Annotated in this window: 56 protein-coding genes (1 of these 56 only partly in view); 24 read left to right on the top strand and 32 right to left on the bottom strand. The window is 65.7% G+C overall.

The genetic code is table 11. From position 1 onward, the window contains the following. Both ispG and ALII_RS0110340 read left to right on the top strand, forming a co-directional pair. A protein-coding gene (gene ispG, locus ALII_RS0110345) for a flavodoxin-dependent (E)-4-hydroxy-3-methylbut-2-enyl-diphosphate synthase (RefSeq protein WP_024587250.1) crosses the window boundary here: on the top strand, positions 1 to 427 show its 3' portion. It extends 827 nt beyond the left edge of the window; only the last 427 of its 1254 coding nucleotides appear in the window; the start codon falls outside the window, past its left edge; its stop codon occupies positions 425 to 427. A 2-nt stretch (positions 428 to 429) separates the two neighbouring features. Beyond that, positions 430 to 1263 (top strand): lytic transglycosylase domain-containing protein, encoded by an 834-nt coding sequence (locus ALII_RS0110340; protein ID WP_024587249.1) that lies wholly within the window; start codon positions 430 to 432, stop codon positions 1261 to 1263. A 204-nt stretch (positions 1264 to 1467) separates the two neighbouring features. On the opposite strand, the gene ALII_RS0110335 is transcribed toward ALII_RS0110340, so the two are convergent. Then, positions 1468 to 2385: a polyprenyl synthetase family protein gene (locus tag ALII_RS0110335; protein WP_024587248.1), complete on the bottom strand. Its 918-nt coding sequence runs from the start codon at positions 2383 to 2385 to the stop codon at positions 1468 to 1470. A 258-nt stretch (positions 2386 to 2643) separates the two neighbouring features. Between ALII_RS0110335 and mtgA the strand changes: the two genes are divergently transcribed. Further along, positions 2644 to 3273, top strand: a complete 630-nt coding sequence (mtgA, locus tag ALII_RS0110330; protein ID WP_244437402.1) for a monofunctional biosynthetic peptidoglycan transglycosylase — start codon at positions 2644 to 2646, stop codon at positions 3271 to 3273. 139 nt (positions 3274 to 3412) lie between these two features. Continuing rightward, a complete protein-coding gene (gene rpmF / locus ALII_RS0110325) occupies positions 3413 to 3595 on the top strand; it encodes a 50S ribosomal protein L32 (protein ID WP_024587246.1) in 183 nt (60 codons plus the stop codon). A 73-nt stretch (positions 3596 to 3668) separates the two neighbouring features. Here rpmF and ALII_RS0110320 read toward each other — a convergent pair whose 3' ends face one another. Together ALII_RS0110320 and ALII_RS0110315 are read right to left on the bottom strand one after the other, a co-directional pair. After that, on the bottom strand, positions 3669 to 4055 hold the full coding sequence (locus tag ALII_RS0110320) for a hypothetical protein (protein WP_152529580.1): 387 nt from the start codon (positions 4053 to 4055) through the stop codon (positions 3669 to 3671). Between the two features lie 457 nt (positions 4056 to 4512). Then, positions 4513 to 6009: a CoA-acylating methylmalonate-semialdehyde dehydrogenase gene (locus ALII_RS0110315; protein WP_024587244.1), complete on the bottom strand. Its 1497-nt coding sequence runs from the start codon at positions 6007 to 6009 to the stop codon at positions 4513 to 4515. A 160-nt stretch (positions 6010 to 6169) separates the two neighbouring features. Here ALII_RS0110315 and ALII_RS0110310 point away from each other — a divergent pair, with 160 nt between their 5' ends. Then, on the top strand, positions 6170 to 7051 hold the full coding sequence (locus ALII_RS0110310; protein WP_024587243.1) for a LysR family transcriptional regulator: 882 nt from the start codon (positions 6170 to 6172) through the stop codon (positions 7049 to 7051). A gap of 101 nt (positions 7052 to 7152) precedes the next feature. On the opposite strand, the gene ALII_RS0110305 is transcribed toward ALII_RS0110310, so the two are convergent. Further along, a complete protein-coding gene (locus tag ALII_RS0110305; RefSeq protein ID WP_024587242.1) occupies positions 7153 to 8325 on the bottom strand; it encodes an aminotransferase in 1173 nt (390 codons plus the stop codon). A 13-nt stretch (positions 8326 to 8338) separates the two neighbouring features. Further along, complete coding sequence (gcvA, locus tag ALII_RS0110300) at positions 8339 to 9328, bottom strand: transcriptional regulator GcvA (RefSeq protein ID WP_024587241.1); 990 nt, start codon at positions 9326 to 9328, stop codon at positions 8339 to 8341. A gap of 134 nt (positions 9329 to 9462) precedes the next feature. On the opposite strand from gcvA, the gene speB reads away from it, so the two are divergent. From speB to ALII_RS0110265, 7 genes are all read left to right on the top strand, one after another. Beyond that, positions 9463 to 10518 carry an agmatinase gene (speB, locus tag ALII_RS0110295; protein WP_024587240.1) on the top strand — a complete coding sequence of 352 codons (1056 nt, stop codon included), beginning with the start codon at positions 9463 to 9465 and terminating at the stop codon, positions 10516 to 10518. A 128-nt stretch (positions 10519 to 10646) separates the two neighbouring features. Beyond that, positions 10647 to 11678: an ABC transporter substrate-binding protein gene (locus tag ALII_RS0110290; RefSeq protein ID WP_152529585.1), complete on the top strand. Its 1032-nt coding sequence runs from the start codon at positions 10647 to 10649 to the stop codon at positions 11676 to 11678. A 229-nt stretch (positions 11679 to 11907) separates the two neighbouring features. Next, positions 11908 to 12945: an ABC transporter ATP-binding protein gene (locus tag ALII_RS0110285; protein ID WP_024587238.1), complete on the top strand. Its 1038-nt coding sequence runs from the start codon at positions 11908 to 11910 to the stop codon at positions 12943 to 12945. Continuing rightward, positions 12942 to 13796: an ABC transporter permease gene (locus ALII_RS0110280; RefSeq protein WP_024587237.1), complete on the top strand. Its 855-nt coding sequence runs from the start codon at positions 12942 to 12944 to the stop codon at positions 13794 to 13796. Before ALII_RS0110285 ends, ALII_RS0110280 begins: the two co-directional genes overlap by 4 nt. Continuing rightward, the gene (locus ALII_RS0110275; protein WP_024587236.1) at positions 13793 to 14593 is read left to right on the top strand and encodes an ABC transporter permease; all 801 of its coding nucleotides are present in this window, start codon (positions 13793 to 13795) and stop codon (positions 14591 to 14593) included. Before ALII_RS0110280 ends, ALII_RS0110275 begins: the two co-directional genes overlap by 4 nt. After that, positions 14593 to 15366, top strand: coding sequence for a carbon-nitrogen hydrolase family protein (locus ALII_RS0110270; protein ID WP_029660399.1), 774 nt, complete (start codon positions 14593 to 14595; stop codon positions 15364 to 15366). Before ALII_RS0110275 ends, ALII_RS0110270 begins: the two co-directional genes overlap by 1 nt. An 11-nt stretch (positions 15367 to 15377) precedes the next feature. Then, complete coding sequence (locus ALII_RS0110265) at positions 15378 to 15722, top strand: RidA family protein (RefSeq protein ID WP_024587235.1); 345 nt, start codon at positions 15378 to 15380, stop codon at positions 15720 to 15722. A gap of 196 nt (positions 15723 to 15918) precedes the next feature. Here the strand turns inward: ALII_RS0110265 and ALII_RS0110260 are convergent, their stop codons facing one another. The 5 genes from ALII_RS0110260 to ALII_RS0110240 form a co-directional block, all read right to left on the bottom strand. Beyond that, the gene (locus ALII_RS0110260) at positions 15919 to 16845 is read right to left on the bottom strand and encodes a hypothetical protein (RefSeq protein WP_024587234.1); all 927 of its coding nucleotides are present in this window, start codon (positions 16843 to 16845) and stop codon (positions 15919 to 15921) included. Next, positions 16842 to 18167 (bottom strand): TRAP transporter large permease subunit, encoded by a 1326-nt coding sequence (locus ALII_RS0110255; RefSeq protein ID WP_024587233.1) that lies wholly within the window; start codon positions 18165 to 18167, stop codon positions 16842 to 16844. The genes ALII_RS0110260 and ALII_RS0110255 overlap by 4 nt, the downstream gene beginning before the upstream one ends. A 4-nt stretch (positions 18168 to 18171) precedes the next feature. Further along, complete coding sequence (locus ALII_RS0110250; RefSeq protein WP_024587232.1) at positions 18172 to 18705, bottom strand: TRAP transporter small permease; 534 nt, start codon at positions 18703 to 18705, stop codon at positions 18172 to 18174. A gap of 69 nt (positions 18706 to 18774) precedes the next feature. Continuing rightward, positions 18775 to 19749 (bottom strand): TRAP transporter substrate-binding protein, encoded by a 975-nt coding sequence (locus tag ALII_RS0110245; protein WP_024587231.1) that lies wholly within the window; start codon positions 19747 to 19749, stop codon positions 18775 to 18777. Between the two features lie 57 nt (positions 19750 to 19806). Then, entirely contained in the window at positions 19807 to 21081 is a 1275-nt protein-coding gene (locus tag ALII_RS0110240; RefSeq protein ID WP_244437399.1) for an FAD-dependent oxidoreductase, read from the bottom strand. A gap of 76 nt (positions 21082 to 21157) precedes the next feature. On the opposite strand from ALII_RS0110240, the gene ALII_RS0110235 reads away from it, so the two are divergent. Continuing rightward, entirely contained in the window at positions 21158 to 21868 is a 711-nt protein-coding gene (locus ALII_RS0110235; RefSeq protein ID WP_024587229.1) for an aspartate/glutamate racemase family protein, read from the top strand. A 54-nt stretch (positions 21869 to 21922) separates the two neighbouring features. On the opposite strand, the gene ftsH is transcribed toward ALII_RS0110235, so the two are convergent. The 17 genes from ftsH to ALII_RS0110145 all read right to left on the bottom strand — a co-directional run bounded on the left by ftsH (position 21923) and on the right by ALII_RS0110145 (position 37784). After that, the gene (ftsH, locus tag ALII_RS0110230) at positions 21923 to 23857 is read right to left on the bottom strand and encodes an ATP-dependent zinc metalloprotease FtsH (RefSeq protein ID WP_024587228.1); all 1935 of its coding nucleotides are present in this window, start codon (positions 23855 to 23857) and stop codon (positions 21923 to 21925) included. A gap of 108 nt (positions 23858 to 23965) precedes the next feature. Further along, the gene (gene tilS, locus ALII_RS0110225; RefSeq protein WP_024587227.1) at positions 23966 to 25261 is read right to left on the bottom strand and encodes a tRNA lysidine(34) synthetase TilS; all 1296 of its coding nucleotides are present in this window, start codon (positions 25259 to 25261) and stop codon (positions 23966 to 23968) included. A gap of 13 nt (positions 25262 to 25274) precedes the next feature. Next, positions 25275 to 26183, bottom strand: a complete 909-nt coding sequence (ybgF, locus tag ALII_RS0110220; protein ID WP_024587226.1) for a tol-pal system protein YbgF — start codon at positions 26181 to 26183, stop codon at positions 25275 to 25277. Positions 26184 to 26351: 168 nt separating this feature from the next. Beyond that, on the bottom strand, positions 26352 to 26870 hold the full coding sequence (pal, locus tag ALII_RS0110215; RefSeq protein ID WP_024587225.1) for a peptidoglycan-associated lipoprotein Pal: 519 nt from the start codon (positions 26868 to 26870) through the stop codon (positions 26352 to 26354). A gap of 207 nt (positions 26871 to 27077) precedes the next feature. Continuing rightward, positions 27078 to 28394 carry a Tol-Pal system beta propeller repeat protein TolB gene (tolB, locus tag ALII_RS0110210; RefSeq protein ID WP_024587224.1) on the bottom strand — a complete coding sequence of 439 codons (1317 nt, stop codon included), beginning with the start codon at positions 28392 to 28394 and terminating at the stop codon, positions 27078 to 27080. Between the two features lie 39 nt (positions 28395 to 28433). Further along, positions 28434 to 29489, bottom strand: a complete 1056-nt coding sequence (locus tag ALII_RS0110205; protein WP_024587223.1) for a hypothetical protein — start codon at positions 29487 to 29489, stop codon at positions 28434 to 28436. An 8-nt stretch (positions 29490 to 29497) separates the two neighbouring features. After that, entirely contained in the window at positions 29498 to 29941 is a 444-nt protein-coding gene (locus ALII_RS0110200) for a biopolymer transporter ExbD (RefSeq protein WP_024587222.1), read from the bottom strand. Positions 29942 to 29962: 21 nt separating this feature from the next. Continuing rightward, positions 29963 to 30682 (bottom strand): protein TolQ, encoded by a 720-nt coding sequence (gene tolQ, locus ALII_RS0110195; RefSeq protein ID WP_024587221.1) that lies wholly within the window; start codon positions 30680 to 30682, stop codon positions 29963 to 29965. Positions 30683 to 30907: 225 nt separating this feature from the next. After that, positions 30908 to 31369: a tol-pal system-associated acyl-CoA thioesterase gene (gene ybgC, locus ALII_RS0110185; protein WP_024587220.1), complete on the bottom strand. Its 462-nt coding sequence runs from the start codon at positions 31367 to 31369 to the stop codon at positions 30908 to 30910. Between the two features lie 105 nt (positions 31370 to 31474). Continuing rightward, entirely contained in the window at positions 31475 to 32512 is a 1038-nt protein-coding gene (gene ruvB / locus ALII_RS0110180; protein WP_024587219.1) for a Holliday junction branch migration DNA helicase RuvB, read from the bottom strand. Continuing rightward, on the bottom strand, positions 32509 to 32922 hold the full coding sequence (locus ALII_RS0110175) for a type II toxin-antitoxin system VapC family toxin (RefSeq protein WP_024587218.1): 414 nt from the start codon (positions 32920 to 32922) through the stop codon (positions 32509 to 32511). The genes ruvB and ALII_RS0110175 overlap by 4 nt, the downstream gene beginning before the upstream one ends. Further along, on the bottom strand, positions 32919 to 33179 hold the full coding sequence (locus ALII_RS0110170; protein ID WP_024587217.1) for a type II toxin-antitoxin system PrlF family antitoxin: 261 nt from the start codon (positions 33177 to 33179) through the stop codon (positions 32919 to 32921). The genes ALII_RS0110175 and ALII_RS0110170 overlap by 4 nt, the downstream gene beginning before the upstream one ends. Before the next feature lie 63 nt (positions 33180 to 33242). Further along, entirely contained in the window at positions 33243 to 33860 is a 618-nt protein-coding gene (ruvA, locus tag ALII_RS0110165) for a Holliday junction branch migration protein RuvA (RefSeq protein WP_024587216.1), read from the bottom strand. Positions 33861 to 33864: 4 nt separating this feature from the next. Beyond that, positions 33865 to 34386: a crossover junction endodeoxyribonuclease RuvC gene (ruvC, locus tag ALII_RS0110160; protein WP_024587215.1), complete on the bottom strand. Its 522-nt coding sequence runs from the start codon at positions 34384 to 34386 to the stop codon at positions 33865 to 33867. Positions 34387 to 34452: 66 nt separating this feature from the next. Next, on the bottom strand, positions 34453 to 34968 hold the full coding sequence (locus ALII_RS0110155; RefSeq protein ID WP_035449642.1) for a DUF1465 family protein: 516 nt from the start codon (positions 34966 to 34968) through the stop codon (positions 34453 to 34455). A gap of 364 nt (positions 34969 to 35332) precedes the next feature. Then, a complete protein-coding gene (locus ALII_RS0110150) occupies positions 35333 to 36970 on the bottom strand; it encodes an acyl-CoA synthetase (protein ID WP_024587213.1) in 1638 nt (545 codons plus the stop codon). A 49-nt stretch (positions 36971 to 37019) separates the two neighbouring features. Further along, on the bottom strand, positions 37020 to 37784 hold the full coding sequence (locus tag ALII_RS0110145) for a sulfite exporter TauE/SafE family protein (protein WP_024587212.1): 765 nt from the start codon (positions 37782 to 37784) through the stop codon (positions 37020 to 37022). 104 nt (positions 37785 to 37888) lie between these two features. Between ALII_RS0110145 and ALII_RS0110140 the strand changes: the two genes are divergently transcribed. The 8 genes from ALII_RS0110140 to ALII_RS0110105 all read left to right on the top strand — a co-directional run bounded on the left by ALII_RS0110140 (position 37889) and on the right by ALII_RS0110105 (position 46181). Next, positions 37889 to 38536, top strand: a complete 648-nt coding sequence (locus ALII_RS0110140; RefSeq protein WP_024587211.1) for a thiamine phosphate synthase — start codon at positions 37889 to 37891, stop codon at positions 38534 to 38536. Beyond that, positions 38526 to 39563, top strand: a complete 1038-nt coding sequence (locus tag ALII_RS0110135) for a tetratricopeptide repeat protein (protein ID WP_081718961.1) — start codon at positions 38526 to 38528, stop codon at positions 39561 to 39563. Before ALII_RS0110140 ends, ALII_RS0110135 begins: the two co-directional genes overlap by 11 nt. An 82-nt stretch (positions 39564 to 39645) precedes the next feature. Then, entirely contained in the window at positions 39646 to 40212 is a 567-nt protein-coding gene (efp, locus tag ALII_RS0110130; RefSeq protein ID WP_024587209.1) for an elongation factor P, read from the top strand. 168 nt (positions 40213 to 40380) lie between these two features. Continuing rightward, complete coding sequence (locus ALII_RS0110125) at positions 40381 to 41172, top strand: inositol monophosphatase family protein (RefSeq protein ID WP_024587208.1); 792 nt, start codon at positions 40381 to 40383, stop codon at positions 41170 to 41172. Between the two features lie 114 nt (positions 41173 to 41286). Next, entirely contained in the window at positions 41287 to 42312 is a 1026-nt protein-coding gene (locus ALII_RS0110120) for a MotA/TolQ/ExbB proton channel family protein (RefSeq protein WP_024587207.1), read from the top strand. Between the two features lies 1 nt (position 42313). Further along, positions 42314 to 43345 carry a peptidoglycan -binding protein gene (locus tag ALII_RS0110115; RefSeq protein WP_024587206.1) on the top strand — a complete coding sequence of 344 codons (1032 nt, stop codon included), beginning with the start codon at positions 42314 to 42316 and terminating at the stop codon, positions 43343 to 43345. A 20-nt stretch (positions 43346 to 43365) separates the two neighbouring features. Further along, positions 43366 to 45012 (top strand): FAD-binding dehydrogenase, encoded by a 1647-nt coding sequence (locus ALII_RS0110110; RefSeq protein WP_024587205.1) that lies wholly within the window; start codon positions 43366 to 43368, stop codon positions 45010 to 45012. A 20-nt stretch (positions 45013 to 45032) separates the two neighbouring features. Beyond that, positions 45033 to 46181, top strand: a complete 1149-nt coding sequence (locus ALII_RS0110105; RefSeq protein ID WP_024587204.1) for an amidohydrolase — start codon at positions 45033 to 45035, stop codon at positions 46179 to 46181. A 154-nt stretch (positions 46182 to 46335) separates the two neighbouring features. On the opposite strand, the gene ALII_RS0110100 is transcribed toward ALII_RS0110105, so the two are convergent. After that, entirely contained in the window at positions 46336 to 48138 is a 1803-nt protein-coding gene (locus ALII_RS0110100; protein ID WP_024587203.1) for an ABC transporter transmembrane domain-containing protein, read from the bottom strand. A gap of 201 nt (positions 48139 to 48339) precedes the next feature. Here ALII_RS0110100 and rpmE point away from each other — a divergent pair, with 201 nt between their 5' ends. Next, entirely contained in the window at positions 48340 to 48561 is a 222-nt protein-coding gene (rpmE, locus tag ALII_RS0110095; RefSeq protein WP_024587202.1) for a 50S ribosomal protein L31, read from the top strand. A 100-nt stretch (positions 48562 to 48661) separates the two neighbouring features. On the opposite strand, the gene acs is transcribed toward rpmE, so the two are convergent. After that, positions 48662 to 50617, bottom strand: coding sequence for an acetate--CoA ligase (gene acs, locus ALII_RS0110090; protein ID WP_024587201.1), 1956 nt, complete (start codon positions 50615 to 50617; stop codon positions 48662 to 48664). A gap of 263 nt (positions 50618 to 50880) precedes the next feature. Here acs and ALII_RS0110085 point away from each other — a divergent pair, with 263 nt between their 5' ends. Beyond that, complete coding sequence (locus ALII_RS0110085) at positions 50881 to 51153, top strand: usg protein (protein WP_024587200.1); 273 nt, start codon at positions 50881 to 50883, stop codon at positions 51151 to 51153. On the opposite strand, the gene ALII_RS0110080 is transcribed toward ALII_RS0110085, so the two are convergent. The 3 genes from ALII_RS0110080 to ALII_RS0110070 form a co-directional block, all read right to left on the bottom strand. Then, entirely contained in the window at positions 51128 to 51565 is a 438-nt protein-coding gene (locus ALII_RS0110080) for a type II toxin-antitoxin system VapC family toxin (protein ID WP_024587199.1), read from the bottom strand. The genes ALII_RS0110085 and ALII_RS0110080 overlap by 26 nt on opposite strands. Continuing rightward, complete coding sequence (locus ALII_RS0110075) at positions 51562 to 51825, bottom strand: type II toxin-antitoxin system Phd/YefM family antitoxin (protein ID WP_024587198.1); 264 nt, start codon at positions 51823 to 51825, stop codon at positions 51562 to 51564. Before ALII_RS0110075 ends, ALII_RS0110080 begins: the two co-directional genes overlap by 4 nt. Before the next feature lie 69 nt (positions 51826 to 51894). Next, positions 51895 to 52554, bottom strand: coding sequence for a YggS family pyridoxal phosphate-dependent enzyme (locus ALII_RS0110070; RefSeq protein ID WP_024587197.1), 660 nt, complete (start codon positions 52552 to 52554; stop codon positions 51895 to 51897). A 96-nt stretch (positions 52555 to 52650) separates the two neighbouring features. On the opposite strand from ALII_RS0110070, the gene leuS reads away from it, so the two are divergent. Next, complete coding sequence (gene leuS, locus ALII_RS0110065) at positions 52651 to 55278, top strand: leucine--tRNA ligase (protein ID WP_024587196.1); 2628 nt, start codon at positions 52651 to 52653, stop codon at positions 55276 to 55278. Positions 55279 to 55281: the final 3 nt, after the last annotated feature.

Below are 55281 nucleotides of genomic sequence, written 5' to 3'. Positions count from 1 at the left end.
AAATGGCGACCGGACGCGCGAGGTTCAGGTGGCGCAGGAACTGCTGCAGACCATGGGCTTTCGCCAGTTTCTGCCGGTGGTGGCGGCGTGTCCGGGATGCGGGCGCACGACGTCGACCGTGTTCCAGGAACTCGCCCAGACCATCGAGGGCGATCTTCGCCGCAATATGCCGCTTTGGCGCGAGAAATATCCCGGCGTCGAGAACCTCAAGGTCGCGGTGATGGGCTGCATCGTCAACGGGCCGGGCGAATCCAAGCATGCCGATATCGGCATTTCGCTGCCCGGCACCGGCGAGACGCCCGCCGCGCCCGTCTTCATCGACGGCGCGAAGGTCGCGACGTTGCGCGGGCCTGCGATCGCCGCCGATTTTCAGGTCATGGTCGCGGACTACATCGAAAAGCGCTTCGGGCGCGGCGCGGGCGCCTGAGCATGTGGGCGCGGGCGCTCCTCGCAGCCCTCGTGCTTAGCCTTTCGCCTGTGCACGCCGCCGAAAAGTCCGCGCCGACGGTCGGGCTGGTCTGCGATCTCATCGAGGAACATGCCGGCAGGAACGATCTGCCGGAGCAGTATTTCGCACGCCTGATCTGGAAGGAAAGCCGGTTCAACCCGAATGCGGTCAGCCCGGTCGGCGCGGAGGGCATCGCCCAGTTCATGCCCGGTACGGCGGCGCTGCGGGGGCTCGCGGACAGTTTCGACCTGCACCAGGCGCTCGCGGCCTCGGCCGATTATCTCGCCGAACTCACCGCCAAATACGGCAATCTCGGCCTTGCCGCCGCAGCCTACAATTCGGGCGAGGGGCGCGTGTCGCGCTGGCTTGCCTCGGGCGGCTTCCTGCCGCTGGAAACCGAGAACTACGTGCTCGACATCATGGGTGCCCCGGCCGACGCGTTCATCGGCGTCAGGAAGGCGGTGGACGTGCAGCCGCTCGACGAAAAGAAGCCTTTCGGCGAGGCCTGCCGCGAACTGCCGGTTTCAGGCGCATCGATGGTGGCGATGGCGAGCGTTCCGGTCCTGCCCTGGGGCATCCAGGTCGCCGGCAATTTCCGCCGCGACGCGGCGCTGCGGCAATGGCAGCGCCTGCGCCAGCAGCATTCGGGCGTTCTGTCGGGGCACGAGCCGGTCGTCAGCCGGATACGCAATCCGCGTGCGCGGGCCGGTATCTACGCGGTGCGGATCGGGGCGGAAACGCGCGGGGAGGCCGACCGGATATGTACCGCGCTGCGCGGGTCGGGTGGGTCGTGCGTGGTTTTGAAGAACAGGTGAGGGGCGGGGGTGTTTGTCTGCGGCGTTGAGCCGATGGCGACGGCGAGGCCTGGATTCCTGTGACAAGCACAGGAATGACGGACTGCAAAGATACCGCTGCCAAACGAAAATCGTCGCGATTTGCATCCAACCTTGATGCCCGTCACCCCTGTGCTTGTCACAGGGGTCCATGCCTCGACGGTTCAACTGGCGGGACGGAAAGATTCAGCGCTGCCGCTCCGCCACGAAACGCGCAGTCGACATCAGGATCGCCGCTCGGTCGCCATAGGGCGCGACGAGGTCGCAGGCCTGCGCGACCAGCCCGCCCAATTGCCTCCTGGCCCAGTCCTCGCCGTGGAGCGCGACGAGCGTGCCCTTGCCGGCGGCGGCGTCCTTGCCGGTGGCCTTGCCCATCGCTTCGGGCGTCGAGGTGTGGTCGAGAAGGTCGTCGGCGAGCTGGAAGGCGAGGCCGATGGCGGAGCCGAATTCGGCCAGCCGTTCGACGTCGTCCTGCGGCGCGCCGGCGGCGATGGCGCCGGCCTCGCAGGCGAAGCGGATCAGGGCGCCGGTCTTCATCGCCTGCAGGCGGATGATGCCGGCCTCGTCCGGCGCATCGCGCTCGGCGGCGAGGTCGAGCGCCTGCCCGCCCACCATGCCGCCGATGCCGGCCGCGCGCGCGAGCCTGCCGACGAGCACGATCCGCGCCGATGCGTCGAGCTCGGTCGCCGGGTCGGCGAGGATGTCGAAGGCGAGCGTCAAAAGCGCGTCGCCGGCAAGGATCGCGGCGGCCTCGTCGAACGCCTTGTGGACGGTTGGCTGGCCGCGACGAAGATCGTCATCGTCCATCGCCGGCAAATCGTCATGGACGAGCGAATAGGAATGAACGCATTCGAGCGCGGCGGCGACGCGCAGGACCGCCTCGCCGTCAGCGCCCAACAGCGCGGCGCTTTCCATGACGAGGAAGGGGCGCAGCCGCTTGCCGCCATTGAGGACGCCGTGGCGCATGGCGGCGACGAGGCGCTGCGGCCGGTCGATCTCGCCGGGAAGCGGCCGTGCGCCGAGAAGCGCGTCGAGCATCGCCTCGACGCGCAGGGCGGCGCCGGCAAGGAGGGTTTCGAAGTCGATCTGGCTATGGTCGTGCATGGTCTGGCAATCGCCTCTGCCGCCCGTCCGGTCAAGCGATATCGGCGCATGACGACCGGCCGCGATTGCGCGGGGGGACGCGGGAGCCGCTAGACGGGTGGACGTGTCGGAACATGGAAGAGACGGGTGGACGAGCCTGCAATCGAGGTCGAACCGCGCAGGACCGAGAGGCCGGAAGCGTTGGCGCTGTTGAGGCCGCGCCGCAAGCGCCGCTCGGGCTGGCGCTGGGTCGGGCGCGTCGCGCTCGCGCTTGGGCTCCTGGCCGTGCTGCCGCTCGTGCTGACGCTGCTCTACCGCCTGCCGGCCGTGCCGGCGCCGTCCACCTTGATGATCCGCGATGCCGTCACGCTTCAGGGCTACGACCGGCGCTGGGTGCCGATCGACCAGATGGGAACGGCCATCGTCCATTCGGTGATGATGTCGGAGGACGGTCAGTTCTGCGCCCATCGGGGCGTCGACTGGCCGGCGCTCAACGCTGTCATCGAGGATGCGATGTCGGGCGAGCGCACGCGCGGCGCCTCGACCATCACCATGCAGACGGCCAAGAACCTCTATCTCTGGCATGGCCGCTCGATGATCCGCAAAGGCATCGAGGTGCCGCTGTCGCTCTATCTCGACGCGGTGCTTCCGAAGCGGCGGATCATGGAAATCTATTTGAACATCGCCGAGTGGGGGCCGAACATCTATGGCGTGGAGGCTGCGGCGCAGCATCATTTCGGACGCTCCGCGCGCGAGCTGAGTTCGCGGCAGGCGGCGCTTTTGGCCGTCGCGCTGCCCAACCCGCTGAACCGCGACCCGGCCAATCCGGGGCAGGGGCTCTCGCGCTTGGCGGGAACGATCGAGGCGCGCGCGAACCAGGCGGGGGCTTATGTCGGCTGCCTGCGGTGACCGCCTGAAAAAATTCGAGCCCTGAGTCTGGTCAACCCGACTGCCGGCGTGTATAGGCACCGCAACCTTTCGCAGAATTAGGCCCGTTGCAGGCCCCATTGGGGTTGCGCAGGTCATTGATCGATACCGGAGCAAGACCATGGCTGTACCTAAAAGGAAAACTTCGCCTTCGAAGCGCGGCATGCGCCGCTCGGCCGATGCGCTGAAGTCCCCGACCTTCACCGAAGACAAGAATTCCGGCGAAATGCGCCGCCCGCACCACATCGACCTGAAGACGGGCATGTATCGCGGCCGTCAGGTGCTGACGCCCAAGGAAGGCTGAGGCCTTTCGACGAGACGTGAAAAAGCCGGGCAATGCCCGGCTTTTTTGTTGCCTGCGTTGCGTTGGATTTTGATCAGGCGTCGGCGCCGCGAACCATCTGCGTCGATTCCCAGCCTTCGCCGGCCGAGATGATGCAGCTCTTTCCGTCCGTGCCGGTGGCAAGAATCGTCCACGAGCCGCTGTCGGACACGAAGACCTCGACGACCGCGCTGTTGTCGACCATGCCGACGGCCGTCGCGCTTTCGTTGAAGTGCTGCTCGAGTTCGGTGACGATGTTGGCGCGCTCGGAGCACATGTTCATCGACAGCATGTTGGCGTTGAGGGCCGGCGTCTCGACCGCCGGGGCCTCGGGCTGGATCGCCGCCATGTCGGCATTCGGGCTGGTGGCCGAAGCAAAGGGAAGTGCAGTCAGGACCATCGCTGCTGCCGCCGCTGAGACGATAAGGGCTGTGCGTGCCATTGGAAGCACCTCCTGCGTTTCGGCCAGCGGGGAAAGACGATTTACAAAACTGCCCTGCCCGACCCGGAAAATCTTTGGCCACCCTCGGCGGCTTCGGGGGAACAAGGGTTTAGGAAGTGTATCCGTTCCATCACGAGTCTGTGACGTTGCGTAATGTGTGGGCGTGCCGCTTTTCGCGGCAGTGCGAATGGGAACAGCCAGGCTTCACATGGACGAGGACGCACGACGATCGCGACTCCCTCCCCCTTGTGGGGAGGGATAAAGGGTGGGGGTCCAATATGATCCTGCCCTTTATCGTCGGGCTGGACCCGTTCGATATCGGGCAGAGTCGTGCAACAAGGTCGAGGGCTGCGCCGCACCCCCACCCCTTACCCCTCCCCACAAGGAGGAGGGGGACGTCGGCATAGCGCCTTCACGTCAACCGAGCTTCAAGCGGAGAAAAAGTCTCTGCCCAGTCTCAGTTCATCGTCGGGATGACGAATTCCGCGCCGTCCTTGATGCCGGAGGGCCAGCGGGAGGTGACGGTCTTGGTCTTGGTGTAGAAGCGGAAGGCGTCGGGGCCGTGCTGGTTCAGGTCGCCGAAGCCGGAGGCCTTCCAGCCGCCGAAGGTGTAGTAGGCGATCGGGACCGGGATCGGCACGTTGACGCCGACCATGCCGACCTGGACGCGGGCGGCGAAGTCGCGGGCGGCGTCGCCGTCGCGGGTGAAGATCGAAACGCCGTTTCCGTATTCATGCTCGTTCGGCAGGCGCAGCGCGTCCTCATAGGTGTTGGCGCGCACGATGGAGAGGACCGGGCCGAAGATCTCTTCCTTGTAGATCTTCATGTCCGGCGTGACGTTGTCGAACAGGCAGCCGGCCATATAGTAGCCATTCTCGTAGCCCTGCATCTTGAAGTCGCGGCCGTCGACGACGAGGTCGGCGCCTTCCTTCACGCCGCCATCGACATAGGACTTTATGCGCGAGAGGGCTTCCGCCGTCACCACCGGTCCGAAATCGGCCGAGGCGTCGAGCGAGGAGCCGATCTTCAGCGCCTCGACGCGCGGGATCAGCTTTTCGACGAGACGGTCGGCGGTTTCCTTGCCGACCGGGACGGCGACCGAGATCGCCATGCAGCGCTCGCCGGCCGAGCCGTAGCCGGCGCCGATCAGGGCGTCGACCGTCTGGTCCATGTCGGCATCGGGCATGATGATCATGTGGTTCTTGGCGCCGCCGAAGCACTGGGCGCGCTTGCCGTTCGCGGTCGCGCGCGAATAGATGTACTGCGCGATCGGCGTCGAGCCGACGAAGCCGACGGCCTTGATGTCCGGATCGTCGAGAATGCCATCCACGACTTCCTTGCCGCCATTGACGACGTTGAGGACGCCGGCCGGAAGGCCCGCCTCGATGAAGAGTTCGGCGATGCGCATCGGCACGGACGGATCGCGCTCGGACGGCTTCAGGATGAAAGAATTGCCGGCGGAAATGGCCGGGCCGATCTTCCACAGCGGGATCATGGCCGGGAAGTTGAAGGGGGTGATGCCGGCGACGACGCCGAGCGGCTGGCGCAGCGAATAGACATCGATGCCGGGGCCCGCGCCGTCGGTGTATTCGCCCTTCATCAGGTGCGGGGCGCCGATGCAGACCTCGATCACTTCGAGACCGCGCTGGATGTCGCCCTTGGCGTCGGGGATGGTCTTGCCGTGCTCGCGGGCAAGCATTTCGGCGAGTTCGTCATACTCGTTCTGGACCAGGTCGAGGAACTTCATCAGGACGCGCACGCGGCGCTGCGGGTTGGTCGCAGCCCAGCCGATCTGTGCCTGCTTGGCGTTTTCGACCGCTTCGCGCAGTTCCTCGCGCGAGGCGAGCGCGACCTTGCCGCGTACCGAGCCGTCCATCGGCTGCATGATGTCAGCGGTGCGACCGCTCTTGCCGGCGACGCGCTTGCCGCCGATGAAATGTCCGACCTCGATCATGAGGATCTCCCTAGCTTATCGGTTTGGCCGCATCTTCTGCGCATGGCAGCTGCAATGCAACGCCAAGTGGGGGCAAGCCGCTGTGCAAGGATCGATGAGCGAGAAAGAAGGTGCACGAAATGGTGCAACGCGGTATGGAGAGGAAGGGTAGGAGATTTCCATGAACTGGGACGACATGCGCGTGTTTCTGGCGGTGGCGCGCTCGGGGCAGATCCTGGGGGCGGGCAAGCGGCTCGGGCTCAACCACGCGACCGTTTCGCGGCGCATGGTGGCACTGGAATCCGCGCTCGGAGCGAAGCTTCTCAACCGGCTGACGACGGGCTGCGAACTGACGCCGGAGGGCGAGCGCTTTTTGCAGGTGGCCGAGCGCATGGAGGCGGACATGATCGCCGCGCGCTCGGAAGTCGCGGGCGAGGGGGCGACGCTTTCGGGCACGGTGCGGATCGGCGCGCCGGATGGATTCGGCGTCGCCTATCTGGCCGGGCGGCTGCCGGAATTCTCCGCGCTTCATGCCGACCTCGATCTGCAACTCGTGCCGGTGCCGCGCTCGTTCTCGCTGTCGCGGCACGAGGCGGATATCGCGATCACCGTCGACCGCCCGACGGAGGGGCGGCTGGTGGCGGCCAAGCTCGTCGACTACACGCTCGCCATCTACGCCTCGCGTGACTACGTGGAGGCGCACGGCCTGCCGCAATCGACCGACGATCTCCTGAAGCACCGGCTGATCGGCTACGTGCCCGACCTGATCGTCAGCCCGTCGCTCGACTATGCGCGGCAATTTCATCCGCAATGGGAAGCGCGGTTCTCGGTGTCGTCGGCGCTGGGGCAGGTGGAGGCGGTGCGGGCCGGCGCCGGGGTTGGGATTTTGCACTCATTCATCGCGCGCAAGCATCCGGAACTGGTGCTGGTGGAAGCGATCAAGCCGATCCGGCGGGCGTATTGGCTGGTCTATCACGAATCGGTGCGGCCGGTGCGGCGGATACAGGCGGTGGCGGGGTTTATTGCGCAAGCGGTGGAGAGGGATCGGGGGCTTTTCGCGTAGATTGCGCTTTGTCGCGCCCCCCTCTGTCCTGCCGGACATCTCCCCCGCGAGGGGGGAGATTGTCCGGCAGGACAGAGGGGGCAACGTGGAGCGTCAACGCTTCAGGCTATCGCCCGCAACCTCTCCGGCAGCGTCGTCAACACATCCGCCGTCGCATTGGCGAACGCCACGCGCAGATGCCGGTCGTTGCCGGGGCCGAAGAAGGCGCCGGGGATGGTGACGATGCCGGCTTCGCGGGCGAGGCGTTCGGAGATGCGGGTCGAGCTTTCGCCGTCGAAGGGATGGCGCAGGAACGCGAAATAGGCGCCGATCGCGTCGAGGGTCCAGCCGTTGGCGCCGTCGAGCGCCGCGCGCAAGGCGTCGGCGCGGTGGGCGATTTCGGCGCGGTTGTCCTCGCGCCAGGCAGCGAGCGGCGCGATGGCCGCGGCGACCGCGATCTGCGGGGCGCGCGGGGCGCAGATCTGGACGTTGTCCATGATCCGGGCGATGGCATCGACCATCTGCGGCGAGGCGGTGACGGCGCCGAGGCGGTGGCCGGGAATGCAGAAGGATTTGGAGAAGGAATAAAGGCCGATCAAATTGTCCTGCCACAGCGGCTCGGAAAAAAGCTCGTGCGGGCGGGCAGTGCCGAGCGGCAGGAAGTCACGATAGGTCTCGTCGAGGATCAGCCAGATGCCACGGTCGCGGCAGAGCGCCAGGAGGTCGGCGAGGAGCGAGGGCGGGTAGATCGCGCCGGTGGGATTGTTCGGCGTGACGATGGCAAGCGCGCGGATGTCCGGCGTGATCGCGGCGGCGACGTCCTCGAGCCTCGGCAGGAAACTGTCTTCGGCGTGGCAACGGACATAGCGCGGCGCGATGCCGAGCATTTCCAGCGTCGTCTCGTGATTGAAGTAGCAGGGGTTGGTCATCAGGATCGCATCGCCAACGCCGGCGACCGCCATGGCGGCGGTGACGAAGGCCTGATTGCAGCCCGAGGTGATATGGATATTCTCGGCGGCGATCGGCGCGCCGTAGAGCGCGGCCTGATGCGCGGCGTAGCTTGCGCGCAATTCGTCCTCGCCCTCGATCGGGCCGTAGCCGCAGGCGGCGACTGAGCCGGCGGCTTCGGCGAGCCAATTCAGCATGCGCGGTTCTGGCGGGTAGCCGGGCACGGCCTGGGAAAGGTCGACCAGCGGGCCGAGGCGACCGTCATAGGCGCGGCCCCAGGCCTGGACGGCGGGGATCGGTGGAGCCGACAGGCTGGCGATCAGCGGATTGAGGCGCGGTCTCATCATGCGGGGTCTGGTCTCAGGACTTGCGGGACTTGGCGGCTTTTCGCGCCGGTGCCTTGCGCTGGGCGGGGGTGGAACGACGAATGGCGCGGCGGGCGGTCGTCTGCGGCTCGGCGCGCGCGTTCATATCGGCAAATTCGCTCGTCAGCCAGTCGATGAAGACCTGCACCACCGGCGCGGAGCGCAGATCCGAACGGCAGGCGATATGGAACGCATCGACGGCCGGCACGGCGAGGTTGAACGGCGCGACGAGCTGGCCGGAGGCGAGGAAGCGGCTCGCCGTCACTGTGTCGCCGAGCGCCACGCCGTAGCCGTGGATCGCGGCCTCGATGGCAAGGCGCGCATCGCACATGTGGTGCTGGGCATTGCGCTTCAGGTCGAGCGCGTCGGCGGCGGAGAGCCAGGTGTGCCATTCGCGGCCGTCATCGGCGTGGAGCAGGATGTGCTCCTTCATGTCGCGGATGGTGCGGATCGGCCGGTTGTTGATGAGCGAGGGCGAAACGACCGGGAAGAGGTCGAGCCCGGTCAGCCGGCGCGACCAGCAGTCGGTCCAGTTGCCGTCGCCGTAAAGGACGCAGATGTCGATGCCGGCGGAATGGATCAGATCCGGGTCGTTGGCGGCGTCCAAGGTCAGGCGGATGTCGGGAAAGCGCGCGGTGAACGAGGACAGGCGCGGCAGGAGCCAGAAGGACAAGAGCGCGGGGACGCAAGTGACCGACAGCGCGCCGGCGCTGGACGGGCGCGTCAGTCGCGCGGTCGCGCCGGCGATCTCGGCGAAGGCGGTGGAGACGGAGGGCAGCAGCTCGGCGCCGTGCGCGGTGAGCTTCAGGCGCTGGCCGCCGCGCTCGAAGAGCTGCACGTCGAGCGCGGATTCGAGCGCCCTGATCTGGTGGCTGACCGCGCCGTGCGTGACTGAAAGCTCCGCCGCAGCCTTGGTCAGCGAGCCGTGTCGGGCCGCTGCCTCGAAGGCGCGCAAGGGGTTGAGCGGGGGCAGGCGGGGTGCCAAGCGTCGATTTCCGATGTGAAGAAAGCTCACAGCAAGAGCTACAACAATATCAATTGCATTTTCAATGGCACTGGCTCAACAATTCGATCTGCCAAAACATTATGCGGCACGCGTCAGCGACCAAGGAGCAGGCAATGGGCTGGGACCAGGCGAAACTCGAAGCCTTGCGCGACAAGTTCGCGGACGGCACCGGCGGCGATATCGCCGACCCGCGCTTTCGCAAGGTTGCCGAGAAGATCTTCTCCAAATCCGGCACGCGGCTGGCGCCCTATGCCGGGATGCCCACGTTCCTCACTGCGCCGCACCTCGCGATCGATCCCGCCGCGCCTGATTTCGGCGATCTGCAGGTCGGCATTTACGGCGTGCCGATGGATTTGGGTGTCACCAACCGCAACGGCTCGCGTTTCGGGCCGCGCGCGCTGCGCACCATCGAACGGATCGGGCCTTACAATCACGTCCTCGAATGCGCGCCCGTGCAGGAACTGCGCGTGGCCGATATCGGCGACGTGCCGTTCGCCAGCCGTTACCGGCTGGAGCAGAGCCATGACGACATCGAGGCGCATGTGACGCGCATGGTGGATGCGGGCGTCGTGCCGCTCGGCGTCGGCGGCGACCATTCTATCACCCATCCGATTCTGAAGGCGGTCGGCCGCGACCGGCCCGTCGGCCTGATCCATATCGACGCGCATTGCGACACGAGCGGATCGTTCGACCAGACGAAGTTCCACCATGGCGGGCCGTTCCGCAATGCGGTGCTCGACGGTGTGCTCGACCCGACGCGGACGATCCAGATCGGCATTCGCGGCTCGGCCGAATATCTGTGGGAGTTCTCCTACGAGAGCGGCATGACGGTGATCCATGCCGAGGAGGTCGACCGGCTCGGCATCCCCGCGATCATCGAAAAGGCGCGCGCGATCGTCGGCGACGGGCCGACCTACCTCTCCTTCGACATCGACAGCCTCGACCCCTCCTTCGCGCCCGGAACCGGCACGCCGGAAGTGGGCGGGCTGACGACGCGCGAGGTGCTGGAACTCCTGCGCGGCCTGAAGGGCGTCGATCTCGTCGGCGGCGACGTGGTCGAGGTCGCGCCGCAATATGATTCGACGACCAACACTGCCCATGCGGGAGCACAGGTGCTGTTTGAAATATTGAGCCTGATGGTGTTCAGTCCATCCATCATTCGGGCCTGAGCGGTCTGCACCACCGACAAGCTTTTCGGGAACAAGGGAACGGCCGCAAAGGCCACATAAGAGGAACGACGATGAAGAAGTTTCTGACCACCAATGTGAGCCGGCGCACGGTGCTCGCCGGCACGGCGATGACGGCCGGCATGCTTGCCATGCCCTCGATCCTTCGGGCGCAGGACCGCTCGATCAAGGTCGGCGTCTATGGCGGCTATTTCAAGGAATCGTTCGACACGCACATCTTCCCGGCCTTCACCGAGGAAACCGGCATCGCGGTCGAATCCATCGCGGAGCCGACCGGCGAGGCGTGGCTGGTGCAGCTCGAGCAGGCCGCGCGCGCCAACCAGGCGCCGGCCGACCTGTCGATGATGGCGCAGGTCGCCATGCTGAAGGGGCAGGCGAGCGAGCTCTGGCAGCCGCTCGACCTCGCCAAGATCTCGAATGCCGACAATCTGCTCGATCGCTCGGTCAACAAATATCCGGACGGCCGCGTCTGCGGCATTGGCGCCGTGGCTTGGTACATCACGCTCGTGACCAACACCGACGTCTATCCCGAGGCACCGACCTCATGGCAGGCGCTGTGGGACCCGGCGAATGCCGATCGTCTCGGCCTGCTCGCGCTCGTCTCCAACTCTTTCCTCCTGGAAGTCACCGCCAAGACGTTCTTCGGCGGCACCGACCATCTCAGCACCGACGAGGGGCTGGAGGAAGTGTTCCAGAAGCTCGCCGAGGTAAAGCCGAATGTGCGGCTTTGGTATCGCGACGAGGCGCAGTTCGAGCAGGCGCTGAAGTCGGGCGAAATCCCGATGGGCCAGTACTACCACGACGTCACCGGCCTTGCAGCCGCCGACGGCAACCCGGTTCGCTCGACCTTCCCCGAAGAAGGCGGCATCCTGGATTCGGGCTCGTGGGCGCTGTCCCGCGCGTCGCAGAAGGCCGAGGAAGCGCATGTGTTCATCGACTATATGACGCGCGCCGAAACACAGACGCTGATGTCGCAGAAGGTCGGCACCGCGCCGACGATCAAGCGCGAACTGACCCAGCTCACGGACGAGGAATTCGCCGCCGTGTCGTCGGACATCGATCCGATCATCCCGCGCTACGATCTCTACCAGACTCGGGACGACTTCCTGAATCAGAAGTGGACGGAGCTCATCGCCGGTTGACGGGCGCGACGATATTCACGCCAGGACGGCCTGCAAACGGCAGTCTTCTGCGCTTCCGGTGCTCACGTACGAAAAGTACGCTCCGCTCCGGTTCTCGAAGCCAACCGTTTTCGGCTCGCCCTGACCCGAATCTCGACGCGCCCGACCGCAGTGCACCTGCTCGGCGCGTCGGAACCACAATCTTCCGGGCTGCGTTTGCAGCCCGGACCATCGGAAAGACGGGACGGCGATGACGGGTCTCGCGCTCAAGGCGATCACCAAGAAATTCGGCGACTTCAAGGCCGTCGACCATGTCAGCCTCGACGTGCCGCAGGGCACGTTCGTGTGCCTGCTCGGCCCGTCGGGCTGCGGCAAGACGACGTTGTTGCGCATGATTGCGGGGCTGGAGGAGCCGAGTTCGGGGCAGGTCGTCGTCGACGGGCGGGACATCACCGCGACGCCGACGCACAAGCGCGATTTCGGCATGGTGTTCCAGTCACTGGCGCTGTTTCCGCATCTGAATGTCGGCGACAACATCGCCTATCCGCTGCGCATTCGCGGTGCGTCCAAGGCCGAGCAGAGCGGGCGGGTCGACGAACTCCTGAAGCTCATCCATCTGCCTGATTTTGCGAAGCGTCCCGTCGCCAAGCTTTCCGGCGGCCAGCGCCAGCGCGTCGCGATCGCCCGCGCGCTCGCCATCTCGCCGCGCCTCTTCCTGCTCGATGAGCCGCTTTCGGCGCTCGACGCCAAATTGCGCGAGGCGATGCAGGTGGAACTGCGCCAGTTGCAGCAGCAGCTCGGCATCACCACCATCGTCGTGACCCACGACCAGCGCGAGGCGATGACCATGGCCGATCTGGTCGTCGTCATGGGCGAAGGGCGCATAAGGCAGGCCGCACCACCGGTCGAAATCTATCGCCGCCCGGCCGACAGTTTCGTCGCCGGCTTTATCGGCTCGACCAATCTTATCGCTGTCGAAAGCGACAGCATCGGCCGCGTCACCGCGCTTGGCACCGCCCTGCCGGATGTTGCGATGGTCGACGGCGCGCGCATGGCGACGCTCTCCGTGCGGCCCGAGGATGTGCAGATCACCGCGCCAGGCGAAGGCGTCCTGGCCGGAACCGTGACCTTCGTGCGCGATCTCGGCGGCACGATCGAAACCTTCGTCGACGTTTCCGGCACGACCATCGTCGCCGTGACGACGCCGCGCGACCGCTCCGACCTTGCCGCAGGGCAGAAGGTGGGCGTGCGAATCCCGGCGCAAAGCGCGGTGGTGCTGAAGTCATGAGACGCGAGGCGCCGAAGAGCGTTGCGGATTACGCGCCGCTGGTCTTTCCGGGCTTCATGCTGGTCGCCTTTTTCGTCGTGCCGTTCGGCACGATGGTCGCCGTCTCGTTCTTCCAGCGCCAACAGGGCGGGTTCTACACGCCGGCCTTCATATTCGACAATTACGAGCGGTTTCTCTCTGCCTTCTTCGGCGGCGTGCTCGGGTTCTCCATCATGCTTGCCGTCGTGGTCGCGCTGGTGTGCGTGGCCATCGGGTTCCCGTTCACCTGGCTGATCTCGAAGGCCAGCCGGCGGGTGCAGGTGGTCTGGCTGGTCGCGCTTTTGTCCGTTCTGTCGCTCTCCGAAGTCATCATCGGTTTTGCCTGGTCGACGCTGTTTTCCCGCACGGCCGGCATCACCAACCTCCTCGTCTGGGCGGGGTTGATGGCCGAACCGCGGGCGCTCTTCCCCGGTTTCGGCGCGGTGCTGACGGCGATGGTGTACCAGGCGCTGCCCTATACGGTGCTGATCCTTTATCCCGCCATCGTGCGGCTCGACCCGACGCTGACGGAAGCCGCGCGGACGCTGGGCGCGTCGCCGATCCGCGCCTTCTTCAACGTCGTCGTGCCGGGGCTGCGCAACACGATCGTCGCGACGCTGATCATGGTCTTCGTCTTCGCGCTCGGCGCGTATCTCCTGCCGCAGATTCTCGGCCGGCCGCAGCATTGGACGCTGTCGGTGCTGATCACCGACCAGGCGATCTACCAGTCGAACATGCCGTTCGCCGCGGCAATGGCCGTGTTCCTCGTTCTCATGTCGCTGGCGATGGTCGGGCTGACGCTGCTCGTAGGGCGCAAGGGAGAGGCGGCATGAGCACGGCCCTGACGCGTCTTTATCTCGCGCTCGTCGCCATCTTCCTCGCCGCGCCGATCGTCGTCGTCGCGGGCGTTTCGGTGAACGAGCGGCAGAATTTGACCTTCCCGCCGCAGGGCTTTTCGCTCTCCTGGTATGCCGCGATCTTCACCGACGACAGCTGGCGGCAGGCGCTGATGAATTCGCTGCTGCTGGCGACGCTGGCGGCGACGCTGGCGGTGCTGATCGCGCTGCCGCTCGCCTGGTTCCTGTGGCGGCGGATCGCGCCCTGGGCGAATGTGTTCCAGCTTCTCGGCGTCGCACCCTTCGTGCTGCCGCCGGTCATCACCGCGCTCGGCTTCCTGACCTTCTGGACGACGGCGGGCGCCTACGGCCAGTGGTGGACGGCGATCATCTCGCACGGCATCTTCTTCGTCACGCTGCCTCTGGTGACCCTGACCCTCGGCTTCGCCTCCATCGACCGCTCGCTCGTCGAAGCGGCGTCGACCATGGGCGCAAGCGAGCGGACCGTGCTGCGAACGGTGGTCCTGCCGCTCATCCTGCCCTATCTGGTATCGGGCTTCGCCTTCGTGTTCGTGCTGTCGCTCAACGAATACATCGTCGCCTACATGACCGTGGGGTTCACCATGGAAACGCTGCCGATCAAGATCTTCAACGCGCTGCGCTACGGCTATACGCCGACCATGGCGTCAGTCTCCGTGTTCTTCGTCGCGCTTGCAGCGCTGATCTTCGGGCTGGTGGCGCGGTTCGGCGACCTGCCGCGACTTCTCGGCGCGCTGTCGTCGGACGAAAGCTGATGAAGATCGCCGCCTACCAGATGGAGAGCGTGCCGGGCGACGTCGCCGCCAATCTGGCGAAGATCGAACGTGCGGCGCGCGAGGCGGCGGCCAAGGGCGCGTCGATCCTGATCGCGCCGGAACTGGCGCTGACCGGCTATGGTGCGGGTCGCGCAGTGCGCGAGAAGGCCGAGACGTCCGAGGGCGCGCAGGTCGCTCGGCTGGCCGAAATCGCGGCGGAGACCGGGGTCGCGATCCTCGCCGGGTTCTCCGAGCGCGACGGCGAAACGCTGCGCAACAGCGCCGTCTATGTTGACGGCGAGGCGGTGCCGACGATCTACCGCAAATGCAATCTCTACGGTCCCTATGAACGCGGGCTGTTCGAACAGGCGAAGCCCGAGGCCGTGACCTTCGAGCGGGGCGGGCTGAAGTTCGGCATCCTGATCTGCTACGACGTCGAGTTCCCGGAGAATGTGCGCCGGTTGGCGAAGGCAGGCGTCGACGTCGTGCTGGTGCCGACGGCGCTGCCGGCGAGCGACCATGACGCGTTCATCGCGCGCAAGCTGGTGCCGGTGCGCGCCTTCGAGAACCAGGTGTTCTTGGCCTATGTCGACCATTGCGGGGCGGATGAGCGCTTCGCCTATACCGGTCTGTCGGTGATCGTCGCGCCGGACGGGACGCTTCTGGCGGAGGCCGGCGAGACGGGGGAGGCGCTTCTCGTTGCGGAGCTCGATCCGAGCCGCTACCAAGCTTCGGCAGAGGCCAATTCCTATCTGGCCGATCTCACTTCCTGAAGGAGCTCTTTATGACCATCACCCGGCACGAGACCGGCCCGCGCATGAGCCAGGCCAACATCTTCAACGGCGTCGTCTATCTCGCCGGACAGGTCGGCGACGGCGACACGGTGAAGGCGCAGACAGAATCGATCCTCAAGGAGATCGACCGGCTTCTGGCGCTGTCGGGCTCGTCCAAGTCGCGCATCTTGTCGGCGCAGATCTGGCTCGACGACATGGCGAATTTCGCAGAAATGAACGAAGCGTGGGATGCTTGGGTCGACAAGGCGAACACGCCTGCGCGCGCGACCGGCGAGGCGAAGCTGGCGGCGGCGAAGTACAAGGTGGAGATCATCGTGATCGCGGCGCAGGGCTGACATTTCCGCAAGAAGGCCTGGCTGGCTGAAGTCGCGCTCTGTCGCACCCCCCTCTGGCCTGCCGGCCATCTCCCCCTCAAGGGGGGAGATCACGCGCTTCGTCTTCGCGCCCAAACCTTGAAAGAAAGCGCGGCAGGCTGACGAGACTGATCTCCCCCCTTGAGGGGGAGATGCCCGGCAGGGCAGAGGGGGGTGGCTACGTTGCCGTATCATCCCGATAAAACCGCCCGAGCAGGATCGGCGTCAGGTACATCGGGATCTGGTAGCAGCCGATGAAGAGCAGCAGCGGGTCGGTCACCGCCGCCGGCAGGGCTGCGATGAAGAGCGCGATGTTGCGGTTGCCGGCGACGATGCCGAGCGGGGCGGCGAGGTGGCGGCGGCCGGTCGCGCGCAGGGCGGTGGCGGCGGCGACCTGAAGGCCGAAATTCGCCGCGAAGACGACGGCGAGCGCGAGCGCAAGTGCGGCCGGGTCGTTGAAGACCGCCGGGCCCACCGCAGACATCAGACCGATCACCACAACGCCCATCAGGACGGCCGACGCGCCATTGATCGCGACCAGCGTTTCGGGCGCGGGATCGCGCAGGATTGTGGCGCGGAGGGCGAAGCCGAGGCCGGTCGCGGCGAGGATCAATGCGAGAAGCCGGGCGGCGGCGGCGAATACGTCCGACAGATTGCCGAGATCGGGCGTCAGCCAGAAGACGGGGATGACGGTCAGGGGCAGGAGCGCCGTGCCGATGACGAGCTGGCGCAGCGCCGGGGCGGGGTCGTTGCCGGTCATCAGGGTGATGTTGGGGCTGCCGGAGATCGGCGAGGCGGCAAGCATCAGGATGATGGCGGTGGCGAAGACGCCGCTCCAGCCGAAGGCCATGAAGACCATGACGGCGACCAGCGGGAACACGACCTGATAGAGCCCGGCGATGCCGACCGCCGCACCGAAGTCGCGCGCGGCACCGAAGGCCGCGCGGGGGCCGATGCGAAGGGCCGCGACGAACAGCATGGCAGCGACGAGTTCGGGTATCCACGGCCGCATTGCGAAGGCGAGGCCGGGCAGGGCGATGCCGGCGACGAGGCCGGCGATGAGGATCGCCCGGCCGTGCCGCGCGGCGAACCGCAGCAGGATCATGCCGCCGGTGTGACGCCGCGAACCGGTCGAACCTGGTCGGGAAGCCAGGTCGCAAGCTCGGGGAAGGCGACAAGCAGCAGAATCATGGCGAACATGATCAGGAACATCGGGAAGGCCGCGCGCGCGATGTAGCTCATCGGATGCCCGGTCATGCCCTGAAGCACGAAGAGGTTGAAGCCGATGGGCGGCGTGATCTGCGCCATCTCGACCACCACGACGATGAAGATGCCGAACCAGATCAGGTCGATGCCGGCCTGGCGCACCATCGGCTCGACGATGGCGATCGTCAGCACCACGATCGAGATGCCGTCGAGGAAGCAGCCGAGTATGATGTAGAACACCATCAGCACCATGATGAGCTGGAACTGGGTGAGTTCCATCGATCCGATGAAGGCGGCGAGGCCGCGCGGCAGGCCGGTGAAGCCCATGGCGAGCGTCAGGAAGGCGGCGCCGGCGAGGATCAGCGCGATCATCGCGGAGGTGCGCGTTGCGCCCATCAGGCTTTCCACGAAGACGGACCAGGTGAGCGAGCGCTGCGCGGCGGCAAGCACCAGCGCGCCCACGACGCCGATGGCGGCGGCCTCTGTGGCCGTGGCGATGCCGGTATACATCGAACCGATGACGAGCAGGATCAGCAGCAAAACTGGAACGAGGAAGCGCGAGCGCTTCACCTTCTCCATGAAGCTGATCTTGGGCTCGGGGACGGGCGTGTAGGTCTTCGAAATCTGCGAGACGCCGACGACGTAGAGCATGAAAAGGCCGGCGAGGACGAGGCCCGGGATGATGCCGGCGATGAAGAGCGAGGTGATCGACTCGTTGATCGAGACGCCGTAGACGATGAGCGTCAGCGAGGGCGGGATCATCAGGCCGAGCGTGGCGGCGCCGGCGAGCGTGCCGATCACCATGCGCTCGGGATATTGCCGCTTGCGCAGCTCGGGAATTGTCATCTTGCCGACGGTGGTGAGCGTGGCGGCAGATGAGCCGGACACCGCGGCGAAGACGGCGCAGCCGGCGATGTTGGTGTGCATCAGTCCGCCGGGCAGGCGCGCCATCCACGGCGCGAGGCCCTTGAACATGTCTTCCGACAGGCGGGTGCGGAAGAGGATTTCGCCCATCCAGATGAACATCGGCAGGGCGGTCAGCGTCCAGGACGAGGCGGAGCGCCAGACGGCGGTCATCATCGCATCGCCGGTCGGGCGCATGGTGAACATCTCCATGCCGACATAGGCGACGCCGAGCAGCGCGAGGCCGATCCAGACGCCCGAGCCGAGCAGGAGGAAGAGGACGAAAAGGAAGATGCCGATCGCGTAAAAGGGTTCCATCGGCCTATTCCGCCCGGCTCTGTTCTTCGAGGTCTGGGCGAATGTTGTCCCGGCCGGTCAGAAGAAGGGTGATGAGATTGTCGACGAAGCAGACGGCGAGGATGATCGCGCCGACCGCAACGGGGGTCTGGACGATCCAGAGCGGGGTGGCGTCCTGCGCCTGGCTGATATCCCCGAGCTTCCAGGACCAGTAGACGGCCTTGCACGCATACCAGGCGAGGAAAATGCCCGCCGCCGAGGCGACGAGCAGGCACCAGAGTTCCCCCCAGAACCGTCGTTCGCCGAGGATGTTCAAGAGCAGTCCGACGCGGATGTGCGCGCCTCGGTTCAGCGTGTGGGCGAAGGCGAGGAAGGATGCGGCGGCCATCAGATAGCCGGCATATTCGGCCGGGCCGTGCACCGTGATGCCCAGCCAGCGCGCCGCGACCTGCACCATGATCACGACCAGGATCGCGACGAGGCATAGAGCGGCGAGGAAGCCGGCACCGTCATAGATCGCATCGAGCGACCGGCGTATCACGCGCCCCGCGCCATTCATGTCCTGCTCCGCTTTGCCGGAAAAAGAGAAGGACCCGGCGTGGCGCCGGGTCCTCGTTCGGTTGGGCGCTTATTCGGCGCGGTAGGTTTCGACGATGGTCGCCCCGGCATCACCGGCGCTTTCCACCCATTCGGTCGTCATCGTCTCGCCGAAGGCTGCGAGCTCGGCGCGCAGTTCGTCCGACGGCTCGGCAACGGTCATGCCGTTCTCCTCGAGCGTCTTCAGATAGCCGGCCGTCAGTTCCTCGGCCTTGGCGTTGCCGGCCTCGCCGGCTTCGCTCGCGCAGGTCATGAGCGCGTTGCGGCTTTCCTCATCCAGCGCCTCGACGGCATCCTTGTTGGCGAACACGACATTGCGCGGCAGCCATGCCTGCACGTCGTAGAAGTGTGTCAGGTTTTCCCAGGCCTTGGAATCGACGCCGGTCGAGCCGGACGACACGAAGCTTTCGACGACGCCGGTCGACAGGGCCTGGCTGAGTTCTGCCGCCTCGATCTGCACCGGCGCCATGCCGGCGAGTTCGGCGATGCGGGCGGTGGCCGCGTTGTAGGCGCGGAACTTGACGCCCTGAAGGTCGGCTGCCGAATTGATTTCCTTCTTGGCGTAGAGGCCCTGGGGCGGCCAGGCGACGGCGTAGAGGTAGACGAGGTTCTGCTCGTCGAGGACCTTGGTCATTTCCTCGGTGGCCGCGTCCCACAGCTTGTGGGAATCGTCGAAGGAGGTGGCGAGGAAGGGAATGGAATCGACGCCGAAGAGCGGGTTCTCGTTGGCGTGCGCGGAAATGAGGCGTTCGCCGATCGGCGCCTGGCCGGTCTGGATCGCACGCTTGATGTCGTTGCCGGCGAAGAGCGCGCCGTTCGGATGGGTGACGATCTCGAGCTCGCCGCCGGTGGCATCGGTCACGCATTGCGCGAAGACGGCAGCGTTCTCGGAATGGAAATTCGTCGCCGGATAGGCGAGCGGCATGTCCCATTTTTCGGCGAATGCGGCGCTCGATGCCATCGAGACGATGGCCGTCGAGGCCAGCACGGATGCAATTTTCTTCATTTTCGACCCTCTTCCTGTTGCCCTTGGGGCTGTTCTTCTGACGAGAAACTTCAAGCTTCAATCAAAGCGCGCGGGCGCGTAGGGCGCAAGGTCAATATTCGGCTTGGCGCCAGAAATAAGCTGCGCCAGCAAACGGCCCGTCTTCGGGCCGCCCGTGAGGCCGACATGGTGATGGCCGAAACCGAGCCACGCACCGGCAATCTTCGGCGCCGGACCGATGACGGGAATCGAATCCGAAGGGGCGGGGCGGTGGCCCATCCATTCTTTCGTGTCCTTCCACGTCAGGTCGCGAATCGCCGCGCGGATGTTGCGCATCAGGAGATCGAAGGGCGCGCGCGAGGGCGGGGCGTCGAGACCGCCGAACTCGACGATGCCGGCGAGGCGCAAGCGGCTCTCCATCGGCGTGACGACGAATTTCGCCGCCGCGATCATCGCTGGCGAGCGCGGCATGGCGCTCGGCTCCCACAATTCCAGATGATAGCCGCGCTCGCTTTCGAGCGGCACGTTGACGCCGAGTTTCGCGGCGAGCGCCTTCGACCAGACGCCGGTCGTCACGACGACACCGGCACAGGGGATCGTCTGCCCGCCGGCGCGCAGGCCGGTGACGCGGCCGTTCTCGATGACGAAATCATCGACATTTGCCGTGATGATCTTTGCGCCGTTCGCCTCGGCATGGGCGGCGAGGTCCTTCACGTATCGGCCGGGATCGGCGATGCGGCCATGGTCCTTCAGGCGGATGCCGAAGCCGTTGGCGGGCGAGAAGACCGGGTCGTAGGCGCGCAGAGCCGGGCCTTCCAGCTCATCCCACTCAAAACCGTGGTCGCGGCGGATCGACCAGCCGAAGGCGTCGGCGGAAAAGGCTGCGCGGTCGCGGTAGAGGAACACATAGTCGGACGGGACCAGCCACTTCGCGGCGTCGGTGCCGGCGGAAAGCGCCTGGTGATCGGCGAGGCTGTCGCCGATGATCGGGTGCAGGGCGGCGGCGATGCGGCGGGCCTCGTCGGCGGTGGCGTGGGAGAGATAGCGGCGCAGCCAGGGTGCAAGGCGCGGCAGATAGGACCATTTGAGGAAAAGCGGCTGGTCAGGACTGAAGAGCATCCCCGGCGCCTTCTTCAAGAGGCCGGGAACGGTGACCGGTACGATGGCGGCCGAGGCCAGCACGCCGCCATTGCCGTAGCTGGTGCCTTCACCCGGCCCGGCGCGGTCGACGAGGATGACGTGATGGCCGGCGCGCTGCAGCCAGATGGCGGTCGATACGCCGACGATGCCCGCGCCGACGATCGCGATCGGCTTTTCGTTCGAGGATTTTTCCATGTGCGGATAGCGACCCAAGCCTTCCTTCGGGTCAAGCCGTCTGGCGACATTTCCACCGGCGTGGCAAAGGAAAGGCATCGAATGGAGACGTGACATGCAAGCGACGGGCGGCAAGGCGATCTACGGGGCGGCGGTGGGGATATTGATGCTGGAGGCCCGGTTTCCGCGGATCGTCGGCGACATGGGCAATGCACTCTCATGGCCGTTTCCGGTGCACTACAAGATCGTGCGCGGCGCTTCGCCGGACCGGGTGGTGCGGCGGAACGCGGAAGGGCTGCTCGACGACTTCATCGCGGCGGCGCGCGAACTCGTCGCGGACGGGGTCGACGGGATCACCACCAATTGCGGGTTCCTGTCGCTGTTCCAGGAGGAACTGGCGGATGCGGTCGGCGTGCCGGTCGCGACGTCGTCGCTGATGCAGGTGGCGCAGGTCAACCGGCTTTTGCCGAAGGGCCGACGCGCGGGCATCCTGACGATCTCGAGTTCGACGCTGACGCCGCTGCATCTGGAAAAGGCCGGCGTGCCGGCCGGAACGCCGGTCGGTTCGACCGAGGGCGGGCGGGAGTTCACCCGGGCGATCCTCGGCAACGAGATGGTACTCGACGTGGAGGCGGCGCGGGCCGACAATGTGGCGGCCGCCAGGGCGCTTCAAGCGGACAATCCGGACCTCGGCGCGATCGTGCTCGAATGCACGAACATGGTGCCCTATGCGGCCGACATTCGCGCGGCGACGGGTCTGCCGGTGTTCTCGATCGCCAGTTTCGTAACGTGGTTCCAGTCGGGGTTGGCGCCGCGAATCTACTGAAACGAAAAAGGCCGGGCATCGCGCCCGGCCTTTCCGATTTCGTGGCATGAGGGATCAGCCTTGAGGCTGCGGCTCCAGACCGCCGGGCTCCTCGCCGCCCTTCTTGTCTTCCTTGCGGCCGCCGGCCTTCGGCACGGTCGAGCCGCGCGTCGGCGGAGTGTCGTCGCCCATGTCGCGGGCCGGCTTCTCGCCCTTGATCAACTGGCGGATTTCATCGCCCGACAGCGTCTCGTATTCGAGCAGCCCTTCGGCGATGGCGAGCCAGCCGTCGCGATGGTCGGTCAGGATGCGGCGGGCCTCGGTATAGGCCTCGTCGATCAGGCGGCGCACTTCCGCGTCGATGATCTGCGAGGTTTCCTCGGAGATGTTCTGCTGGCGCGCGACGGAGTGGCCGAGGAAGACTTCTTCCTGGTTTTCGCCGTAGGCGACCTGGCCGAGCTTGTCGGAGAAGCCCCAGCGCGTGACCATCGCGCGGGCGAGCTTGGTCGCCTGGTCGATGTCGGAGGAGGCGCCGGAGGTGATGTTCTCCTTGCCGAACTTGATCTCCTCGGCGACGCGGCCGCCCATCATGATGATGAGCCGCGAGACCATGTATTTGTAGCTCATGGAGTAGCGGTCGCCCTCGGGCAACTGCATGACCATGCCGAGTGCGCGGCCGCGCGGGATGATCGTCGCCTTGTGGAGCGGATCGGAGGAGGGGACGTGCAGCGCGGTGATGGCGTGGCCGGCCTCGTGATAGGCGGTCAGCTCCTTCTCGGCCTGCGTCATGGCGTTGGAGCGGCGCTCCGCGCCCATCATGATCTTGTCCTTGGCGTCCTCGAACTCCTGCATGGTCACGAGGCGCTTGTTGCGCCGCGCGGCCATCAGCGCCGCCTCATTGACGAGGTTAGCGAGATCGGCGCCCGAAAAGCCGGGAGTGCCGCGTGCGAGGACCTTGAGGTCGACATTGGGCGCAAGCGGCACGTTGCGGACGTGGACCTTGAGGATCTTCTCGCGGCCGGAGACATCCGGGTTGGGCACGACGACCTGACGGTCGAAGCGGCCGGGACGCAGGAGCGCGGGATCGAGAACGTCGGGGCGGTTGGTCGCGGCGATCAGGATGACGCCTTCATTGGCCTCGAAGCCATCCATCTCGACCAGAAGCTGGTTCAGCGTCTGCTCGCGCTCGTCATTGCCGCCGCCGAGGCCGGCGCCGCGATGACGTCCGACGGCGTCGATTTCGTCGATGAAGATGATGCAGGGCGCGTTCTTCTTGGCCTGCTCGAACATGTCGCGCACGCGGGATGCGCCGACGCCGACGAACATCTCGACGAAGTCGGAACCGGAAATCGTGAAGAAGGGCACGTTGGCTTCACCGGCCACGGCGCGCGCGGTGAGCGTCTTGCCGGTGCCGGGAGGGCCGACGAGCAGCACGCCGCGCGGAATCTTGCCGCCGAGACGCTGGAACTTCTGCGGATCGCGCAGGAACTCGACGATCTCTTCGAGGTCCTGCTTGGCCTCGTCGACGCCGGCGACGTCGGCGAAGGTGACGCGGCCATGCGCCTCGGTCAAAAGCTTGGCCTTGGACTTGCCGAAGCCCATCGCCCGGCCGGAGCCGGACTGCATCTGGCGCATGAAGAAGATCCAGACGCCGAGGATGAGGATCATCGGCAGCCAGGACAGGAGATAGCCGAAGATCGAGTTCGAGCCGTCGGCCTCGGGGCGGGCATTGATCGTCACGCCGCGCTCTTCGAGGCGCTGGACGAGATTGGCCTCGTTTGGCGCGTAGGTCTGGAAGCCTTGCGATGAGTCGCCATAGGTGCCGGTGATGCGGTTGCCGGTGATGGTCACCGACTGGACGCGGCCGTTATCGACTTCCTGGATGAATTCCGAATAGGGCACCTCGCGCGCGGCGCCGCGCTGCTGGGGCGCCTGGAACAGATTGAAAAGCGCGATCAAAAGGACGGCGATCACCGCCCAGAGCGCGAGGTTGCGATAATTCGGATTCATCGTCCATCCCGTTCATGCCCGCAGGTCGCGGGCAAAGTGCCAAGCCAAGAGCTTCGCGCTAACATAGGAAGCTCACGAACCCTTGCCAAGCGTCGCTCGCGAGCGAGGTTAAGGTCGGCGGAAAATGTGGTCGCGCCAAGGCGATGGCGGCAGAGCCGGGGGGCCGAAGAGGCGGCGAAGGGCTGAAGCCGGGGCAAGGTCGAAAGAGGGCAGGAAAAGGCGCCAGGGGGCGAGGACGGGGTACAGCGGCGACGGCGCGGCGGGGCCCCGAAACACTTCGCCTTGCCAGCAGGCCGGTTCGGCCATGAGTGCAGCCAGAACAAGGGCTTGGCTGGCGCCGGGCGGAACGGCGGTGTCCATTTCGCGGGCGGCGGCACCCGTGATGGCGATCGTTTGGGGATCGGCGATCGGCGTGATGACGCGAAATCGGCCGTCCCAGATCGCGCCGATGCCGGGCCGGCCGGGCGCGGGAAGGTCACGATGTTCGCGGTGGAGCCAGATGGCACCGTGGCGCTTGTCGACGACCGCGCGCGACAATGTGGCGCGTGCCTTTCGCTCTCCAAGCGCGGCGACAAGGCGTTCCGAGCGGGCTGCGTCGGGAAGGTGCTCGGCGCCACCCGTGACGGCGAGCATGAGGCGCAGCGCCGTGAGGCCGCCTTCATGCCCGAGGAGCTGAGGGTCGACGCGGATGAGGCCCGGCGAGGGACGGGTGACGTGCGCGGCGATGAGTTCGGCTGCGCGGGTGCTGTCGGCAAGACGCGCGCTTTGATCAGGCGTGTTGTTGGGTCGGTGCTGGCGGGTGCGGACGCGTTCATAGGTTTGGTCACGGTTGGTCGGATCGTCGATCCAGCCGAGGCCGACGGCCCGGAGATGATCGCGCAGGACTTCGCGGGACGTGCCCAGGAGCGGGCGCACGAACCATGTGCGGTCGGCGTAGAGGAAGGCAGGCGCCATGCCGGCGTCGCCGCGGCGGTTTTCGCCTGCCGACCCCCGTGCGTGGCGCATCGCAACCGTTTCGGACTGGTCGTCGGCGGTGTGGCCGAGGAGGACGATATCGGCGCCGGCCTTTTGTGCTGCCTCGTCCAGGAGCCGATAGCGGGCGAGGCGGGCTGCGGCCTGGATGCCGGTCGCGGGCTTTTCGCCCTGCCAGCGCAGGGTGACGTGGTCGACCCCGATCTTTGCGCAGAGCTGCGCGACCAATTGGGCTTCGCCGGCTGAGGCTGCGCGCAGGCCATGGTCGATGGTCGCTGCCACGATGCGAACCGCGGGCGCGTGGCGGTCTGCGAAGGATTTGAAGAGGTGGAGAAGGGCGGTGGAATCGCTGCCGCCGGAAATGGTGATCAGGACCGTGTGCCGGTCGTCCAGATCGAGGGGCGCGAAAAGCGCGTCCGGGTCAAGCGGCATGAAGGCCGGCCGGTCAGCAGGAGGTGAGCTGTTTTTCCTGCTCGACGCGCTCTTTCAGCGCCTCGGACATCTGCGGATAGCGCTGGCCGACCTCGTTGAATGTGGCGCAGGCGACTTCGCGCTGGTTGAGCGCTGCGAGCGAGACGCCGAGCTTGAACAGCATTTCGGGCGCGCGGCGCGACTGCGGGTGGTCGCGGCTGGCGGCGAGGAACGTCTCGGCCGCGTCGCGGTATTTTTCCTGTCCGAGCAGGGCTTCGCCGAGCCAGAACTGGGCGTCGGGGATCTGCTCGTTCTCGGGATAGCGCGCAATCATGTCGCGAAAGCCGGCTTCCGCCGTCGCGTAGTCGCCCGACAGGATGAACTCGTAGGAATTTCGGTAGAGCTGGCCGGCGTCGCCTGCGGCAGGCAGCGCCGCGACGGTGGTGCCGTCGGAGGGCGCTCCGGCGATGCCCGGCTGCGGGGCGACGGGCTGGGCGACGCCCGCGCCGACCGGATTGCCCTGTGCGTCGAAGGTGATCGAGCCCAGTTCGCGTGGCGGCGCGCCGAGATTCTCACTCGAACCGCCGGCGACCGGCGGCTGGATCGTGCCGTGGGATTCGGCGTCCGCCGTGTCGGTGGTCGCGGGCGGTGTCAGGGCATTGTTGCCCTGATCGTTGGACGAAGCGCCGCTCGACCCCGAACTGCCGCCGGACGATCCGCCGCCTTCGAGTTCCTGAAAGCGGAACTCGTTGTCTTCCTGCATGCGCCGCAACTGGTCCTGCATCTGGAGGACCTGGAAGTTCAGTTCCTCGACGAGGCCGTTCAACTGGCGAAGTTGATCTTCCATGGCAAGGACGCGCTGGTCCGACGTCTGGGCCATCGCCGGGGCGGCGAACAGAAGCGGCAGGGCGAGCGCACCGCTCAGTAGTGTTGCAAATTTCATCATGCCTCTCGCTTGACGATGACGGTGAAGGGGCGCGACCGGGCGCCGCGTCCGCAATTCGCTTCTACCAGCGCGCCGGAGTTCGGCCAAATTTTGTTTTCGGCCGCAATAAGAAAGGCGGCCCGGGGGCCGCCTTGAATTGTTTCATGGCAGTGTTGCCGAAAAGGATCAGCTTCCGGCGCCGTCCAGCAGGGTGACCGCGCGGCGGTTCTGCGACCAGCAGGAGATGTTGTCGCAAACGGCGACCGGACGTTCCTTGCCGTAGGAGATCGTACGCACGCGGTTGGCGGCGACGCCCTGGCTGACGAGGTAGTCGCGGGTGGCGGCCGCGCGGCGGGCCGAAAGCGCGAGGTTGTATTCGCGCGTTCCGCGTTCGTCGGCATGGCCTTCGACGGTGATGCCGTAATTGCCGTACTGGTTCAGCCACTGCGCCTGGCGGGCGAGCGTCTGCTGGGCGTCGGCGCGGATGACGGTCGAATCCGTATCGAAGAAGATGCGGTCGCCGACATTGACGGTGAAGTCCTGGCTCGAGCCGGGCGTCGCCGCGATGCCCGAACCGGCACCGCCGCTCAGGCCGAGGTCGGCCGCGTTGTTGGGGGTCTGCTTGCTGGCGCAACCTGCGAGCGCGAGGCCGGCAACGAATGCGACGATCAGGGGGCTACGGGTGATGGCTGCGATACGGCGCATGGCCGCCTCTCCTTCGCACTAGATGGGTTTCGTTGAACATCCAGTAACCACAATGGGGTTAACGGACCCTCAACAGGCAGGGTTACGAGTTCGTTTCGATGATCGCGTGGCGGGCGGCTTGCGGTGATTCGCCCGCGCTTTTGTCCGTGGCCGACGCTAGGGCCAATTGGGGCCAAAGCGCGGCGCATGTGTTGCGCGCGGGCCGCACTATTCCAGAAGCGGCGACCAGGCGGGGTCGGAGCCGAAGTTCGGCGTCGCGATGCGCTGTTCGTTGCGACCGGTCAGGTCGATCGAGTGCAGCGTCGGCCCGGCCGAACCGGAGGCCTCGCGGAAGAACATGATGACGCGGCCGTTCGGCGCCCAGGTCGGGCCTTCCTGCAGATGGCCGGTCGAGAGAATACGCTCGCCGGAGCCGTCGGTGCGCATGACTCCGATCTGGAACTGGCCGGCGCTCTGCTTGGTGAAGGCGATGAGATCGCCGCGCGGGGACCAGACGGGGGTCGAATAGGAGCCGTCGCCAAACGAGATGCGGGTCGGGTTCGAGCCGTCCGCGCCCATCGTGTAGATGTGCGGGCGGCCGCCGCGATCCGACGTGAAGGCGACCCGCGCGCCGTCCGGCGAATAGGTCGGCGAGGTGTCGATGGCGTTGGAATTGGTCAGACGCGTCGTCGTGCGCGAGCGCAAATCCATCATGTAGATGTTGGAATTTCCGTCTTCGCGCAGCAAGCTCATCACGATGCGCTGGCCGTCGGGCGAAAAGCGCGGCGCGAAGGTCATGCCGGGGAAGTTGCCGACGAGTTCGCGCTGGCCGGTCTCGATCTGCAGGAGATAGACCTGCGGCGTGCCGCCCTCATAGGACATGTAGGTGATTTCCTGACGCGTCGGCGAGAAACGCGGCGTCAGGACGATGGCGCCGCCATCGGTCAGCGTGCGCTGGTTGGCGCCGTCCTGGTCCATGATGGCGAGGCGCTTGACGCGCTGGTTCTTCGGCCCGGACTCGTCGACATAGACGATGCGGGTGTCGAAATAGCCACTCTCGCCGGTCAGGTTCTGGTAGATCGAATCCGAGATGATGTGGGCGATGCGGCGCCAGTTCTGGCGGTTGGCAAAATACTGTTCGCCGACGACCTGCTGTCCGGAAAACGTGTCCCACAAGCGGTATTCGGCGCGCAGGCGACCGTCGGCTTCCTGCGTGACGCGGCCGGTGACGAGGGCCTGCGCGTTGATGACGGTCCAGTCGTTGAAGCGCGGCGCGACGTCGGGATTGGAAATGCGCTCGATGAAGGCGCCCTTGGAAATCGGCGCGAACAGGCCCGAGCGGCGCAGATTGGCCTCGATGACGCCGGTGATCTCGGCGCCGACATTGTCGCTCGACAGGAAGTCGGTGACGGCAATCGGCATCGGCTCGACCACGCCCTGCGTGACGTCGATCTGGAGCTGCGCGCGGGCGGGCATGGTGGCGACGAGCGCGCCGCCGAGCGCGAGCGCGCCGATGGCCAGGCAGGTCTTGAGGAATGTCATCATCGGTTTCGCCTCATTGTCCGGTCTTCATGCCGGGTGGGGTCAGAACATCTGGCTCGGGTCGAAGTTGAACTGGACGTCGGCCCAGGCTTCATATTTGTCGGCCGGTGCATTGAAGGGGGCGCAGCGCATCACGGCGCGGCGGGCAGCGTCGGCCGCGGCACGCTCGGCCATGGACGAGCCGCCGCCGGATACGATTTCGGGATTGCCGTCGAGCGCACCCGAGGGGTCGAGCTTCAGGCGGATCGAAACGACCATGTTCTCGGCTTCGGCCGCGCCGACCGGCGGGTTCCAGCAGCGCGAGACCTGGCTGCGCAGCGAATCGATCTCGGACTGCGACAGCACGGCACCCGTCGTCTGGCGGCCGCCGAGCGAGGCCTGCTCGCTCGAGCGCTGGGCGCCGCCGCCCTGCGCCTGGTCGCGGTTGAGGAGCGCGGCGATCTCGTCCTCGTTGAACTGGCTTTCCTCGCTCGACTGCTGCGCCTGTTGGGGCTGCTGCGCGGGGCGTTCGGGCTCGCGCTGCGGCTCTGGACGCGTGGCCTGCTGCTGCTGTTGAGGACGGACCTGCGGGCGCGGCGCGCTCGTCGGCAACTGGACGAGTTCGCGTGGCTGTTCCTCGGCGATGGCCGGCTCTTCGGCGGGTTCCGGCGTCGCTTCCTCGACGGGTGCGGGTTCAGGCTCGGCTTCGGCTTCCTGCGGCGGAGGGGGCGGCGCAGGTTCGGGCTCGGGCGCCGGAGCTGGCTCCTGAACGGGCTCGGGCGCGGGCGGTTCCTCAGCCGGCGGGGGTGCGGATGCGGCATCGACCGGGCGATTGCCCGGCACGGTCGCGGAATTGGGCAGGTCGACCTGGTTGTTGCCGATGTTCTGCGCGTTATCGACCGGCGCTTCCTCGGTGGTCGGCTCGGGCGCCGGCGTCTCGGAAACCGGTGCGGTACGCTCGCCCTGGACGCTCTGCGAGATTTCGGCGAGCGGCACCATCTCGACCGGGAAGGATTCGAAGTTCGAGCTTTCGAGCGGGCGCGGCGAGGACAGGCTGACAAGGCCTGCCCCGATGAGCACCACATGCATGGCCACAGATGTTGTGAGGCCGGCCTTCATCGCTTTGCTCAGCTATCCTCGGGAAGGGTGACGAGGCCGACATTGCGATAGCCGGCGCCGTTGATGCGGCCGAGCACGCGCATGACCATGGCGTAGTTCGCCGCGCCGTCCGCGCGCACATAGATGCGCTCGTCATAGCCGGTGGTGGCGACGGCCTCGAGGGTCGGCACGATGTCGTCGATCGCGATCTCGGTCTCCTGCAGATAGACCTGGCCGTCGGCATTAACCGAGACAGTGATCGGGGTCGTTTCCGAATTCAGCGCGCCGGCGCGCGATTCGGGCAGGTCGATCGGCACGCCGACCGTCAACAGCGGGGCCGCGACCATGAAGATGATCAAAAGCACGAGCATGACGTCGACGAAGGGCGTGACGTTGATCTCGGAGACGAGCGCGTGGCGCTTGCCCCTGCGCCTGGAGCGTCCGCCGCCTGGCTGTCCGACTGCCATACCCATGGTAAAGCTCCCTTGCCGCGATCAGGCCGCTGCCGCGCGCGGCATGACCTTTTCATCGATCTGGCGCGAAAGAATGGCGGAGAACTCGTCCGAGAACCCTTCCATGCGACCGGCCAGCTTGCCGGCGTCGGCCGACAATTTGTTGTAGGCGATGACCGCGGGAATGGCGGCGAGAAGGCCGAGCGCCGTCGCCAGAAGCGCCTCGGCGATGCCCGGCGCGACGACGGCGAGATTGGTCGACTGCGAGCCGGCGATGGCCTGGAACGAGGTCATGATGCCGACGACGGTGCCGAACAGGCCGATGAACGGCGCGGCCGAGCCGATGGAGGCGAGGTAGCCGAGACGACCTTCGAGCCCTTCCATCTCGCGGGTGATGGCAAGGTCCATCGCCTTGTCGATGCGGGTCTGCAGGCCGATGGGCGACTTGGCGCCCTTCTCGAAGCTTTTCTTCCACTCGCGCATGGCGGCGACGAAGACCGCGCCCATGCCGGTGGTCTTGCGGTCGGCGAGGGTACGATAGAGCTCTTCCAGCGACTGGCCGGACCAGAACACCTGCTCGAAGCGGTTCAGCGACACGTCCATGCGCTTGTAGGCGATGATCTTGTCGATGATGATGGCCCAGGTCCAGACCGAGGCCGCGATCAGGCCCAGCATCACCAGCTTGACGACCCAGCCGGCCTGCCAGAACAGCGCCCAGATCGAATGATCGCCGCCCGGTGCGGCCAAAGTCACGGTTTCCATGGTCCCAACGTCCTCATCACGAGTCCGGACGGCTCTAAGCCGCCCTTCCTCCAGGTGCGCCTGTCAGTTGTCATCGATTGCGTGCCGGCCTCGACCCCACGGCACCATGATCGGCCTTGTTCAAGCCAAATTTGGTGAAAGGAAGGCGCAAGACGTTATCGACGATTTTCATCGCCTTGTTCATGCGCCGTTAGGGTTAAGGAAGCGTTTAGAAGGGGTTCGATCTCAGTCGGGATCGATACCTTGCGGCATGAAGGCGGTCAGCCATTCCTTGGGAAAACGGCGCGGCTTTCCGCCTTCCGAAATGATCGCCGCCTCGACGCGCGCGGTGACCAGCACGTCCTCACCGCGCTTCAGTTCCTGCGCCATGTAGATGCGCGCGCCGGAGATCTTTTCGGTGCGGGTGTCGATGGTCAGGATGTCGTCGATCTTTGCCGAGGCGCGAAAGTCGATCTCCATGCGCTTGACGACCCAGACGAGTCTTTCGCCATGCTTGCCGTCGGCAAGCTCGGTGTGGTGGACGCCGGCCAGGCGCAGGAAGTCCGAGCGGCCGCGCTCGAAGAATTCGAGATAGCGCGCGTGGTAGACGACGCCGGAGAAATCCGTGTCGGCGTAGTAGACGCGGGCGTGGATGCGGTGGCCGAAGGGGGTGAGCTCGCCGGCGAGGGTCGTGGGGTCACTGGACATGCGTCGCCACCAAGGCACCCCCCTCTGGCCTGCCGGCCATTGATCTCCCCCCTTGAGGGGGAGATGGCCGGCAGGCCAGAGGGGGGTGATTACAATGCTCAACACTTATTCGTCCTCGAACAGGCTCGTCTGCCGCACCGCCAGATCGCGCGGCGCTTCCAGCCCGAGATGGCGCCAGGCGTTGGCCGTCAGCATGCGCCCGCGCGGGGTGCGCTGGATGAAGCCCTGCTGGATCAGATAGGGCTCGATGATGTCCTCGATCGCGTCGCGCGGCTCCGAAAGGCCGGCGGCGATGGTCTCGATGCCGACGGGGCCGCCGCCGAAATTGGTCGCGATCATGGAGAGATAACGCCGGTCGAGATTGTCGAGGCCGAGCGCGTCCACCTCGAGGCGTGTCAGCGCGGCATCGGCGACCTTGCGGTCGACGATCTCGGCGCCGGCGACGGAGGCGAAATCGCGCACGCGGCGCAGGAGCCGACCGGCGATCCGCGGGGTGCCGCGAGCACGGCGGGCGATTTCGACGGCACCGTCGCCGCTCATCGGCAGGGACAGGATGCGCGCGCCGCGGCTGACGATCTTCTCCAGTTCCTCGACGGTGTAGAAATCGAGGCGGACGGGGATGCCGAAGCGGTCGCGCAGCGGGTTCGTCAGGAGGCCAAGCCGGGTCGTCGCGGCGACCAGCGTGAAGCGGGCGAGGTCGATCTTGACCGAGCGGGCCGCGGGGCCTTCGCCGATGATCAGGTCGAGCTGGAAGTCCTCCATCGCCGGATAAAGGATTTCTTCGACCGCCGGGTTCAGGCGGTGAATCTCGTCGATGAAGAGGACGTCGCGGTCTTCGAGGTTGGTCAATAGCGCGGCGAGGTCGCCGGCCTTGGCGATCACCGGGCCGGAGGTCGAACGGAAGTTGACGCCCAGCTCGCGCGCCATGATCTGCGCCAGCGTCGTCTTGCCGAGACCGGGCGGGCCGACGAAAAGCACGTGGTCGAGCGCTTCGCCCCGGTTTTTCGCCGCCTCGATGAAGATCTTCAGGTTGGCGCGGGCGGCCGCCTGGCCGACGAAATCGTCGAGCGTTTGCGGGCGTAGCGTCGTGTCGACGTCCTCGCCGCGCTTTTCCGGCGTGATGAGGCGGGGGTCGGTGTTCACGATCTGGACGTTCCGGTCAGGAGTTGCATGGAGGAGAGCCGACGGGCGGCCTTTCTGTCAAACGTGACCGTCGAGCTGCAACCGTCATCGGCGTTCGCACGGGCGATGAGCGCGTCGACGAGATCGATTTTCTCCTCAACAGCCCGTGCCAGTGCTTCGGTGACGGCGTCCTCGCGTTCGATCAGGATGTCTTGGGCGCTTATCAGCGCGCCAATCAACGCGAAGACGCGATCCCAGCCGTAATTGTAGGTTCTCGTCAACGCCCAAATAAACTCGACGAAGACGATCATTGAGATATAGGCGGGGCTTTCAGCGGTCCGCTCGCCGAAAAAGCGCGAAGCCGTCGCGTGCTGGCTCGCATCGTCAGCAACATAAAGCCTCAGCAACACATTGGTGTCGACGCCGATCATTCGAGCCCACGCATGCCGCTTTCGGCTGCTGCCGCTGCGATGCCCATGTCAATCTCTTCCAATGTCTTGGGACCCGATGGGGGTGGTCCGAGAATGCCGATCAAATCCACGGCTCTCATGTTCTTGGCCTTCAGTTCCACCTTGCCGTCCTTAAGAGCGTAGACGATCCGGTCGCCAGGGTTGAGACCAAGATAGTCCCTAACCTCGGCCGGGATGGTCGTCTGGCCCTTAGATGTCAGCCGCGAATAATGACCCATGACCCGAACTCCTGGTTCCTTACTTTGTAAAGGTAGTAAGGAAATCGGAATAAAGCAAGGAACTCACCGCGCCAGTTCCTTCAATCCCAGCCGGATCAGCTTCGACGAATCGGCATCTTCGCCGGCCGTCTTCAGCGCGACGGCGATGGCGTTGGCGGCGATGTCGCGGGAGTAGCCGAGATTGACGAGCGCGGAGACGGCATCGGCGATCGGGGCGGGGGCGACGCCTTCGCCGAGTTCCTGCTTGAGGCCGATCGTGCCGGTTGCCTCGCCCGCATAGGCCGGGGCCTTGGTGCGCAGTTCGGTGACGATGCGCTCGGCGACTTTCTTGCCGACGCCGGGTGCGCGGGCGACCATGGTGATGTCGCGCAGCGCGATGGCGTTGGCGAGTTCGGATGGGGTGAGGGTGGAGAGGACCGCGAGCGCGACCTTGGCTCCGACGCCCTGGACGTTGTTTTGCAGCAGACGAAACCACTCGCGCTCGAGCTGCGACTTGAAGCCGTAGAGCCGGATCATGTCCTCGCGGACATAGGTTTCGATGAAAAGCGCGACCGCTTCGCCGGCGCTGATGCCGGCCAGCGTGCGCGTAGAGCAGTAGGCGACGTAGCCGACGCCGTGGACGTCGACGATGCAGTGATCCTCGGCGATCTCGTCGACGGTGCCCTTCAGCTTTCCGATCATGTCGTTACCCCGCCGCCGCAGCGGCCAATGCGAGCCTGCCGGTCACGCTCTGGCGGTGGTGGGCGTGGCAGATGGCGATGGCGATGGCATCGGCGGCGTCGTCCGTGTCGAAAGTCGCACGCGGCATCAGCACCTTCACCATCATGTGGATCTGCTTCTTGTCGCCATGGCCGACGCCGATGACCGACTTCTTGACCGCGTTCGGCGCGTATTCGGCAACGCGCAGGCCGCTGCGGGCGGGGACCAGCATGGCGATGCCGCGGGCCTGGCCGAGCTTCAGGGTCGCGGTCGCGTCCTTGTTGACGAAGGTCTGCTCGACCGCCGCCTCGACGGGCATATGCGCGTGGATGATCGCTTCCAGCCCGTCATGCAACTGGCACAGCCGCGAGGCGAGGTCCATGTCGGCATCCGAGCGGATGGTGCCCGAGCCGACGAAGCGCAGCGAATTGCCGATGGCGTCGATGACGCCCCAGCCGGTGCGGCGCAGGCCCGGATCGATGCCGATGATGCGAATCGTCTCTGCCATGAAGTCCCCGTCTTTCATGTCCGCTATGACATGAAAGCGTGAACAAAGCAGCAACGAATTTTTGGTCTAGCGCCCGAAAGCGGTCTTCAGCAGCGTGATCTGATCGGAGACGGGATTGACGGCGCGGCGCTCGAAGCTGTCGTCGGCGCCGTAAACCTCGCCGTCCATGCGGCGGACGAGCGACTGGAGGCGCAGCGACCGGTCGACGAGATCGCGGAAGGCGGCGGGGAGTTCGCCCCAGGAATGGTCGGTGTCGAAGGCCGAGGCGGTGTCGAGCCGGACCTTGGACTTTTCGGCGGCGACCTGGTCACGCGTCATCTCGCCGGAATTGGCGGCGCGCTGAAGCAGGAGCCAGGAGGCGATCTGCATCAGGCGCGTGGTCAGGCGCATGGATTCGGCCGCGTAGAGCGTGGCGGCGATGCGCGACAGCGATTTCGCCTCGAGACGGCCTTGCCCGTCGAGATATTCGGCGGCTTCCTCGACGAGGTGCATACCTTCGCCATAGAGCTTCTTGAAGGAGCCGGAGAAGACGCGGTGTTCCGCAAGATTGATCGTCGCGGCCTGGCCGCTGCCGACTTCCATTCTCATCAAACGCCCCGAAAATCCTGAATTTTTGCGCCCTGGTGCCGATAACGGCGCGGTGGAGCCTGAGGTTCCACACATTGCCGCCGGTCACAAGGACGACCATGCGCCTTGTCCACCGCGGGGGCAACCGGATGTTTAACAAAGGGTTAATGCGCTGCGTGCTGCCCGCCGGAAAGCCAAAAAAAAGAGCCACGGGAAGCGCGGCTCTCAGGAGTTTAACAGGGAGGCGTCAAACGAAGTGGTCCAACCACTCGGTAAGAATCCAGAAGACTGGATGGGGATAGTAATGAGCTATAAAGCTTAACGAAACGTAAATTTCGATGAAAATTCGGCGAAAACTGTGCCGTTTTGACCGATTTCATCAAAGCTGCCGGGCCATCTCCCGCAGACGGAACTTCTGGATCTTGCCGGTCGAGGTTTTCGGCACCTCGCCGAAGATCACCGTGCGGGGGCACTTGTAGCGCGCGATCAGGGTGCGGCAGTGCTCGATGATCTCGTCCTCGCTCGCGGTGCGACCGGGCTTTAGCTCGACATAGGCGACGGGCGTCTCGCCCCATTTCTCGTCCGCGCGGCCGACGACGCCGCAGGAAGCGACGGCGGGGTGCTTGTAGAGCGCGTCCTCGACCTCGATCGAGGAGATGTTCTCGCCGCCGGAGATGATGATGTCCTTGGAGCGGTCCTTCAACTGGATGTAGCCGTCGGGGTGCATGACACCGAGGTCGCCGGAATGAAACCAGCCGCCGGCGAAGGCCTCGTCGGTCGCCTTGGGGTTCTTCAGATAACCCTTCATGACGATGTTGCCGCGGAACATGACCTCCCCCAAAGTCGCGCCGTCGGCGGGCGTTTCCTGCATGGTCTCCGGGTCCATGACGGTCAGGCCTTCGAGCGCGGCGTAGCGAACGCCTTGCCGCGCCTTTTTGGTGGTGCGCGCGCCCTTGTCGAGTGCGTCCCACTCGCCCTTCCATTCGTTGACGGTCGCGGGTCCGTAGGTCTCGGTCAGGCCGTAGAGATGAACGACGGCGAAGCCGGCATCGGCCATGCCGGAAAGCACGGCCTCGGGCGGCGGGGCGGCGGCGGTGTTGAAGGTGACGGTCTGCGGGAAGTCGCGCTTGTCCTTGTCCTCGGCATTGATCAGCGTCGCCATGACGATCGGAGCGCCGCACAGATGCGTGACGCCATTGTCGGCGATCGCGTCATACATGGGTTTGGCGCGCACCCAGCGCAGGCAGACATGGGTGCCGATCTGCACCGCGAGCGTCCAGGGGAAGCACCAGCCATTGGCGTGGAACATCGGCAGCGTCCACAGATAGACGCAGTGCTTGTCCATCGCGGCGTGGATCGTATTCGCATAGCACATCAGCGCCGCACCGCGGTGGCTGTAGACGACGCCCTTGGGATTTCCAGTCGTGCCGGAGGTGTAGTTGAGCGAGATCGCGTCCCATTCGTCGTCGGGCATCGACCAGGCGAAATCCGGGTCGCCGGCGGCAAGGAGCGCCTCGTAGTCCTCGGCGCCGATGCGCTCGCCCTTCGGATAGGGGGCGTCGTCGGAGTATTCGGGGTCATCATAGTCGACGACGAGCGGTTTGACGGAGGAAAGCGCGAGGGCTTCGGCGACGACCTTCGAATGCTCGCGGTCGACGATGAGAACCTTCGTCTCGGCGTGGTCGAGCTGGAAGGCGATGGCGGCGGCGTCGAGGCGGGTGTTGAGCGAATGGAGCACGGCCTTGACCATCGGCACGCCGTAATGGGCCTCGAGCATCGGCGGGGTGTTCGACAGCATGACCGTTACCGTGTCGCCCTTGCCGATGCCGCGCGTGGCCAGCGCCGAGGCGAGGCGCAGCGCGCGTTCCCAGAACGTCTTGTAGGTGGTGCGCGTCTTGCCGTGGACGATGGCGACGTGGTCGGGGAAGACCTTCGCCGCGCGCTCCAGGAAGGTGAGCGGCGTCAGGGGCTGATGATTGGCCGAATTCTTGCCGAGATGCTGCTCGTAGATGGTCATGCTGGTCGTTTCCTCCCGAAATCGGATGCCGAGAAAAGCGCCCCGGCCTCTATCCGTCAAGGAGGGCCGAAAGCCCGTCCCAGATGAGTTTGAGCGCCACGATGAAGACCATGGCGTACATGAACGGATAGAAGACCTCCGCGCGCATGCGCCGGACGATCCATGCGCCGGCGATGGTCGCGAGCGGGGCGATGGGCATCAGCACCGCCGATGCCGTCAGGTTCGCGACGTCGAACTGGCCGAGCGCGAAATAGGGCACGAGCTTCACCGCGTTGACGATGGCGAAGAAGATGACGCTGGTGCCGACATAGATGCGCGGCGCCTGGCCGAGTGCCAGTGCATAGACCTGGTAAGGCGGGCCACCGGCATGGGCGACGAAGGAGGTGAAGCCGCTGACCGTGCCCCAAAAGGTGCCGCGCGCGACCGAGTGACTGGCGCGGTGTTCGGAGCCGGCCATGCGGGTGGCGAACCAGCGCAGGAAGAAGGCGAGCGCGACGACGCCGACGATGAGACGCACCATCGCCTCGGTGACGATGGCCGCCGTCAGCCAGCCGATGGCGATGCCGAGAAGCGCGCCCGGCAGCATGATGCGCAGGGTCGCCATGTCGCGATTGCCGCGCCACAGCCACAGCGAGACGATGTCCATCAGGATCAGGATCGGCAGCAGGATCGCGGCGGCCTGGACGGGCGGCACGACCAGCGCCATCAGCGGCACGCCGATGAGCGCGGCTGCGCCGCCGAGCCCGCCCTTCGACAGGCCGACGAGCAGGACGGATGGAATGGCGGCGGCGTAGAACCAGGGATCGGTCAGCAAGGCGCGGGGTCTTCGTGGCTTCTGGTCAAGTCGTGTCGCATGGCTTATGCCGCAATCACAACAAGATCGCGCGCCAAATCGGCGTCCACGCCTGAGAGAGTGCAATGCCAGACGCCGTTCCCAATCGCTGCCGCCTCGTCCTGATCGCGCCCTCTTCGGGCGATGTAGATGCCGCCATCATTTCGGCCATTGCCGGCGGCGACGTCGCTTCGGTCATGCTTCCGCGCGGCGCGCGTTCGGAGCAGGACTACCTCGCCTTCGTCGAAGGCGTGACGCCGGCGATTCAGGACAAGGGCGTCGCCGTCATCGTCGAGGGCGATGCGCGGGTCGCCATGCGGGCCAAGGCGGACGGGCTGCATTTCGAAGGCTCGAAGGCCGACCTCGCCGACATGATCGAGCGCCACGGCAGCAAGATCATGGTCGGCACCGGCGGCGTGAAGACACGCGACGACGCGCTGGAATTCGGCGAGACGCAGCCCGACTACATGTTCTTCGGCCGGTTCGGCTACGATACCAAGCCGGAGGCGCATCCGCGCAACCTTTCGCTCGGCGAGTGGTGGGGCGAGATGGTCGCGGTGCCCTGTATCGTGATGGCTGGCTCGTCCGACGAGAGCGTAGCGGTCGTGGCCGAGACTGGCGTCGATTTCGTCGCCGTCGAGCAGGCGGTGTTCGCCCATGACGATCCCGCCGCGCGGGTCGCAGCGCTGAATGCGCTTCTGGACGAAAGGGCGCCGCGTCTCGATGAGGAATGATCGGCTCTTCGCGCTTTTGATCATCGTCGCGCTGGCGACGCCTGCGCTCGCCCAGGATGGCGGGCAGGTGACCGGGCCGCAGGCGTCCGAAGTCGCGCCAAGCCGGTTCGGCGGGCGCGAGCCGGACCAGGCCTATGGCGCCTATCAGCGCGGGCTCTACATTACTGCGCTCAAGCTCGCCCTGCCGCGCGCCGAGGCCGGCGACAAGGCGGCGCAGACGCTGGTCGCCGAAATCTATGCGCGCGGGCTGGGCGTTCGCCGCGACGGCGAGCAGGCCGCCAGATGGTATGAGGCGGCGGCGGAGCAGGGCGTGCCCGAAGCGCAGTTCCAGACCGCCCTGATGCTGATCGACGGCGAATTCCTGCCGCGCGACCGCACGCGCGCCAATGATCTGATGAAGGCCGCGGCCGATGCCGGCAATCCGATGGCGCAGTTCAATTTCGGCCAGCTCCTGATCAACGAAGCCGGCAACGAAGCGGATGAGCGCGAGGCGCTGGTCTATTTCGAGCGCGCGGCGCGCGCCGGCCTCGCCGATGCGCAATACGCGTTTGCGCTGATGCTGACGCAGGGCGAAGAGCCCGATTTCGATGCCGCGCGCGGCTGGCTCGTCCGGGCCGCGCAGCAGAATTTCGACACCGCGCAGGTCGAACTCGGCTCCTGGCTCGTCGAAGGCGTCGGCGGCGCGCGCGACATGGAGACGGGCTTCGGCTGGATCGAACTTGCGGCCAGAGGCGGCAACGTCGCGGCGCGCAACCGGCTGGCCAAGCTCTACTGGGCAGGGATGGGCGTCGAGGGCGATCCGATCGCGGCGGCGGCATGGTACATGCTGGCCAAGCGCGAAGGTCTGGTCGATCCGGTGATGGAGGATCACCTCGCCGGCCTCACCGAGGCGGAGCTCGAACAGGCCGGCGCCCGCATGGCCGATATCGAGCGGGGAAGTTCTGGCCCGGCGGCCCTGCAGGAGCCGCAGGACGGCGAAGCTGCTGCCGATCCCGACGCGCAGAACGGCGAGGAAGATCAGCCTTAGCCTTGCCTGACGGACCGTTTTATGGTCTTGGAGGCCGCAATTGCGGCCGCGCGCCCATTTCCCCATCTTGCGAAAGACGATCATGGCGAAGATCAACGGCAATGAAATCCGTCCCGGCAATGTCATCGAACACGATGGCGGGCTGTGGGTCGCGGTCAAGACCAATGCGGTGAAGCCCGGCAAGGGCGGCGCCTACAACCAGGTCGAGCTCAAGAACCTCATCAACGGCACCAAGCTCAACGAGCGCTTCCGCGCCGCCGAGACGGTCGAGAAGGTCCGCCTCGAGCAGAAGGACTTCTCCTATCTCTACGAGCAGGGCGAAGCGCTGGTGTTCATGGATGACGAAAGCTACGAGCAGCTCGAACTTCTCAAGGACTTCGTCGGCGAGCGCGCGGCCTTCCTGCAGGACGGCATGAAGGTGACGGTCGAGCTCTACGAAGACAAGCCGATCGGCATTTCGCTGCCCGATTATGTGACGCTGACCATTGCCGAGGCCGATCCGGTCGTCAAAGGCCAGACGGCAGCGTCTTCCTACAAGCCTGCGGTGATGGAAAACGGCGTCCGCGTCATGGTCCCGCCCTTCATCTCGTCGGGCGAGAAGATCGTCGTCGATACGAATGAGATCACCTACGTGCGCCGCGCCGATTAGGCTGCACCGCTATTTCGGCCGGGACGGCCTGCAAATGGCTGCTCGCTGCGCTTCCGGTGCTCACGTACTGATGTACGCTCCGCTCCGGTTCTCGCGATCAGCCATTTTCGCCTCGCCCCGCCCAAAATCCCGGCGCACCCGGCTCGCGCCCAACTTTGGAATTTTCTGATGGCACGCTCTGCACTTCTCAACGTGATGGTCCAGGCCGCGATGAAGGCCGGGCGGTCGCTGTCGCGCGATTTCGGCGAGGTGCAGAATTTGCAGGTCTCGCTCAAGGGGCCGGGCGACTATGTCAGCCAGGCCGATCGCAAGGCCGAAGAGATCATCCACGCCGAACTGTCGCGCGCGCGGCCGGGCTATTCCTTCCTGATGGAGGAACGCGGCGCGATCGAGGGCGATGACGGCCAGCACACCTGGATCGTCGATCCGCTCGACGGCACCACCAACTTCCTGCACGGCATCCCGCTCTTCGCCGTCTCGATCGCGCTCGAGCGTCAGGGCCAAGTCGTCGCCGGCGTGGTCTACAACCCGGCGATGGACGAGCTCTACACCGCAGAGCGCGGCGGCGGTGCGTTCATGAACGACCGGCGGCTGCGCGTCGCGGCGCGGTCCAAGCTCTCCGACGCGGTGATCGCCACCGGCATTCCGCATCTTGGGCGCGGCCATCACGGCAAGGCGCTGGTCGACCTGCGCAATGTGATGGGCGAAGTCGCTGGCATCCGCCGCATGGGCGCCGCCTCGCTCGACCTCGCCTATGTCGCTGCCGGCCGCGTCGACGGCTATTGGGAAGACTGGCTGTCGGCCTGGGACATGGCGGCGGGCATGCTGATCGTGCGCGAGGCGGGCGGCTTCACCTCCGACCGCACCGGCGGACAGGACGTGCTTTCGGGCGGCTCGATCGTCGCCGGCAACGAACTGATCCACAAGGCGCTGCTGAAAACTCTCGCGAAGCCCGTCTAGGCTCGTATCGAGGGTCGTCCCCCGCATTCGGCGGTTCGCGTTCTTTCAATTTCGCCATGATTGCGTTTACAGTCGTGAACGATTGAAATGCGGCACGAATCCGGGGCGCAAGGCATGGCCTTTTTCAGAACCCTGGGTGCGGACAGCGCGGCCGAGGACGCGGATTACGATCCGCGTGGCCTGTCCAGCCCCCAGGTCTTCCTCTTTTCGATGATCATCTTCCTGGCGATCGTCGGCTTCATCGCCGCCATCCTCTATCGCCAGATATCGTCGGCCTTCCAGACCAATCCGGGCCTTAACGGCCTCATTCTCGGCGTGCTCCTGATCGGCATCCTGCTCGCCTTCGGCCAGGTCATCCGGCTGTTCCGCGAGGTCAAATGGGTGAACTCGTTCCGCGCCGGATCGGCCGAGACCGAGCCGGTGCTGCTGGCGCCGATGAAGACGCTGCTCGGCCGCTCGCAGACCATGGCGCTGTCGACGAATTCGCTGCGCTCGATCCTCGATTCGATCGCGACGCGCCTCGACGAAAGCCGCGACATCTCGCGCTATCTGATCGGGCTGCTCGTCTTCCTCGGCCTCCTCGGCACGTTCTGGGGCCTGCTCGGCACGATCGGCTCGATCGGCAGCACGATCCAGTCGCTCGATCCGGGCTCGGGCGATACCAACGACGTCCTGAATTCGCTCAAGGCAGGATTGTCTGCGCCGCTCGAAGGCATGGGCACGGCGTTTTCGTCCTCGCTGTTCGGCCTTTCGGGCTCGCTCGTGCTCGGTTTCCTCGACCTGCAGGCAGGCCGCGCGCAGAACCGGTTCTACATCGAGCTGGAAAACTGGCTCTCTTCTGTGACCGACCTCGGCTCCGACATGGCGGTCGCCGACCCGTCCCGGGCAGGCTCGGCCGAGGAGATCAAGGCGATGTCGGAGCGGCTTCGCACCATGCAGGAGCAGGGCGGCGGGTCGAGCCCGCGCGTCGCGGCCGCGATGGCCAACCTTGCCGACGGCATTTCGGGCCTCGTCAAGAACATGCGCTCCGAGCAACAGATGATGCGCGACTGGGTGGAAAGCCAGGCCGCCGAGCAGCGCGAACTGCGCGCCACGCTCGACCGCATCGCCGGCGCGCTCGAAAAGCAGGACAAGAGCTGACATGGCGCTCGCGCGCGGCAGGCGCAGCCAGCGCAACGTCGATTACTGGCCGGGCTTCGTCGATGCCCTGTCGACGCTTCTGCTCGCCATCATGTTCCTGCTGTCGGTGTTCGTGCTGGCGCAGTTCCTTCTCTCCCAGGAGATCAGCGGCCGCGACCAGGCCCTGATCCGGCTCAATGCGCAGATCAACGAACTGACGCAATTGCTGGCGCTCGAACAGTCGAGCAGCCAGGACATGGAGGACGCGTTGTCCTCGCTGCAGGCGTCGCTCTCCGATGCCGAGAGCGAACGCTCGCGCCTCCAGCAGCTTCTCGATGCGGGATCGGGCGCCGGCGCGGAGGCCGAGGCGCAGATCGGTTCGCTGTCGGGCGAACTCGACGAGGAGCGGCAGGTCTCGCAGCGCGCGCTTTCCCAGGTCGAACTCCTCAACCAGCAGATCGCCGCGCTGCGCAGCCAGATCGGCGCGCTCGAAGCTGCGCTCGACGTTTCCGAGGCACGCGATCAGGAATCGAACGCCAAGATCGCCGATCTGGGGCGGCGGCTGAACGTGGCGCTCGCGCAGCGCGTGCAGGAACTGAACCGCTACCGCTCGGACTTTTTCGGGCGTCTGCGTGAAATTCTTTCGGATCGCGAGAACATCCGCATCGTTGGCGACCGCTTCGTCTTCCAGTCGGAAGTGCTGTTCGCTACCGGCGCGGACGTCATCAATCCGGCGGGCGAGGAGGAAATGGCCAAGCTTGCCGATGCGATCCTCGATCTCCAGCGCGAGATTCCGCCGGAAATCAACTGGGTGCTGCGCGTCGACGGCCATACGGACAACATTCCCCTGTCCGGCACCGGCCGGTTCCGCGACAACTGGGAACTGTCGGCGGCGCGCGCGATCTCGGTCGTCAAGTTCCTCGTCGCCAACGGCGTGCCGGCCGAGCGGCTTGTGGCGGCCGGGTTCGGCGAGTTCCAGCCGCTCGACGAGACCAACACGCCGCAGGCGCGCGACCGCAACCGGCGCATCGAACTGAAGCTCACCGAAAGATAGTCCGCAACGGGAGGCACGGCATGGATTGCGACGTGATCATCGTCGGCGGCGGGCTGGCGGGGCTGGTCGCGGCGGCCGAACTCGGCGATCGCGGCAAGCGCGTCGTGATCCTCGAGCAAGAGGGCGAGAACTCGCTCGGCGGACAGGCCTTCTGGTCGCTCGGCGGCCTGTTCATGGTCGACACGCCCGAGCAGCGGCGCATGAAGATTCGCGACAGCCACGAACTGGCATTGTCCGACTGGATGGGCTCGGCTGCGTTCGACCGGGACGAGGATCGGTGGCCGCGAACGGTCGCCGAAGCCTATGTCGATTTCGCCGCAGGCGAGATGCGAAGCTGGCTGCACCAGATGGGAATGCGTTGGTTTCCGGTCGTCGGCTGGGCCGAACGCGGAGGGGCGCTGGCCACCGGGCATGGCAATTCGGTGCCGCGATTTCACCTGACTTGGGGCACGGGGCCGGGCGTCGTCGCGCCGTTCGAGCGACGCGTGCGGGCGCATGTCGAAGCTGGGCGAATCAGTTTGAAGTTCCGCCATCGGGCGAGCCGGCTGATCAAGACCAATGGTGCGGTGACGGGCGTTGCGGGCGAGGTGCTGGCGCCGTCGACGGTCGGGCGCGGGGAGAAATCGTCGCGTGAAAGCGTCAGCGACTTTGAGGTGTCCGCCGGCGCGGTGATCGTCGCCTCGGGTGGGATCGGCGGCGATTTCGAACTGGTGCGCAAGAACTGGCCGGTCGAGCGATTGGGGCCGGCGCCGAAGAGCATGGTCGCCGGGGTGCCGCACCATGTCGACGGGCGTATGATCGGCATTGCGCGTGACGCGGGCGCGTCGGTGATCAACGCGGACCGATTGTGGCACTATACGGAAGGCCTGAAGAACTGGTCGCCGATCTGGCCGAACCATGGCATCCGCATCCTGCCGGGGCCGTCCTCCATGTGGTTCGATGCGTTCGGCGCGCGGCTCGAGGCGCCCTGCATGCCGGGCTTCGATACGCTTTCGACGCTGAAGCGCATCCTGTCGACCGGGCGCGACCATTCGTGGTTCGTGCTGACGCAGAAGATCATCGAGAAGGAATTCGCGCTATCCGGCTCGGAGCAGAACCCGGACCTGACCTCCGGCGAATGGCTGCAGGTGGTCAAGAGCCGGCGCGGCAAGGGCGCACCGCCGCCGGTCGAGGCGTTCAAGCGCGATGGCGAGGATTTCATCGTCTCGTCCTCGCTCGGCGAACTCGTCGCGGGCATGAACCGGCTCGTCGGCGAGGAACTGATCGACCATGACCGGATGGAGGCGCAGATCGCGGCGCGCGACCGGCAGATCGACAATCCGTTTGCCAAGGATGCGCAGGTGACCGCCATTCGCGGCGCGCGCGCCTATTTGGGCGACAAGCTGATCCGCACCGCCCGGCCGCACAAAATCCTCGATCCGAAGAACGGGCCGCTGATCGCGGTGCGGCTCAACATCCTCACCCGCAAGACGCTAGGCGGCATCCATACCGACCTCGACGCGCGCGTGCTGGACGGATCGGGTGAGCCGATTCAAGGGCTCTACGCCATCGGCGAGGCGGCGGGCTTCGGCGGTGGCGGCTATCACGGATACAACGCGCTGGAAGGCACGTTTCTCGGCGGCTGCATCTTTTCGGGCCGCGCGGCGGGGCGCAAGGCGGCGCAATGATTTCGAGCAGGGACAATTTCATGCAACTGACCAATAGCGACATCGCGGAACTGACGGCCTGGCGGCGCAAGCTGCACGAGCAGCCGGAAATCTCCGGCGAGGAGGAAGAGACGGCGCGCGAGGTCGTGTCCTTCCTGACGCCAACCGAGCCCGACGAAATCCTGACCGGGCTCGGCGGGCACGGCGTCGCGGTCGTCTACGACAGCGGCAGGCCCGGGCCGACCGTGCTCTTCCGCTCCGAGACCGACGCGCTGCCGATCGAGGAACTCGGCGACGTACCGCACCGCTCGAAAGTGCCCGGCAAGTCGCATATGTGCGGCCATGAGGGGCATACGACGATCCTCGCCGCGCTCGGGCGCCAGCTTGGGCGCGAACGGCCGGCAAAGGGCCGCGTGGTGCTGATGTTCCAGCCGGCGGAGGAGACGGGCGCGGGTGCGGCCGGCGTCGTTGCCGATCCGCGCTACGATGCGATCCTGCCCGACTTCGCGTTTTCGCTGCATAATCTGCCCGGAACGCCACTCGGGCATGTGCGGTTGAAGGAGGGCGTCGTCAATTGCGCCTCGCGCGGGATGCGGATCGTCCTGACCGGCAAGACCGCGCATTCCTCGATGCCGGAGACCGGCACGTCGCCAATGCCGGCGGTGACTGAGTTGATGCCGAAGCTCGCCGCGCTCGGTGGCGGGCGGTTCTCGGAAGACGATTTCGCGATGGTCACGGTGACGCATGTCTCGATGGGCGAGGCGGTGTTCGGCATCGCGCCGGGGCGGGCGGAAGTCTGGGTGACCTTGCGTACGCGGCTCGACGAGCGCATGGCCGATCTCGTCGCCTCCGCCGAGGCCCTGGCGAAGGATGCCGCAGGGCGGGCCGCGCTCGGTTGTGAAATCGACTATCACGAGATTTTCGTCGCCAGCCTCAACGCGCCGGAAGCCGTCTCGCATCTGCGCGCGGCGATGGACGCGGAAGGTATTTCTCATGACGAGGCCGAGCTGCCGATGCGCGCATCGGAGGATTTCGGTCATTTCGGGCGGCGAGCGAAGTCGGCGATGCTGTTTCTAGGCGCCGGCGAGAACCACCCGCAACTGCACAATCCGGATTACGACTTTCCCGACGATCTGATTCCGATCGGGGCGCGGATATTCATGCGGACGGCGAGGAATCTGCTGGGGTGATGTGCGCCCCCTCCGTCCCTTCGGGCCACCTCCCCCGTGAACGGGGGAGGATTTGCCGTCGAGAATGGCCGCGACCTTGATCCTCCCTTACGAAGCGGGGGAGGTGGCCCGAGGGGACGGAGGGGGCGTGGGGGAATGACCTGCAGGTCGATCCCTACTCCGCAGCCCTTCTGAACGCCTCGGCGCCGGCGTCGAATTGCAGGCTGGCGAGGCGGGCGTAGGTGCCGCCCTGACGCACCAGGCTTTCATGCGTGCCGGTCTCGACGATGCGGCCCTGATCCATGACGAGGATGCGGTCTGCCTTGAGGACGGTCGCCAGCCGGTGGGCGATGACGAGCGTGGTGCGGCCTTCCATCAGGCGCTCCAATGCAGCCTGGACCAGCGTCTCGCTTTCGGCGTCGAGGGCGGAGGTGGCTTCGTCGAGGAGCAGGATCGGCGCGTCGCGCAGGATGGCGCGGGCGATGGCGACGCGCTGGCGCTGGCCGCCGGAAAGGGTAACGCCGCGCTCGCCAAGCTCGGTGTCGAAGCCGGCGTCGAGGTTGCGGATGAAGGTTTCGGCGTGGGCGTCGCGCGCGGCAGCCTCGATCTGGGCGCGGTTCGCGCCCGGCCGGCCGAAGCCGATGTTCTCGGCGGCGGTCGCGGCGAAGATCGTCACGTCCTGCGGCACGATGGCGATGCGCGCGCGCAGGTCGTCGAGCGAAGCCTGCCGGATGTCGACGCCGTCGACGAGGATCGCGCCGGCGGACGGATCGTAAAAGCGCAGGAGAAGCGAGAAGATCGTGCTCTTGCCGGCGCCCGACGGGCCGACGATGGCCACCGTCTCGCCCGGCTGCACCGTGAAATCGAGCGACTGGATGGCCGACTGGCCGGGGCGGACTGGGTAGGCGAAGGAGATGTCGGAGAAGACAACCTCGCCGCGCGCCGGGACGGGCAGGGGAATGGGGCTGGCCGCCTCGGCGACGTGCGGTTCCTCGGCCAGGAGTTCGGTCAGTCGCTCGGCCGCGCCGGCGGCCTGGGAAAGCTCGCCCCAGACCTCCGACAAGGCGCCGAGCGCGCCGGCGGCGAAGACGGCGTAGAGCAGGAACTGCGACAGCGTGCCGGGGCTCATCTCGCCGGTCAGAACGTCGCGCGAGCCGAACCAGAGCACGCCGACGATAGACGAAAAGATCGTCAGGATGGCGAAGAAGGTGAGGAAGGAGCGGGCGAAGACGGAAAGCCGCGCGGCCTCGAAGGCTTCCTCGACGGCGCTCGAATAGCGACCCGTGACCAGTGCCTCGTTGGTGAAGGCCTGGAGCGTGCGTACCGAGCCGATCTGCTCGCTTGCATAGGCGGTGGCGTTGGCGAGCGTGTCCTGCGCGTGGCGCGACTTCGCCCTGACCGAGCGGCCGAAGGCGACGAGCGGCAGCACGATGAGCGGGATCGCGGCGATGACGAGAGCAGAGAGCTTGGGGCTCGTGACGACCATCATCGTCAGCGCGCCGGTGCCGAGAATGACGTTGCGCAGCGCGACCGAGGCGGTCGCGCCCATGGCGGACTTGATCTGCGTCGTGTCGGCGGTCAACCGGGATATGATTTCGCCTGACTGCACCGTGTCGAAGAAGCCGGGTGACAGGCGCGCGACATGGGCGAAAACGTCGCGGCGCATGTCGGAGACGACGCGCTCGCCGAGTGTGATGACGAAATAGTAGCGCCCGGCAGAGGCGGCGGCGAGCACCACCGCGATGACGATCAGCATCGAGAAGTAATTGGTGATAAGCTGGTCGTCGGAGCCGGTGAAACCGTGGTCGATCATCCGGCGCACGGCAAGCGGCAGCGTCAGCGTCGTCAGTGCCGCCAGCGACAGGAAGAACAGCGCGCCCGCAACCTTGCCGCGATAGCGCAGCATGTAGGGCAGCATGGTGCGCAAGGGGCGAAGCGAGCGCCGGCGGGCTTCGGCTTCAGCGTCTGCGGGTCTCATGGTGTCCTCGGCGTCCGCGGGCCGGCGCTGTTTGCGATTTCGCCGGCGCGCTCTTGTGATTCAAATTCGGCTCCTGTATAGGCCAGCCGACGTTTTTCGAAGCCGTAGACCCTGACGGTCGCAGCTTCAAGTGCCCGGAGCGGGCGCAATCGCCGCAGGCATTGGCTCCGTGCTCCCGATCGAGACATTAGGACAAGACCGATGAAAGCCGATATCCACCCCGACTACCACAGCATCAAGGTCGTCATGACCGATGGCACCGAGTACATGACCCGTTCGACCTGGGGCAAGGAAGGTGACACGATGAACCTCGACATCGACCCCAGCACGCACCCGGCGTGGACCGGCGGCAACCAGTCGATGCTCGATCGCGGCGGCCGCGTCTCCAAGTTCAAGAACAAGTTCGCCAATCTCGGCATCTAAGCCGGACGCGAAGTTCAGTTCGAAAAACCCGCCGGCAAGGCGGGTTTTTTTGTTGGTGGCCTGGCGAGCCGCGCCGCCCGGCGAGGCGGCGCGCACTCCGCTACTTCTTCTTGTTCTGGCGGTTCGAGACGAGGTCGTCGACGACGGCGGGATCGGCCAGCGTCGAGGTGTCGCCGAGCGCGCCGAAATCGTCTTCGGCGATCTTCCGGAGAATGCGCCGCATGATCTTGCCGGAGCGGGTCTTCGGCAGGCCGGGGGCGAACTGGATCTTGTCGGGCGAGGCGATCGGGCCGATCTCCTTGCGGACATGGGCGACAAGTTCCCTCTTCAGATCGTCATTGCCTGCCTCGCCGGCCATCAGGGTGACGTAGCAATAGATGCCCTGGCCCTTGAGATCATGCGGGTAGCCGACGACGGCGGCTTCCGAGACCTTGTCGTGGGAGACGAGGGCGGATTCGACTTCCGCCGTACCCATGCGGTGGCCGGAGACGTTGAGCACGTCGTCGACGCGGCCGGTGATCCAGTAGTATCCGTCGGCGTCGCGCCTGCAGCCGTCGCCGGTGAAGTACTTGCCCTTGTAGGTCGAGAAGTAGGTCTGGATGAAGCGCTCATGGTCGCCATAGACCGTGCGCATCTGGCCAGGCCATGAATCGGTGATGCACAGATTGCCGTCGGCCGCGCCTTCGATCACCTGGCCCTCATTGTCGACGAGCTGCGGCTGGATGCCGAAGAAGGGTTTCGTCGCCGAGCCGGCCTTCAGGTCGATGGCGCCGGGGAGCGGCGTGATGAGGATGCCGCCGGTCTCGGTCTGCCACCAGGTGTCGACGATGGGCGAGCGCTTGTCGCCGACGACGTTGTAGTACCACTCCCACGCTTCCGGGTTGATCGGCTCGCCAACCGAGCCGAGCAGGCGCAGCGACCTGCGCGAGGAGCGCTTCACATGGTCGTCGCCCGCGCCCATCAGCGCGCGGATGGCGGTGGGGGCCGTGTAGAAGATGTTGACCTGGTGCTTGTCGATGACTTCCCAGAACCGGCCGGCATTGGGATAGCTCGGCACGCCCTCGAACATCAGCGTCGTCGCGCCGTTGGCGAGCGGACCATAGATGATGTAAGAGTGACCGGTGACCCAGCCCACATCCGCCGTGCACCAGTAGATATCGCCTTCGTGGTAGTCGAAGACGTATTCGTGCGTCATCGACGCGTAGACGAGGTAGCCGCCGGTGGTGTGGAGCACGCCCTTGGGCTTGCCGGTCGAGCCGGAGGTGTAGAGGATGAAGAGCGGGTCCTCGGCCTTCATCTTTTCCGGCTTGCTGTCCGGCTTCGCCGCGCGCACCTCGTCGTGATACCAGAGGTCGCGGCCCTCGGCCCAGCCGATCTTGCCGCCGGTGCGGCGCACGACCAGCACATTCTTGACCATGACGTGATTCTTGGCCGCGATGTCGATCGCCTTGTCGGTGTTTTCCTTGAGCGGGATCGTCTTGCCACCACGCAGACCCTCGTCGGCGGTGATGACGAAGGTCGATTCGCAATCGACGATGCGGCCGGCGAGGGCATCGGGCGAGAAGCCGCCGAAGACGACCGAATGGATCGCGCCGATCCGCGCGCAGGCGAGCATGGCGTAGGCCGCCTCGGGGATCATCGGCATGTAGATGGTGACGCGGTCGCCCTTCTTGACGCCGCGCGCCTTCAGGACGTTGGCGAGCCGGCAGACATGGGCGTAGAGCTCGTTGTAGGTGATCTTCTTGTCGTCATACGGGTTGTCGCCTTCCCAGATGATGGCGACCTGATCGCCGCGCTTCTTCAAATGGCGGTCGATGCAGTTGTAGGAGACGTTCGTGCGGCCGTCTTCGTACCACTTGATTGAAACCTTGCCGTCGAAGGATGTGTTCTTGACCTTGGTGTAGGGCGTGAACCAGTCGATCCGCTTGCCGTGCTTGTCCCAGAATTTTTCCGGGTTCTTGATCGAGTCCTTGTACCACTTCTCATAGGTGTCCCTGTCGATCAGGGCGCGCTTCTTCCACTCCGGCTTGACGCGATGGACTTTCACCTCGGACATGCAGTTCCTCCCGATCAGGATTGTTTTGCGGGCACGGCCGCTCAAGATGCGGGCATTATTAGCATTTGGGCCGCAGGCACAACATTAGACGATGGGTGCGGCGTGGGTCTCTATCGCAAGGTAGGCAGCACTCCGCTCGCGACGCTGCCAAGCATCTGATTCAAAGTGATAAATTTCGCTTGAACGACGCCGTGATAAGTGGACGGTTAAGCCTTTGGGCCGCACACTGACCCTGCTTCATATGCGACTGCGGGGTGCGAACCATGCAACGTACACGTGAAATGGAGCTGATGCTCCAAGGCTACGGCCTGACGACGGCGCAGATCCTCTACCGGATGCCGGATCATCCCGGCCTGCTGCAGACCTTCATCTGGCAACATTACGATCTAGCGCCGAAATTCCCCGAACTCTTCCGCTTCCTCGACTTCTGGCGCGAAAAGCTCGACGGACCGCTTCATTCGGTGAGCTACACGCACAAGAAGCTGATCTCGCCGAACGAGTGGCGGAATGTCAGCGGGGAGTTGGTGATTCACTGACGGATGGTCCGAGATTCCAGGGATCGACCAGGCGGACGCCGGCATCCGTGAAGTCAGCAACGTTGCGCGTGACAATGGTCAGGCCGTGGACGATGGCTGTCGACGCGATGAGCCCGTCGATATCGCCGCGAGTGCGTGCAACCGAAAGTCGGCCCCATTCCACCGCGATGTCTTCGGAGACCTCGATTACGCGATCCGCAAAGGTCGTTCGTGTGCGTTCGAGCCATGCGGCCAGGTGCGCTGCCGAGGCGGGGTCGCGGCGCGCTTTCATCGTCACGCCGCGTGCGATTTCTCCCAGCGTGAGAACGCTGATGAACAACTGGGCGGAAGTCTTGTCGGATATCCATTGCACGACCGGTGCGCGTCGCTTGCGCAAGTCGGAAACGATGTTGGTGTCCAGGAGATAAGTCAAAAGTCGATCGGCGGTCTGCTGGGCGTCTTCGAACGGCGGTTGACTTCTTCGTACATGTCATCCGGCCACTCGGGGCCCGACAGGAGGTGTTCGATGAACGACGGTCTGTCCTTGTCCTTCGTCAGCCGATCGTATTCCTCGACGGACAGCACAACAGCGGTTCGCTTCCCACGGCGCGTCACCGTCTGTGGGCCCTCGGTGAGAGCCTTCTCAACAACCTTCGAAAGGTGGTTCTTCGCGTCCTGAAGTTGCCAGTTCATCAAGCACGTCCAAAGCTAGCTAGACTGGCTAGCTATATAGCACCGACCGCCCGTCGCTGCCAGTCGCCCTTACCTGCTCCCGAAGATCGCCGACCCGACGCGGACCGAGGTCGCGCCGAACTGGATTGCGGTCTCGTAGTCGCCGGACATGCCCATGGAGAGCTTTTGGACGCCGGATTCGCGGGCGAGCTTTTCGAGGAGGGCGAAGTGGGGGCCGGGGTTTTCGTCTGCGGGCGGGATCGCCATCAGGCCTTCGATGGCGAGGCCGTGGGTTTCGCGACAGCGGTTGACGAAAGCGACGGTCTCGCGCGGATCGATGCCGGCTTTCTGGTCTTCGAGGCCGGTGTTGACCTGGACGTAGAGGCGCGGGCGTCTGCCCTGCCTTTCCATTTCCTTCGCTAGTTCAGCGGCGATCTTCTCGCGGTCGACGGTCTCGATGACGTCGAAGAGGGCGACGGCTTCCTTTGCCTTGTTAGACTGCAGCGGGCCGATCAGATGGAGTTCGAAATCGGGGAAGGCGTCGCGCAGAGCGGGCCATTTGCCTTGCGCTTCCTGCACGCGGTTCTCGCCGAACACGCGCTGGCCGGCTTCGAGGACGGGGCGGATCGCTTCGGCCTCGAAGGTCTTCGAAACGGCGACGAGCGTGACCTCGTGAGACCGTCCGGCGTCTTCGCATGCTCTGGTGATTTTGGCTCGAACTTCGGCGAGACGGGCGACGGCGTCGGACATATGGGCTTCGATACTCCACATAGAGTTGATCTTTCACCTTATCCGTGGTGAAGACCGGTCGAATTTTCGAGCACCTTATCCGGCGAAAAGCAGGTCATGGCAACCGAACGATACAATCCGCGCGCAAGCGAACCGAAATGGCAGAAGGCCTGGGACGAGGCCAAGCTCTTTGCCACGCAGAACGACGATCCGCGCGAGAAATACTACGTGCTCGAGATGTTCCCCTATCCTTCGGGGCGCATCCATATGGGCCATGTGCGCAACTATGCGATGGGCGACGTGGTGGCGCGCTACAAGCGGGCGGCGGGATACAACGTGCTGCACCCGATGGGCTGGGACGCCTTCGGCCTGCCGGCCGAGAACGCCGCGCGCGACAACAAGGTCAATCCGCGCGACTGGACCTATGCCAATATCGAGACGATGAAGGGCCAGTTGAAGACGATGGGCCTGTCGCTCGACTGGGCGCGCGAATTCGCGACCTGCGACCCGAGCTACTACAAGCACCAGCAGAAGATGTTCCTCGACTTCTGGCAAGGTGGCCTCGTCGAGCGCCGCAACGCCAAGGTCAACTGGGACCCCGAAGACATGACCGTGCTTGCCAACGAGCAGGTGATCGACGGGCGCGGCTGGCGCTCCGGCGCGCTGGTCGAACAGCGCGACCTGACGCAGTGGTTCTTCAAGATCACCTCGATGGCGCAGGACCTGCTCGACGGGCTCGACACGCTCGATCGCTGGCCCGAGAAGGTCAAGCTGATGCAGTCGAACTGGATCGGCCGCTCGGAAGGCCTGCAGCTTCGCTGGAAGCTGGATTCGGAGACCGCTCCCGAAGGCGAGAGCGAGCTCGAAGTCTACACGACCCGGCCCGACACGATCTTCGGCGCGTCCTTCATGGCTATCGCGGCCGACCATCCGCTGGCGAAGAAGGCGGCGGAGAAGAATCCTGCGCTGGCGGATTTCATCGCGGAGATCAAGCGCAGCGGCACGTCCGCCGCGGAGATCGAGACGGCGGAAAAGAAGGGCTTCGACACCGGTATCCGCGTCGTCCATCCCTTCGACGAGAGCTGGACGCTGCCGGTGCACGTGGCGAATTTCGTCCTGATGGACTACGGCACCGGCGCGATCTTCGGCTGCCCGTCGGGCGACCAGCGCGACCTCGACTTCGCCAACAAATACGGACTGCCGGTCGTGCCGGTGGTGATGCCGCGCGACGGCGATGCGGCGAATTTCCAGATCATCGACGAGGCCTATACGGACGACGGCGTGATGATCAATTCGCGCTTCCTCGACGCCATGGCGCCGAAGGATGCGTTCGAAGAGGTCGCTTCGCGGCTGGAATCCTCGACGCTCGGCAACCGTCCGCAGGCGCAGCGCAAGGTGCAGTTCCGCCTGCGCGACTGGCTGATCTCGCGCCAGCGCTACTGGGGCTGCCCGATCCCGGTCATTCATTGCGACGATTGCGGCGCGGTGCCGGTGCCGGCCGATCAATTGCCAGTGCGGCTGCCCGACGAGGTCTCGTTCGAAAAACCGGGCAACCCGCTCGACCACCATCCGACCTGGAAGCACGCTGCCTGCCCGAATTGCGGCAAGGACGCGCGCCGCGACACCGACACGATGGACACGTTCGTCGATTCCTCGTGGTATTTCGCCCGCTTCACCGATCCATGGAACGAGGACCAGCCGACCGATCTCGCCCATGTCGACGGACCGAATGGCTGGCTGCCGGTCAACCAGTATATCGGCGGCATCGAGCACGCGATCCTGCACCTGCTCTATTCGCGTTTCTTCGCCCGCGCGATGAAGGCGACGGGGCATTTGAACGTGGTCGAGGAGCCGTTCGAGGGGCTTTTCACGCAGGGCATGGTCGTGCACGAGACCTATCGCGGTGCGAAGGGCTGGGTGACGCCGGCTGAGGTGAAGCTGGAGGAAGTCGATGGCGCGCGACGTGCGACGCTGATTTCGACCGGTGAGGACATTGCCATCGGCTCGATCGAGAAGATGTCGAAGTCGAAGAAGAACGTGGTCGACCCGGACGACATCATCGCCAGCTATGGTGCGGACACGGCGCGCTGGTTCATGCTGTCGGATTCGCCGCCGGACCGCGACGTGATCTGGACGGAAGCGGGCGTCGAGGGTGCGCATCGCTTCGTGCAGCGCGTCTGGCGCCTGGTATCGGAGGCTTCGGAGACGCTGAAGGGCGTTTCGGGCGAACCCGCACGGGACGGCGAAGCGGCAGCCATTTCCAAGCTCGCGCACAAGACCGTGAAGGCCGTCGGCGCCGACATCGAACGTCTCGGCTTCAACAAGGCCGTCGCGCGGCTTTATGAACTGGTCAACGCTCTGGCGCCGCGCGTACAGGGACTGGCGTCAGCGAGCGACGCGGACAAGGCGGCGCTGCGCGACGCCTTCGACAAGCTGCTGGTGATGGTGGCGCCGATGATGCCGCATCTGGCGGAAGAATGCTGGGCGGCGCTCGGCGGCGAGGGAATGGTCGCGGATCAGCGCTGGCCGCAATTCGACGCGGCGCTGACGGTCGATGACGAAATAACCCTACCGGTTCAGGTCAACGGCAAGAAGCGCGGCGATCTGACGATCGCGCGTGACGCGGACCAGTCGGCCGTGGAAGCTGCGGCGCTCGCGCTCGACGCCGTGCAGAAGGCGCTCGAAGGCAAGGCGCCGCGCAAGGTCATCGTCGTGCCGCAGCGGATCGTGAACGTTGTAGCTTGAGCT

The organism is Aliihoeflea sp. 2WW (genome assembly GCF_000497755.1).
Classification (GTDB): domain Bacteria; phylum Pseudomonadota; class Alphaproteobacteria; order Rhizobiales; family Rhizobiaceae; genus Aliihoeflea.
This window is presented reverse-complemented; position numbering and strand designations above follow the sequence as displayed.

Excerpts from the sequence above, each read along its gene's own strand:
- acs (WP_024587201.1), bottom strand. The coding sequence starts at position 50,617 with ATGTCCGAGGTGAAAGTCCATCGCGTCAAGCCGGAGTGGAAGAAGCGC.
- ALII_RS0110290 (WP_152529585.1), top strand. The coding sequence starts at position 10,647 with ATGACGGCCGGCATGCTTGCCATGCCCTCGATCCTTCGGGCGCAGGAC.
- rpmE (WP_024587202.1), top strand. The coding sequence starts at position 48,340 with ATGAAAGCCGATATCCACCCCGACTACCACAGCATCAAGGTCGTCATG.
- ALII_RS0110245 (WP_024587231.1), bottom strand. The coding sequence starts at position 19,749 with ATGAAGAAAATTGCATCCGTGCTGGCCTCGACGGCCATCGTCTCGATG.
- efp (WP_024587209.1), top strand. The coding sequence starts at position 39,646 with ATGGCGAAGATCAACGGCAATGAAATCCGTCCCGGCAATGTCATCGAA.
- ALII_RS0110235 (WP_024587229.1), top strand. The coding sequence starts at position 21,158 with ATGCAAGCGACGGGCGGCAAGGCGATCTACGGGGCGGCGGTGGGGATA.
- tolB (WP_024587224.1), bottom strand. The coding sequence starts at position 28,394 with ATGATGACATTCCTCAAGACCTGCCTGGCCATCGGCGCGCTCGCGCTC.
- ALII_RS0110125 (WP_024587208.1), top strand. The coding sequence starts at position 40,381 with ATGGCACGCTCTGCACTTCTCAACGTGATGGTCCAGGCCGCGATGAAG.
- ALII_RS0110310 (WP_024587243.1), top strand. The coding sequence starts at position 6,170 with ATGAACTGGGACGACATGCGCGTGTTTCTGGCGGTGGCGCGCTCGGGG.
- ALII_RS0110155 (WP_035449642.1), bottom strand. The coding sequence starts at position 34,968 with ATGGAAGTCGGCAGCGGCCAGGCCGCGACGATCAATCTTGCGGAACAC.
- ALII_RS0110110 (WP_024587205.1), top strand. The coding sequence starts at position 43,366 with ATGGATTGCGACGTGATCATCGTCGGCGGCGGGCTGGCGGGGCTGGTC.
- ALII_RS0110085 (WP_024587200.1), top strand. The coding sequence starts at position 50,881 with ATGCAACGTACACGTGAAATGGAGCTGATGCTCCAAGGCTACGGCCTG.
- ALII_RS0110070 (WP_024587197.1), bottom strand. The coding sequence starts at position 52,554 with ATGTCCGACGCCGTCGCCCGTCTCGCCGAAGTTCGAGCCAAAATCACC.
- ALII_RS0110340 (WP_024587249.1), top strand. The coding sequence starts at position 430 with ATGTGGGCGCGGGCGCTCCTCGCAGCCCTCGTGCTTAGCCTTTCGCCT.
- ALII_RS0110275 (WP_024587236.1), top strand. The coding sequence starts at position 13,793 with ATGAGCACGGCCCTGACGCGTCTTTATCTCGCGCTCGTCGCCATCTTC.
- tolQ (WP_024587221.1), bottom strand. The coding sequence starts at position 30,682 with ATGGAAACCGTGACTTTGGCCGCACCGGGCGGCGATCATTCGATCTGG.
- leuS (WP_024587196.1), top strand. The coding sequence starts at position 52,651 with ATGGCAACCGAACGATACAATCCGCGCGCAAGCGAACCGAAATGGCAG.
- ALII_RS0110315 (WP_024587244.1), bottom strand. The coding sequence starts at position 6,009 with ATGATCGAGGTCGGACATTTCATCGGCGGCAAGCGCGTCGCCGGCAAG.
- ALII_RS0110320 (WP_152529580.1), bottom strand. The coding sequence starts at position 4,055 with ATGGCACGCACAGCCCTTATCGTCTCAGCGGCGGCAGCAGCGATGGTC.
- ALII_RS0110260 (WP_024587234.1), bottom strand. The coding sequence starts at position 16,845 with ATGATCCTGCTGCGGTTCGCCGCGCGGCACGGCCGGGCGATCCTCATC.
- ybgC (WP_024587220.1), bottom strand. The coding sequence starts at position 31,369 with ATGTCCAGTGACCCCACGACCCTCGCCGGCGAGCTCACCCCCTTCGGC.
- ALII_RS0110135 (WP_081718961.1), top strand. The coding sequence starts at position 38,526 with ATGAGGAATGATCGGCTCTTCGCGCTTTTGATCATCGTCGCGCTGGCG.
- ALII_RS0110285 (WP_024587238.1), top strand. The coding sequence starts at position 11,908 with ATGACGGGTCTCGCGCTCAAGGCGATCACCAAGAAATTCGGCGACTTC.
- ALII_RS0110270 (WP_029660399.1), top strand. The coding sequence starts at position 14,593 with ATGAAGATCGCCGCCTACCAGATGGAGAGCGTGCCGGGCGACGTCGCC.
- pal (WP_024587225.1), bottom strand. The coding sequence starts at position 26,870 with ATGCGCCGTATCGCAGCCATCACCCGTAGCCCCCTGATCGTCGCATTC.
- ALII_RS0110255 (WP_024587233.1), bottom strand. The coding sequence starts at position 18,167 with ATGGAACCCTTTTACGCGATCGGCATCTTCCTTTTCGTCCTCTTCCTC.
- ruvA (WP_024587216.1), bottom strand. The coding sequence starts at position 33,860 with ATGATCGGAAAGCTGAAGGGCACCGTCGACGAGATCGCCGAGGATCAC.
- ALII_RS0110120 (WP_024587207.1), top strand. The coding sequence starts at position 41,287 with ATGGCCTTTTTCAGAACCCTGGGTGCGGACAGCGCGGCCGAGGACGCG.
- ALII_RS0110335 (WP_024587248.1), bottom strand. The coding sequence starts at position 2,385 with ATGCACGACCATAGCCAGATCGACTTCGAAACCCTCCTTGCCGGCGCC.
- ALII_RS0110075 (WP_024587198.1), bottom strand. The coding sequence starts at position 51,825 with ATGAACTGGCAACTTCAGGACGCGAAGAACCACCTTTCGAAGGTTGTT.
- ALII_RS0110115 (WP_024587206.1), top strand. The coding sequence starts at position 42,314 with ATGGCGCTCGCGCGCGGCAGGCGCAGCCAGCGCAACGTCGATTACTGG.
- ALII_RS0110280 (WP_024587237.1), top strand. The coding sequence starts at position 12,942 with ATGAGACGCGAGGCGCCGAAGAGCGTTGCGGATTACGCGCCGCTGGTC.
- rpmF (WP_024587246.1), top strand. The coding sequence starts at position 3,413 with ATGGCTGTACCTAAAAGGAAAACTTCGCCTTCGAAGCGCGGCATGCGC.
- ALII_RS0110175 (WP_024587218.1), bottom strand. The coding sequence starts at position 32,922 with ATGATCGGCGTCGACACCAATGTGTTGCTGAGGCTTTATGTTGCTGAC.
- ybgF (WP_024587226.1), bottom strand. The coding sequence starts at position 26,183 with ATGAAATTTGCAACACTACTGAGCGGTGCGCTCGCCCTGCCGCTTCTG.
- ALII_RS0110105 (WP_024587204.1), top strand. The coding sequence starts at position 45,033 with ATGCAACTGACCAATAGCGACATCGCGGAACTGACGGCCTGGCGGCGC.
- ruvC (WP_024587215.1), bottom strand. The coding sequence starts at position 34,386 with ATGGCAGAGACGATTCGCATCATCGGCATCGATCCGGGCCTGCGCCGC.
- ALII_RS0110100 (WP_024587203.1), bottom strand. The coding sequence starts at position 48,138 with ATGAGACCCGCAGACGCTGAAGCCGAAGCCCGCCGGCGCTCGCTTCGC.
- ALII_RS0110250 (WP_024587232.1), bottom strand. The coding sequence starts at position 18,705 with ATGAATGGCGCGGGGCGCGTGATACGCCGGTCGCTCGATGCGATCTAT.
- speB (WP_024587240.1), top strand. The coding sequence starts at position 9,463 with ATGGGCTGGGACCAGGCGAAACTCGAAGCCTTGCGCGACAAGTTCGCG.
- ALII_RS0110265 (WP_024587235.1), top strand. The coding sequence starts at position 15,378 with ATGACCATCACCCGGCACGAGACCGGCCCGCGCATGAGCCAGGCCAAC.
- ftsH (WP_024587228.1), bottom strand. The coding sequence starts at position 23,857 with ATGAATCCGAATTATCGCAACCTCGCGCTCTGGGCGGTGATCGCCGTC.
- tilS (WP_024587227.1), bottom strand. The coding sequence starts at position 25,261 with ATGCCGCTTGACCCGGACGCGCTTTTCGCGCCCCTCGATCTGGACGAC.
- ALII_RS0110305 (WP_024587242.1), bottom strand. The coding sequence starts at position 8,325 with ATGATGAGACCGCGCCTCAATCCGCTGATCGCCAGCCTGTCGGCTCCA.
- ALII_RS0110205 (WP_024587223.1), bottom strand. The coding sequence starts at position 29,489 with ATGAAGGCCGGCCTCACAACATCTGTGGCCATGCATGTGGTGCTCATC.
- ALII_RS0110200 (WP_024587222.1), bottom strand. The coding sequence starts at position 29,941 with ATGGGTATGGCAGTCGGACAGCCAGGCGGCGGACGCTCCAGGCGCAGG.
- ALII_RS0110150 (WP_024587213.1), bottom strand. The coding sequence starts at position 36,970 with ATGACCATCTACGAGCAGCATCTCGGCAAGAATTCGGCCAATCATCAG.
- ALII_RS0110140 (WP_024587211.1), top strand. The coding sequence starts at position 37,889 with ATGCCAGACGCCGTTCCCAATCGCTGCCGCCTCGTCCTGATCGCGCCC.
- ALII_RS0110170 (WP_024587217.1), bottom strand. The coding sequence starts at position 33,179 with ATGGGTCATTATTCGCGGCTGACATCTAAGGGCCAGACGACCATCCCG.